Raw genomic sequence first — 43,316 nt, forward strand, 5'->3', positions numbered from 1 at the left:
CAAATGCGTGCTTGCAAGCCGTTGGTTTATTTATCATTGTTAAGAATACTAGTTTCAATAAGTTAAGTGATAGGATAAATTCAATCATCGTATTGATAAGTCTTGAGTCATATGGATTTTATTTGGCTCATTTGCTGGTGATTGGGGCTCTTAAGAAATTATCAATATTTTCTTTAGAGAACAATGCATTGGTCACAATTCCGCTTTTTTCAATATGCGTTTTGGTTTCAGTCAATGTTTTGATTTATATTATGAGCAAGATTCCATTCTTAAATAAATTTACAGGATTTAAATCCATTTTATAAAAACTTTATATATTTTCAATACACAATATTAAATGTTAATTGAATTTTTAAAGTGATAATGTGTATAAAAATAAGTTTACACCTGTAATTTTACCGATTATAATTATTATCGTATGGTATATAATAACTTCTGTTCTACATCTGGTAACTCCATATACATTGCCAAGTCCTGTTGATGTTTGCATCTCTGCATGGCACATCATTTTGACTGGAGAACTGTTTACAGATTCATTTGATACTTTATTTAAGGTATTTGCAGGTATGGCAATTGCTTCCATTGTTGCAATTCCTTTAGGAATATTGCTCGGTGCTTACAAAATACTTGAGGATATCTGTACTTTCGTCATCAGTATTTTAAGGCCGATTCCTCCAGTTGCATGGATTCCATTTTCCATCCTTTGGTTTGGAATAGGAACTGTTCCTGCTGTATTTATTATTTTTATGGGTTGTGTATTCCCTATTTTAGTTTATACAATTGATGGGGTAAAGAGAACTGACAAGGTTTTGATTGAAGCAGCAAGAACTTTAGGGGCTGATGACACAACTGTTCTAACTAAGGTCATTTTGCCTTCTGCTGTGCCGTATATTCTTTCAGGACTTAAGGTGGGGGTTGGAATAGCATTGATGTGTACAATCTCTGCTGAGATGATTGGATCAAGCAGCGGTTTGGGTTATATGATTTTGACAGCCACAAACCTTTTTGACACAGGTACAACAGTTGTTGGAATGTTGACTATTGGTATTATCGGATTGGTATTGGATTATATATTTGGTAAGATCCAAAGCTACGTATTCTGGTAGGAGGATTTAGAATGTCAATTGAAGTTAAAAATATTAACAAATCATTCAAGACTAATAAAAAGGATTTGGATGTTTTAGAAAATGTTAATTTGGATATTGAAGATGGAAAATTCGTTTGTCTATTGGGTCCTTCCGGTTGTGGGAAAACTACTCTTTTGCGTCTTATAGCTGGTTTGGATACTCCCACTTCAGGTGAAATCATTGCTGATGGCGAAGTCGTCAAGAAACCGTCAGGCGATAGGGCAGTCATTTTCCAGCAATATTCTCTCTTTCCATGGCTAACAGTCCTTGACAATGTAATGTTCGGCCTTAATCTCAATAACAAATCCAAGGAGGAGAATCTGAAAAGTGCAGAAACCTATCTTGAAAGGGTTGGGCTAATAGAGTTTAAGGATGCATATCCTCATGAGCTTTCCGGAGGAATGAAGCAAAGGGTGGCTATTATACGCTCTCTCTTAAACCATACTCCAATATTGCTTATGGATGAGCCTTTCTCTGCTTTGGACATGCAGAACAGACACAAGTTGCAAGAGCAGTTGATAGGAGTCTGGAAAAGGTTTGAAAATACCATCGTTTTTGTAACTCATGATGTTGATGAGGCCGTTTATCTTGCTGATGACATAGTTATTATGGGTAGGGACCCTGGAAGAATCAAGGAAATCTTCCATGTGGATCTTGAGAGGCCAAGAAAAAGGGAATCTCAGGAATTTATTCAAGTCCAAGAGGAAGTAATTTCAAAATTGGATGCATGGGACTAATTATTGTCCTTCACTTTTTTTTATTTTTCTTTGCATAATTGCTTTTATTTCACACAAAAAGCTTTTAAAGTTGTTCATTTAAACTAATATTTGCTATGACAACTACTTTAGACTATTTCAACTTTGTAGATAAAAATTTGTCATTGGGACTTAAAAATGAGCTTCTCTTTTCAAAAATGAGAAGAAACAAATATATTGAGTTTTCAAAGGAGGAAATTCCCTGCTTTGACAAGTTGAACTTCAATAAGGATAATGTTCTGATTCCCCTTCTTGACTATGATGACGTTTTGTATCTGATGAAGGACGTTTTGGCCGAGTTTGGAGTTTTGGTTTTTGAAGCTCAGGGAGTGGCTAGTGACGAGTTTAATGGATGTAGTTATTACTTCAATAATCTTCCTTTCATTCTTTTGAATGGCAAGAATAGCTATGGAAAAAGGATTGCAAGTTTGATTAAGGCTATTGACTACTTGAAAATTAAAAAAACAAAACTGTTTAAAACAAGGGATTGCTTAGATCTGGATGAGTATTTTGTTGAGAAGTTTTTCAAATACAATGGCTATCCTTATACCAATGTCATGCTGGATGCCTATGTAAAAAAAGAAATGTCTCATGAGGATATCATAAGAAATTTAAGAATGCCTTTAAGTGAGATTAGAAAGTTTATCTAATCTCTTTTTATATTTTTGGAATTAGGGTTCCGTAATTGCCGTTTTCAATTGCTGAATGAGTATATTTTTCAGCCAATCCTATTGCATTTTCCAAGGTTTCTCCTTTTGCAAGGTAGCTTACGATTGCTGCGGAGAAATTGCATCCGCTTCCGTGAAGGTTGCCTGTCTCTATAAGTTCCTGCCTACTGACGGTAATCTTTGAGTCAATGTTTATCACATTGTTTCCTTGAAGATGGCCTCCAGTAATCATGTTGTTACAAAACTTTCCTAATTTTAATGAAGCGTCTTTTGCAGTATTTACGTCATTAATTTCAACATCAGTTAATTTAATTGCTTCATCTACATTTGGTGTTGTAAAAATAGCTACTTTTAACAGTTTTTTAAAGGCTTCCACAAGCTCATTCCTATATAGCGCACCGCCGGAAGTTGCAACCATTACGGGATCAACAACACATTTCAGGTCATGCTCCCTAATTTTGCCGATTACAACGTCAACAACCTCCTTGGAATAGAGCATTCCTGTTTTTATGTAGGTTATATCATAGCTGTCAAGAACGGCATCAATCTGTTCCCCTATAAAATCCGCTTCAATGGGCTTTATGGAATAAACTTTATTTGGGTTTTGTGCAGTAAGGGCAGTTACAATTCCGGTTCCATAGACTCCCAATGCCTGGAACGTTTTCAAATCTGCGTAAACTCCTGCACCTGCTGACGGATCAACGCCGGCAATGCTCATAACTATCATAAGCTATCCTCTGGTGACCCTTAGCCTTTCGGATCCATGAATCGATTCCACGTTTATTTTCAGTTTCTTCAGATATTTTCTGGTGTGGGTATTTTCACCATGGACCATGATTTCTCCCAAATCTTCAGTGGTGTTAACATCCAAAGCCATAAAGAATGAATCGTGAACTTGAGGATTAAGTTTTTTACGATCAGCTGCATTAACATGTTCCTTATAGCTGAAATCTCCAAATCTGGTTCTTATTGCTGATGGTTCCAAAATGATTGCATTGGTTCCGCCACCTTTTGACGGAACAATGATGAAATCTAAGGATTTGCTTGATTCAATTAGCATTTGGATGTTGGTCTTGCCAATCAACGGAACGTCTGAAGGCATGATGATTACCTTTTTAGCGTTGCCTTTGCAGTAGTCCATTGCCTGTTTCAAGGCCTTGTTCAGGTTTGAGTTTTCATTTTCCTTCAAGACATCCAGGTTGATGCTTTTAGCATAATTGAGAACTTCCTCGTCGGCACTGATTATGATGATTTTGTCAACGTGCCTTTTCAAGGAGTCTGTAACGTCTTTCAGCATTACCTTTAAAAGTTCTTCACGTTCCTTTTCACTTAGAAAGGGAGAAAGACGGGTTTTGGCATTTTTAAATTTGCTAACTGGTATAATCCCATAAATTTCATCCATGATATCACTCTAATATGTTTTAGCTATAAGTGCAATGTATTTTGCATCCTCTTCAGGATTGTTGATGCATTTAAGGCCGGATTCGCCGTCAAGCTCTTCGTAGATTCCTAAAATGTCATAGCCGGTCTCTTCCTCAATCTGCTTACCGCACTCGTCATCTCCACACCAGTTAAATGAGACAACATTTCCTGCCTCTATCAGTTCTGGGATTTCTTCCAGTTCGGATGCGAAGATCACATGTTCCTCAAGGAAGTTCCATGAGCTTGTGTTCAAGTCCTTATCATATTCGTTGATGAGGTTAACAACATTGTCAACAAGCAGCTCATCCAAAGCAAGCTCCACTTTCTCCAGATTGTCTCTGCGCATTGCAATGGTAATGTTGTTCTCCAAATCCCTTGGTCCAAGTTCAAGCTTGATCGGTGTTCCCTTAAGCTCCCAGTCATAGAACTTTTTACCAGGTCTAATGTCCCTGTCATCAATATTGACACGGAGTCCTGCAGCCTCCAGCTTTTCCTTGATTTCCATACATTTGTCCATAACCTCTTCCTTGCCCTTTTTAAATAAAATAGGGATTATTGTAACTTGTGTAGGTGAAACCATTGCCGGAAGGCGCAAACCCTTTTCGTCACCATGATTGGCTATCATTGCAGCTACAACACGGTCTGACAATCCTGCACAGGTCTGGTATACATATTTATGTTCTCCGTCCTTGTCTTCAAAGGTTATGTCAAAGGTTTTTGCAAAGGTCTGGCCTAAATTGTGTATTGTACCTATCTGCAGGGTTTTTCCATCAGGCATTATTGTATCGAAAGCCATTGTGTAGTCAGCTCCAGGGAACTTGTCCCAGGATGGTCTTTCGCTGATGAGATATGGAATTCCTAAATCATTGAAGAATTCTTTGTAAAGTTCAATGTAGTCATCCACCTGTTCCTTTGCCTCTTCTTTGGTTGCATGGGCAGTATGGGCTTCTTTGAATGTAGTGATTTCACGAACCCTGATCAATGGCCTTGTATGTTTTGTTTCATATCTGAAGGTATTCACTATCTGGTAGTATTTTATTGGCAAGTCAATGTGTGACCTGATCCATAATGAGTACATTGGATAGATTGCGGTTTCACTTGTAGGCCTTAAAGCCAACTGTTCATTCAAATCCTTCTGACCGCCCTTTGTAACCCAGTAAACCTCGTCTTCAAATCCCTTGACATGAATTCCTTCCTTGGCCAATTCAGCTTCCGGAATGAGCATTGGGAATAAAACCTCTTCATTGTCCTTATCCAACAATTCTTTCAATAATTCTAATGTGTATTTTCTAATTTGAAATCCATAAGGCATCCAGATTGCCATTCCTTTTACAGGATATCTGGAATCAGTAATGTTTGCCTCTTCTAAAATATTATGGAACCATTCGCTAAAATTCTCCACTATATCACCATATTAATTTATTGTCTTTACTTACTTTTAATATTTAGTTTTAATTCATAATTTTGAATTGTTTGATTTCCTCAAGTTAAAAAGAAAGAAGTTTATATTAAGCATTATATAATTATTATATTAATTACTAATGGGGAAAATTATGGATTCTAGAGTAATACAAATGCCTCGTGAAGTTCATATTGGGCCGGGTGTGGTTCATGACACAGGCAATATTTGTGATGGTTTAAAGCTTGATAAGAAGATTCTTATTGTAACGGGCCAAAAAACTTATGATATTGGAGCCAGATTCGCTATCGACAGTCTGCAGCAAAATGATTATGATGTGGAGGTAGCTAAGGTTACAGAGGCTTCATTTGAGTCTGTTGGCCAGGTGGAAGATCTGATTGATGAAAACACTACTGTTATAGGTGTTGGTGGAGGGACCGTTATTGACGTTGCAAAATTGTCCTCCAGCAATAAGGGCGTTTACTTTATTTCAATGCCGACAACTGCTTCACATGACGGTATTGTTTCTCCGTTAGCTTCAATCAAGGGTGCAAACAATTCGACTTCACTGAAGGCACATGCTCCAATAGCAGTTATAGGGGACAGTGAAATAATCTCAAAGTCTCCCTTCCGCCTATTGGCTGCAGGATGTGCGGACCTTATTTCCAATTTCACAGCAATCAAGGACTGGCAGTTGGCGAAACGTTTGAAAAACGTTCCATATAGTGAATCTGCAGCTTCTCTTTCAATAATGTCTGCAAAGATGATTACAAACAATATAGAATCTATCAAACCGAACCTTGAAGAAAGCGCTCGTGTAGTTCTCAAAACCCTTTTCAGCAGCAGTACCGCAATCAGCATTGCCGGTTCAAGCAGGCCTGCAAGCGGTTCCGAACATAAATTTTCCCATGCATTAGATTTGATTTTAGACAAGCCCGCCCTTCATGGAGAGCAGTGTGGTATAGGAACCATATTGATGATGAAGGTCTATGGTGGGGATTGGAAATTCATTAGAAATAACTTAAAGGCAATCGGCGCTCCAACAAACGCTAAGGAATTGGGAGTTTGTGAAGACGACATAATAGAAGCATTGACTAAAGCTCATACAATACGTCCTGAAAGATATACTATTCTTGGTGAGAAAGGTATTTCTGAAGACGCAGCTCATGAATTGGCTATAAGTACAGGTGTGATTTAAATGATAACTTTAATTGGTAAGGATTTGGCTAAAAAAGGCACTAGCTTTATTTTCTATGGTCCTGCAGAAGAATGTGAATCTTGCAGATTTAAATCATCTTGTGTGGACACATTGGAAAGGAACAGAATGTATGAAATTCTTGATGTAAGGGATAATGAGCAGAAATGCCCTATTCATGAGGGGAATACTGTGGTTCCGGTGGAGGTTGAAAAGGCTCCAATAGAACTTCTTACAAATTCCAGAAATATATTTGAAGGTTCAACATTCCAGTACATTCCAATTGATTGCGATGAGGATTGCGAATATAGGGAATATTGTGTCCCGGAAGGACTTGTTGAAAATGACAAATGCATAATTGTTGAAAGTGAAGGAAAGCATAAGGGTGAATGTAAGAAAGGTTATAGATTGAATAAAATAACCTTGGCTTTTGTTGTATGATAATTATTGATATTTAAAGAGGTATATAATATGAATCTTAAAAAGGATGCAGGATATAAGGCAGCTGAATATGTAAAAGACGGTGATGTTTTAGGGCTTGGAACAGGCTCCACAACTCATTATTTCATTGAGGCTGTCGGAAAAAGGATAGCTGAAGAGGGAATTGAAGTGATGGGAATTCCAACATCATTCCAATCACTGTTGCTTGCAAAACAATGGAACATACCAATAACCTCTCTTGAAGAGAATGACATTGATCTGGCAGTTGACGGTGCAGATGAAGTGGATGAACAGTTCAATCTCATTAAGGGAGGGGGAGCTGCACACACAAAGGAAAAGATTGTGGATTATGCTGCTGACAAGTTTTTCGTTATTGTTGACGAATCAAAATATGTTGAAAAAATTGGAGCGTTTCCTGTTCCTGTGGAAGTGCTTCCGGAAGCCTCACGTACTGTAATGCAAACCCTGGAAGACATGGGTGCAACACCTGAAATAAGGATGGCTGAACGTAAGGACGGTCCTGTAATAACCGACAACGGAAACTTTGTGATCGATGCCAAATTTGAAAAAATAGAAAGCCCTACACATTTGGAAATTGATTTAAACACCATTCCAGGTGTTGTTGAAAACGGTATTTTTGCAAACATGGTTGATAAGGTCATTATCGGAACCAAAGACGGCATAAAAGAGTTGTAGGTGGTTTGACATGCCTTTTCCAGGTCAAATGCCTTTTGATTTAAGGTCATTGTTCATAAAGGTAAGCTTCCTTATAGGGGCTTTAATAATAATCTATGCAGTTCTTTGGATATTGGCAGTACTTAAGATAATACCTGCAATAATCTATGCGCTTTTCCCACAGGTAGTGCTTTTATGCATAGGTATTTTCATAATCTATGTGGCATATACAAAGAAAAAAGAGTATTACTAACTCTTTTCTTATTTTTTTATATCATAAGATTCAAATATAATTTCATGAAAATGAAATCAGCTAGTTTTAGGATAAATTCATCAAGACAGTTTGAAATAATTGACATCACTTCCAGAATCAACGATGAAATTGTCGATTCGGGAATTGGCGACGGAATCATTAACATTTTCTCAAGACATTCAACATCAGCAATTGTTGTAAACGAAAATGAAAATGGGTTGCTTAATGATCTTGAATTCTGTTTGGATAATCTGATTTCAGACAAGTATGGCTATGAGCATGACAGGATAGACAACAATGCTCGCGCCCACCTGAAGTCATTCCTATTGTCTTCAAGCGAAACCGTTCCTGTAAGGAATTCAAGATTGGATTTGGGAACATGGCAATCAGTATTCTTCATTGAATTGGATGGTCCCAGAAGCGGCAGAACCGTTTCGCTGTCAATAATTGGGCAAACGGAATGAATGAGGTTCCTTGCTCATTTCAAACTTTTTTATTTTACTTATATATGAGTGCAATTTTTAAAGGTTAAAACAATTTTATTATTTGGAATAAATTCTTCTAAGTGCTTATAATCTTATTATTGATTATAATATTGCTTTATTTTGAAAATTAAGTTTATATAGTAGTTTAATCAATATATTGGATTATGAAATTTGTAAAAAAGTTGTGGCGAATTATGAAGGAGGACGACTTTCATAACCCTCATTTTTATGATATAGCTCAAAAGGATTTCTGCGTTATGGACATAAATTCAATACTTGAAATCATGGGCGAAGAAGATTGCATAGATAAATTCTTCGATACGGAACTTACCTCAAAGCTAAGGGGAGGACTGAGAGCAGACAAAATAGCACTCAACCTCAAAACTGACATGACATACAGCATCGAGTTCGAAAGCGAGGGGCCATCAAGAAGGGCGCTGCACAAGCACGCCCACTACATAGTAGCCATAGGGGAATTAATCGACAAACCCATAAAAGCAATATCGATAACCACAGCAGAGACAGAAAAACAAGTGAAAAAGGTAGACTACGGACCGGCAGGAACATTATACATAAAAGTGCTCCCATATTGTTCCATTGATGGAGAGGAGCAACTAAAGATAATAAAAAATAAGCTGAATAATAATGAAAACTTAAATAATAATGACCTCATATTCTTAACCATAGGATTAAAAACAAGATTCCAAAGAGACATGAAAGAAATATTCAAGGAATTCCTTGAAATAATCAAAGAGATATACAATAATCCATCAGTCCAAAAAATTGATTTAGAAAGGAACATAGGCAAAAGTCTTGACGAAAATCTAGAAGAAATACTGATGTGGTTCATGTTCGAAGGAGAAAAGCTATTCGGCCAAAAAGAATTCGAAAAAATACTGGAGGGATTCCCAATGGAACTAACAATATCAAAACGCGTAAACCAGCTATTCGAAGAAGAAGGAAAAAAACAACGAAAAAAAGAGACAAAAGAAGAAGGAAAAGAAGAAGTTGCTAAAAATATGTTGATTAAAGGTTTTGACTTTGATGTGATTGTCAAATACACTGGCTTGAGCGAATCCAGACTTTCTGAATTGAAGAAAACTATCTGATGATGGTTTTCAAGCACTTTTTTTTTTTTAAAATAAAAATAGGTAAAAATAGAATCCTATACGAATTCTATTTCAAATCCGATTACTGGATAATCTAAGGTAAAGTTTGTAATTACTTCTGGAGAGATTTCTCCGAAGAATCCTTGAACATCACTGTTTTTTGATCTTCCGTAAACGTCAGCTACCCTTCCTGGAATGAAACTTGGATTGTCGCTGTCTGACAGTTCCATGCTGTATCCAAGGTTTTCCAATACTGCGGTAACCACTGATTTGATTTCTGTGAAGTTTGCAGTTGAATGGCAGATAAGTCCGGCCAATTTCTTTGAAGTCCTTGTCTTGTTTTCAGTTGAATCGTCAAGATAGAGAACATCTCCGATTTCAAAAATCTTTTGAGGTAGGTCCTCATGCTTGTTGTCTTCCAAAAATTCCATCAAACTGTTGATTAGACTAGTTCTAATCATGGTTCTGTCGATGGTTATTGGTCTTGCTACCTGTACATGGTCCTCTTCTTCCTGAAGCATCTTTTCGTAGTGTGCCTCTTCGCTTGTAAGCATGAGGCTCATGACTTCCTGGAATCCAAGCCCAACCATCACTTCCCTCATGAGCTTTTCTGAAGTGAACCATTTGTTCGGATATGCCACTGTTGAAACGGCTGGCAATTCAGCGTTAATTTTCTTGATTCTGTATTGTATAGCTATATTTTCAACTATGTCTACTTCATGAAGGATATCTACTCTATATGATGGAATATATACTTTTAAAGTATTGTCATCAATTATTTCAGAGTCGAATCTTGCCTTTGAGAGCAATTCCTTGATTTCCTCAGCATCAAGGTCTGTTCCACCAATAAGTTCATTTGCCAAATCCACATGAACTTCCCCAACCTGAGGGGTCAAATCAGGTGTTGTGACGGTTCTGTCATCGTATACTATGTCCATGCTTTTTATCTTTCCTCCAACCTCTGCAAATGAGCTGCAGATGATGTTTAGGGTTTGGTTTACTGCCCTTTCATCGGTTCCAGTCACGTCAACAATAATGTTTTTAACATCTTCGTTGATTTTGGTTAATTCTCCGTTGATTATTGGTGGCATTGAAAGTACATTGTTGTCCTTATCAAGAATCAATGGGTATTTGTCAAAATCTTCAATCAAATGAGCATAGGCCACTCCCTTTTCATGCTGGGTAAGTATTTCTTCTGGAGTCATCGGTTCATCTTTTTCAAGAGCTATAAATGCATTTTCGTCCTTTTCGGTTGCGATGTAGTTGTATGGAGCTTCTACAACATCTGCATTATGAATACCGATAGCTACCTTTTTCCTGTCACGTCCAATTACCCAGTGGAGGTTTTCCTGGAAATCCATAACATATTTGAGTTTGTCTCCTGTGAAATCAACACCTTCGATTTTTGCAAAAGCGATGTATGGTCTGATTTTGGTAATTTCATCGTCAACCTTCACTGATTCTCCAGATTCTTCGACTGGGTATTCTGGAAGTCCTGTTTCCTGACCGATGAATCCCTTGAATGATCTGGCCACTCCCTCTACTGAAAGGTTGTCCGGACGGTTAGGGAAGAATTCTACTTTAATTTCCTCATCATCAAAGTCCTCAATGTCACTTGCCATCATAGGTAAGGTATCTATTAACTCATCTTGCTCCATATCTATTCCTAAATCTTTTAAATCCTGATATTTGAATGTAATAACTGGCATTAACAGCTCCTCCTAAATTCCATATATTGCCATGAAAAATATTGATTCTATTACAAAATGCAATGCCCTATGTTCCACCTCATTCAATTTTGAATGCCTAAAGAATATTGTGTGTGAAATATCAATAATAAGGTGAATGAGAGCAGCTAGAATTCCTATCTCTAAGCTTAAAAATACAGCTGATAGCACTAAAAAGTGGAATAATGCTTCTATTAATTCATGTATTAACCATGTTCCTACGTTAGAATCAACAGAACTGTGAATAATTCCTCCCAAAACAATGTAGAAATTCTTGAATAATTTCCAAACAATTTGCGTATGAATCGTATCACTTATAGCTAGTACAAGCGCAATATAAAACCATAATAATTCCATTATTTGTACAGTCCTTTAATTTATTGAATCAATAATACTTTAAATTATGATTATTATTTATAATATATTTAACTATGAATCTGATTTCGCCTTCGGTTTAAAAATAGAATAAAGGAGAGGGAGACGAAAAGTCCCCAACCTTCATTTCCCCCAATTTAATCAAATAAGGAGAGATTAAAATATCAGCTTGTCTGATTGTTTTCCCGATTCAACTAATTAGGGGATGATTTATATAGAGGAGGACAGTATTCCTATCATTCTTTTGGAAAGAATGGGAGGATATGAGTCCCCACGTGGCATATTAAACTTGTTTAAGGGGGAAAATCCCCAAAAAGTCAGTTGAATATGTCAACCAGTTATTAATGGATTGTATTATATAAAGGTAGGGAATTGTACCTTTTTTTGGAAATGGGTTGTTGTCTTTAGGTGCAAATTTCCCCAGTATGAAATATTTCCTTTATTGTGTTTTTATAAAGTAAAGAAAATTTATAATTAGAATTCCTAAGGTGTTAGTGATTATATTTTACAAATCCTCCAGGATTAGTTTTCAATCTTGGTGAATCATTCTCGCCCAATATGAGATCTATTCTTCGCCTAAATTCACCATATCTTTTATCATATGATCCATTTTCATACCATGTTCGAATTTCTTCTTTACTGTATTTGAATTCGTTTTCTTCCAATACTTTATCCAGATCTCTTGTTTCTCTTACAAGTTCAACAACTTTATTCTGTGTTATTTGAAGCTTATTTTTTTCTAGAAATTCCTCAATTGTTTTTCGAAAACTTTCAAATGGGGCTTTGCCACTTGAATCGGGATTGCACCAATTTTTAATTTCATCGCTTGTATAATAAAATTCATGTTTGTTCAAAACATCTTCAAGTGAGATATTTTCTTTTTCCATTATCTCAATTATTTCTTCCTGGATTTTTATTTTATGCAATCTGCTTATCTCGGGATCTTTTCCATTTGACTTTTCATTCCATATTTCGATATCATTTAAATCAAAATAACCATCTGATATTATATGTTTGATTTTTACTCCATTTTCTATTCCTTCATTCAATTTTTTAATATATCTTGCTTTCAATAGGGTAAACATGTCTTCATAAAATTTTCGATGTTCATCAGCATTGTTTTTGCCTTTTTTATACCATATTTCCACTTCTTTTTTGTTTGTTATAACATCAGGCATTAAAAAAATATTTTTTAAAACATGATTCTCTTTTAAGTAGTTGATTATTTTTTCTTTATTTTGATCAATTAGATATGGGGACAATCTTTTATAAAATGTCAAAATTCCTTTTGTCGGCCTATATTTTGTATAATCATCCCATGAAGAGTTATATTTAAATCCCATATTGTAATCATTTTTTAATTCAATCAAATTATGCATAACATCATTTTTTTCTAATATTTCTTCAATTTTTAAACCTTTTTCCAAATATTTGATGATGTTCTTCCTACTTTCATCCATTAAAAAGAAGGTAGTTTCTTTATAGTAATAAGCATCTTGGTAATATCTTTTCTCTCCCCATTCTTTATATTTTGAATCAAATTCATCAAAATCCCATTTTACGTCATCTTGTTCAATTGCTTCTCTGATGCTTAAACCGTTTCTTAAATGTTTCAGGAAATTTTTGGAAGTAGAATATTTATTTTCGAAAGAAGATGGATCTTTATTTTTTGAAGTTTTATTTAAATGCCTTTTGCTCTTGAAATTTTTGTTATTTAAAACTATCTTTTCTTTTATAATGTTTGCATCATTTAAATATGGCTGTGATAAATTATAAAATTCTAAGTGTCTTTTGGTCCCGTTATGGCCTAATTTATACCATTTTTTGACTTCATACAATGTGGTCAAAACGTCTTTTTCGTTGACTGCATCGCCCAAGGTTAATCCATTTTTTAGGTGATTTATTATATTTTCTTTGTTTGGTGTTTCCAATGCTGATGATATTTCTGCATTAAACCTTCTGTATTTGCTGTTTCCTTTTTCTCCTTCCACATACCATTTTTTTAGAATGTCATGGTCTATGGGGATATCTTCTTGATTAAGGGCATTTTCTAGGGTTAATCCTCGTTTTATGTAGTTTATTAACCTTTTTTGGATTGTCGGTTCAATTGTTTTTCCAATCTCTTCATATTTTTCCAAATATTCTTCATCGCCGTTCAGCCCTTTTTTATACTCGGCAATCATCTTGTCCAGTTCATTATCATCATACTGTGTTTTTTTCAATTCTTCTGAAAATCGATTAACCAAAGATATACCACCATCATGTTTATACACATAATATATACATCATTATTAATAAATCTATTACATTTTTCCATTTTTCATTTGGACAATCAACATTGATTTGCAATATTTCTCCCGTTTTCTTAGGCAGTCATAAAATGCAAACTTTTAAATTTTTTATCTGCTAAATCTATATAATATATGAAAAATTTATGAGGTCCATTTATTATGTCAGGAAAAGAAATCCCAAAGGATTATGATTTTAAAAATGAGAAGAAATGGGAAAAGAAATGGGAAGATGAGGATATTTACAAATTCATCGGTGACGGAACAAGGCCTAGATACATTATCGACACTCCGCCACCATATCCAACAGGCTCAATCCACTTGGGTCATGTTTTGAATTGGGTTTACATTGACATGAACGCAAGATACAGAAGAATGAAAGGCAATGATGTGCTTTTCACCCAGGGATGGGACTGCCACGGCCTTCCAACAGAGGTAAAGGTTGAGGAAACCCACGGAATCAAGAAGAATGACGTTTCAAGGGCGAAGTTCAGGGAATTCTGTGTTGAGCTAACCACTGAAAACATTGCAAAGATGAAGGATCAGATGCAGGCTTTAGGGTTTTCACAGGACTGGAGCCGCGAGTTCATCACCATGACTCCGGAATACATGTTCAAGACCCAGTACTCATTTTTGAAGATGTATGATGAGGGACTTATCTATCAGGGAATTCACCCTGTAAACTGGTGTCCTCGCTGTGAAACAGCTATTGCCTTTGCTGAGGTTGAGTATTCAGACAACCAGACCAACCTCAACTACGTCAATTTCCCTCCTGCAACTGAGGATTCATATGACGACATAGCATCCTCCAAGGAGTCAGGTAAGGTTGCTGACCCTTCAGACGAGGGTGTTTTGATTGCAACCACAAGGCCTGAACTGATGTCTGCATGTGTGGCTGTTGTTGTTCATCCTGATGATGAAAGGTACTCCTCACTTATCGGCAAGTACGTTGAAGTGCCTTTGTCCTGTCAGAAAGTTAAAATCATTCCTGATGAGGAAGTGGACCCTGAATACGGTACCGGTGCTGTAATGGTCTGTACCTTTGGGGACAAGACTGACGTTGCATGGGTAAACAAGCACAACCTTGAAATCATTGATGCAATCGACGAGACCGGTCACTTGACTGATGCTGCAGGAAGATATGCCGGAATGGATTTGCAAACCTGCAAACAACAGACAATTGACGATTTGAAGGATGAGGGATATCTCTTAAAGCAGGAAGTTGTTGACCAGAATGTAGGTCAGTGCTGGAGATGCAAGACCCCTATCGAGATTCTCGTTAAAAAGCAATGGTTTGTAGCGGTCCGCGAGCTTATTGACAAGACCAAGGAAGCCGCTGAGGAAATGAACTGGGTTCCGGAACACATGAAAAGCAGAATGATCAACTGGGCTGATTCTATGGAATGGGACTGGTGTATCTCAAGGCAAAGAATCTTTGCAACCCCAATTCCTGTATGGTACTGTAAGGACTGTGGTAAGGTAATGTTGCCTGACGTTGACCAGTTGCCGATTGATCCTACCGTGGACAAGCCGAAAAGGGCATGTGAGTGCGGCTGCACTGAATTCATTGGGGAAGAGGATGTTTTGGATACCTGGATGGACAGTTCAATTTCTCCTTTATCCATTGCAGGATGGCCTAACGAAGGATATATGGACAATTTCCCGGCAAACATCCGTCCGCAGGGCCACGACATCATCAGGACCTGGGCGTTCTACACAACCCTCAGATGCCTTGCATTGGAAGGTGAAAAGCCGTTTGATGACATCGTAATCAACGGTATGGTGTTCGGTGAGGACGGATACAAGATGAGTAAGTCCAGGGGAAACGTTATCGCTCCGGATGACGTAATAGCCGAATACGGTGCAGATCCGTTGAGGACCTGGGCTGCAAACAGCGTTCCTGGTTCAGACGTTGCATTTGACTGGAAGGACATCAAGCACGGATTCAAGTTCCTTCGCAAATTCTGGAACGCTTTCAGGTTCATCAGCATGCAGATATTCGATGGCGAAATCGTTGAGCCTACTCTATATGAGCCTATTGATTTATGGATTTTATCAAAGCTAAACATGTTAAATGAAAATGTCGATGAGGCATATGCTACCTACAACTTTGCAGACACCATCAGCTCAATCGAAAAGTTCATCTGGCATGACTTCTGTGACGAGTACATCGAAGCCGTAAAGTACAGGCTCTACGGTGATGACGTCTCCGACGAAAGCAGAAACGCAGCAAAATACACCCTGAAGAAGGTTGTTGAGGATTCACTCAAGTTCCTCGCACCGATAGTTCCTTTCTTTGCAGAGGAAGTCTACCAATACTTCTCAGACGACTCAATACACAAGACATCCTGGCCTGAAGTTGGAATAATCGACCTTGAGGCAGTGGAAAACGGTGACAGGGCAATCGAGCTTATCGATGAAGTCAGAAGATTCAAGTCAACCTCAAAGATACCTCTAAACGCTCCATTGGCAGAGGTAAACATCTTCACGGACGACCTTGGGGACGTCTTCGAAGAGTTTGCAGAAACAATCAGGGGAACATTGAAAATCGAAAGCCTTGCAATCAAGTCCGGAAAGCCTGAAGTACATGAGAAGATTGTTGAAATCACTCCTGACATGGCAAAGATCGGACCTAAGTTCAAAGGGGATGCAGGCAAAATCGTAGGCTACTTGAACAGCACTCCTATTGAGGAACTGGAATCAGCATTGGTTGAAAACGGCGAAATAGCTGTTGGCGACCTTGTGGTTGAAGAGGACATGCTCAACATCAAGAAGGACATTGTAGGGGCATCAGGTAAGAAGGTCGACATCCTCCAGGCTGAAGATTTGGGAATTATATTGGAAGTAATCAGATAGGATTGCTTCTTCTTCTTTTTTTTTATTTCAATATTCAAACCTCCTATAGTTAAATTTAAATCATAGGAAAGACAAGTTTTTAAGAAAATGTTTTGTAGGAGATATTATGACAAATTCAAGATTGGAAGATTTAATGGCAATTGATCCGGGAGAGATGAGTGAAGATGTTCAAAAGGAATTTTTCAATGAGCTTAAGGCTTCAAGACTGTTTCTTCCTGTTAATTTCATTTCAAACCCTATCAATCCGGAGGAGCTTGAGGAATGGGAAACCCTGGAGCTTTCAGAACCCCTGAGGTTCGAACCTGTTCTTTTGAAAATCAACGAGAAGTTTGTTCTCCCTCTATTTACCAATGAGGAGGCCCTGGAACAGATGGGTAGGGTCAACGTAATAAATTATGCTGCAACTGATATTGCAGAGTTGCTTTTGAATTTGGAAAACGTTTCAGAGGTTCTCATCAACCCAAACACAGATTCCTCCATTGGAATGGCTAGGGAATCATTTGTCATGCAGTGTCTTGCAGATGAAATCAGCGGCATGATTGATATTGCAAGCGATCTAAATGAGTTTGCAGTGCCTCTTGAACAGAATACAAAGTTCTACCTCAGAAGCGAAACCCCATTCATGGCCGATGAGGCAGAGGAGGATGTCTTTACCGCCAGCGAACCGTTCTTTGTAAGTTCCCTTGACGTTTTCCATCCCGAATATGAATATCTCAATGTTCTTGTGGTTCCTAAGGGAATGATGTTTCTCTACCTTGGAAACATTGTGGACAACCTGGAGGAGAACCATGACGTTGTCCTGGCTCCTGTAATAAGGTTCCATCTTGAGGAAAGTGAAAACGACACATTCATCTGGAAAGCCATCGAACAGGAATTGGGTGGATGATATGGACGGCGAGGGCAATTCAAGGCTAAAGGAACTTATGGAAAGGTCCCCCAACAGCATGGATGAGAAGGGCCAAAAGGAGTTTTTGGCCGAGCTTCAAAAGGCCGTCTTTTTCCTTCCGGTTGACATCGACTACGAGGTTCTTGACTTTACTGCAGAGGACCTTGGAAGGGAGCCCAACCCTGAAGAACCCATCAGCTTTGCCCCAATCGTTGCAACAAGCACAGATGGGAAATCCATCCTTCCCCTCTTCACCGACATGGAGGAGGCAGACAGGTTTGACTACTCAAATTTCATAAGCGTAGGCTGCGATGAGATTGCGGCCCTTCTAATCCAGACCGACGATGACATGGACGTTGTCATAAACCCAACCCATGAGAATGCCGTGGGAATGAGCAGGGAATCCTTCCTGGACTTTGTAAGCGCAAACAAGATAAGGGAAATCGAAGGGATGATTCTGGTAAATTCCAGACCGTTGAAGGAGGAGTCCAGGTTCTATCTGAGGGAGCATACTCCGTTGATGAGGAAGCTTTCCGAGGATGGGGTTTTCACATCAAAACTTCCCTTCAATGCCAGCTTTAGGGACAACTTCACCGAGGACTCTCCCTATCTCAACATTCTTATAGTTCCCAAGGGCGTCCGTTACCTCTATGTGGGGGAGAACGGAACCTATGGGGATTCAATATTTCCTCCGGTCATAAGGTTCCGCCTTGTTGAGGAGGATGGAAACGTTTTCACATGGAAATGCATATCCCAGGACCTAAACGTCCCTTCAGGAAGGAATTGGAAATGGATATGGGTTGTCATGGCTGTATTTATAGTTATTGCCCTCATCATAATATTTATATATTGTGTATAACATAATACTAATTAGTGTTAATATGAACGAGAAAATAAAAGAGATGATGATGCAGAACCCGCAGGACAAAAGCGAAGAGTACCAAAAGCTATTTTTTGACGAATTCAGAAAATCAACACTTCTCCTGCCCCTTTCAGATGAGGAGAATGTGGTTGGACTAACCGAAATGAACGACAACAGCACAATCGTTCCCTTTTTTACAGATGAGAAGGAAATGGAAAGGTTTATAGACTTTAAAAAGTACAATGTAGCTGCAATTAGGCCTGAAGATGCACTGCCAATGATTTCAGAGATTGATGATGTAAAAGAAATAGTCATAGATCCCGGAAGTCCACATTCCGTTTCAATTCCAATCGAAACCTTCATGGAAATCCCCAGAATGGAATTCATCCATGAGCTTGAAGAGATAATAGAAAATGAAGGAATGACATTGCCCGAAGATACAAGATTCTATCTGAGAGAAAAGGGACCGATGATGAAGGAGGAATCCGAAAACGGAATATTCACGTCACCGGTTCCATTTCAGGCAGGATTCAGAGACAATTTTTCCCCAGAAAAGGACTGCCTCAACATACTGACCATCCCAAAGGGAACCAAATTCATCACCCTGGGCAGCGAAGCGAAATCAGGAGATACGATATTCGCTCCTCCCCTGCGCTTCAAGCTAGTTGAGGAAAAGGGGAATGTATACACATGGAAATACATATCTTCTGATATGGATGAAAAGGGCAGGAACTATAAATTTATTTATCTGATAATCGCCATAGTAATTATAGCAATCGCTATAGCTTTTATCAAATTAATTTAGGTTGGATATCGTGAACCAGAGACTGAAAGAGATAATGGAAAACCCCATAGAAGAATTGACAGAAGGGGAAAAGGAAGAGCTCTTCAACATAATACGGGAAACAGAACTGATTCTCCCAGTTGAAATATACTTTGACGATGAAGTGGTTGAGGAAATAGAGCCCGTAATGATAAGGACATATTCAGGAAAGATAATAACTCCCCTCTTTACAGATGAGGAGGAACTGGAAGACAAGACAATTCTAACAATGCAGCTGCCCACAGCAGAAATAGTAAAGCTCATGGAAGACTTTGAGGTTGAAGGAGTGGTAATAAACCCATTCAACAAAAACATGCTGGCAATAAGCGTAAACACACTTTCACAACTGTTCCTGCCGGAATTTGAAGAGGTGGTAAGCGAACTGAGAGGGCTACTCTATCAGAACTCAACAACCCTGGGATCAGACACCGAGCTTTACATAAGAACAAGAGAACCAATAGGAGAAGAGTTCATACCTGAAATACCAATAAACGCAAGCTCAAACCCAGAATTCAGAAAAGAATATCCCTACCTAAACATATTGAGATTGTCAAAAGGAGACAGGATAATGTATGTGGGGAACCTGGTAGATGAAACCAAGCATCCCGACGTCGTCATCGCTCCTGAAACGGAATTCAAATTGATAGAGAAAAACGGCAATGAATACATTTGGAAATGTATGAATCAACCCTTCTACAAGTAGGTGATTGAGATGAACAACAGAAATGCAATAATAATTGCGGCAATCATAATCGTGGTGGCAATAGCTGCATCAATGATTATTCTAAATTATGATACTGCAAAGGAGACAAACATCGAGATAGTGTCGAACACAAGTCTTTACGACGGCGATACAATATCATTGAAGCTGACAGATGAGGATGGAAAGCCAGTGGCCGGAGAGAACATTACGCTGAAATTCAAGGACTCCAAAGGATGGACAAACGAGGTTGAAGTCAGGACAAACGATCAGGGAACTGCAGACTACACGGTAAGCAGCATGGAGCCTGGAAACTACACTTTGGAATGTGTCTATTCCGGCAGCGATGATCACAAGAATTCAAACGCTACCTTGACAGTAACCATTCTTGAAGAAGTTTCCCAGACAGTTTCAACCACCAGCAGCCAAACCCATGATTCCGGAGCGTTTTACAGTCCACAGGCCGGAAGGGTGGTTCATACTGGTGATGTTGAATATGCTCCTGATGGAAATTACTGGATTCACAAAGGAAACAATGAATGGGAAAAATTAGAATAATAAAAATATGAATTCAGAGGTTTCGGTTAACCTCTCTTTTTTTTTAAAGTTATAATGTTAAGATGTAGTAATTCAGAGGTTTCGGTTAACCTCTCTTTTTTTTTAAAGTTATAATGTTAAGATGTAGTAATTCAGAGGTTTCAGTTAAACCTCTATTTTTTTTAAAGTTATAATATTAAGAAATAGTAATTCAGAGGTTTCAGTTAAACCTCTCTTTTTTTTAAACAACCTTTTTGATGAAGGTCAGGTTGTTGCTGCGAACTCCGACAATCTTTCCATGTTTCAGGAATTCAAAGCTGTACTTGTACTGATGGTCTTCAATGTAGTATCCTTCATGGCCATTGATTGTAACCTTTTTGCCCGCATGGCCGTCAAAGACACTTTCCTTGAAGACACCACCGCCAGGCGGAGTGCAGACGTCAATTGAAATCTCATCTCCTTTGCTGTTTTCCAGCACCTTCCAATAGTAGTCCACGGTTTGGGCATTGGCTCCATTGCCTACAGTATAATTTTCTATCTGGTCGCTGTATGTCTGTTGGAAATCGTTAGGAACAGTGAACTTCACTCCACCCACATCAACGGTCTTGTCACCAAAGACATAGTATGCAGAGAATGCCACGACAGCTATTATCAGAACTATAAGGAAGACCTGTCTTCTGGTGAGGGACTGCAGCTTTCTTTCAAACTTGGTCGGTTCCCTTTTAGCTATCATGTTCTCAAGCCTGGAAATCCTATTGGATTTCTTCTTGTTTAGATGGACAATTTTCTGAGGATTGTCAAGAGTTGAAACTCTTTTTGATTTAGGTCTTCTTTTAGGTGTTCTTTTTGGAGTTGTCTTTTTCCCGCTAACTCCATTGCTTTTATGCTTATTTAGGATATATCCGCAGTTGCTGCAGATTTTTGATCCTTCCTTATTTTTGCTTCCACACCTTGGACACTTAATCAAATTTAATCCTCCCTACTAAATATTGTGTCAATCATATAATATTAAATTTACTTTTTTAGATGAATTCCCTTTCTGCCTTTTGGCTTCTGGCATCCCTGTCCTCAAACCAGCCTGTCTTCAAATCCTTGACTGTAGGAGTGTATAGGTGGGGAACATAGGGCTTGATGTCCACAAGAGGGGTGTTGTCAAGGATATCAAGGTTTTCAATGTAAATGATATTGTCCTCTATCCTGTTTAGCTTGACGATTGATGATCCAAGATGGTTTGGCCTGATTGGCGAGAATGTGGAAAATACGCCCATGGGCTCATCTGCAAGAAAGGGCTTTACATCAAGCTTTTCAAGTTCTGCCTCATGGAAAATAAAAATAAGCTGAAGATGGGAGAACTGCTCAAGATTCCTGATTCCAGGAAGATACTCTCTTTTGAGATGTATCTCACCCTTTACGCCTTCTCCACCAACGGTCTGAACAGGCATTCCCTCTATCTCCTTAAATGGAGTTCTGATTGTTCCTATGGATATGATTTCATGTTTCATGTTTATATTATGTCTCCAATCACTTAATTACATAATCCTTCAAATCCAGTTTCATGCCATCCTCATAGCAGACCTTGATGAAAATGTCCCTGTTTGCCTGATAGACGAAGTTGGTGAAGTTCATGTCGGGAAACAGGTAGCCGTCAATGCCGTTGACAGTGGTGTTGTTGACATGGCGAATCTTGCTTCCGTTTATGAATTCGAATGCGCTTCCCTTAAGGAGAATGTAGGTAACAATATTGTTCTTGTCGTTGGTGAAACCGAGGATGTAGCAGTCCTCCTCGGGATTGTAGTCCACAACCTCATGGCTGAAATGGTTTGAAAGCATGGCATCGCTGATGTTTTCAACGAAAGGAGCATAGTCCTTTTCGCTGGCGCTGACAGTTGAAACGGTAAATACAGCTATCAGGATTGCCAACAGCAAAAGCAAATATTTTGTTTTCATGTAGTTAATTATGTAGCTGATTAAATTTAATTTTATTGATACTATTAAGTCTATTTTAAAGGTTTGCAAACGCAGTTTCCCTACTATTAAGTTTATTTGAAACTATTTCAATACTATTGGGTCTATTTTAAAAATATTTTTCTTACTATATTGTTTGTATAATTGTTTATTTTTAATTTATCCAAGCGTCTGATTAGTTTTATGGAAATTACTTACATTTAGGAATATTTGCCTCATTTAAAACCAGCTATTGTAAATATTATTTTTAAAATATGTTTCCATGAATATCAAAGAAATCTCTGGCACAGGATATATGGAAATGGGGAAGTTTGCAATTGAAATAGGATAGTTCCTGCATTTGATGAGGTTAATTTTGCTTTTTATTATTAGAAAAAGAAAATTAAAAACTTGAAATTTTAAAATTAGAAAAAGAAATATAATATAATTATTTATTATATTCTTTTATGCGGTTAGAAAATGCATTATAAAATTTATTTGCAGTCTTTGTTTGCCAATTGATAGCTTCATTCCAGTTATATTCTTTTTTAATATCTATATTTTTCACAATTGAAATATGGGAAGCTTTGGAATTATCTAATCTATTCCATTCTAGGTTAACATCTAATTCATTTTCAATTTCTTCTTTTTGTTCTTCTAAATAATCAAAAAGATCTTTACTATCATCAATCCATAGTTGAACTCTTACTTCGGATTTTTGGGTGTTTACAGTTAATGAGATATGTGCTAAACTTGACCCGATTGCAAAATCATACCAATGTTGAGCTCTAGGTTTTCTAGGATTGATTGCAAAGTCGTTATCTTCAATATATCTGGCCAATTCTGTCCAATATTCTAATTGTAATAATCCAGTATCAGATAAATTTTCTTTATTGATTTCTCTTTTAACGGCTTTTGACCAGTTGTTAGGGCTAGATATTATCTGAATTTTAGGAGCCAAATTTGAATCATCAATTTTCCATAATTCTATTTTACATAAAAATATGTTGATATTTTCGTTTGTATTTTCATTTAGCCAGTCAATTGCTTGTCTATGTTCGTCGCGAACATTTTTTACTATCCAAATGATGGTTTTAGCGTCCTGTCCTGCTCCATATGTTATGATTTTTCCCAGATGGTCATGATCAGTACTTTCAAGTTGATTTTCAATGATGATTCTATTGTCAGTATTTGCTTCTTTTGCTAATATGTCTGCATTAAAAGATCCTATTTGGGCTTCTGTGGTAATCAATTCAATATCAAGACCTATTTCATCACCTAGCATGTTTAGATTTTCTTCTTCTGCTAGCCAATTGGTAAAATCGTAAGCTTCGTTTTTCCAAACTTTTCTTAAGTCCCTTTCTTTCTCTAATTTTCCTAATTTCATTTTAATCAACTATTGATTTGAACTCTTAATATTCTATTTCTTTAAATAAATATTAAATTTTTTTATTAATTCAAATTTTTTACTACAGTTATTATATAAATAAAATAGTTTAATTTCATTATTATGCATCTTTAGATAATATTAATATTTTATTTGGATAAAAAATTCAGTGTTCAAATAATTTTTAATTGTTTTTCATTTTTTATTTCATTTTAAAACATATTTAATAGTTTTATTGTAAATTTAAAATTTTTTGTCATGTTAATTAATAAAATCTAATTATTCCTATATATTTAAATTGATTATTTTTTAAATAAACACTTCATGAAAACTAAAATAATTGCTGATATTCAAAGTCAAATGAAAGATTATTTAAATCAAGGACAGTTTTTAAAACTTACAAGGGTTTTGTTAAATAGTTTTAAGGATATTTCCATATTTGCTCATGATTGTCAATTCAGTGAAAAGGATAATAAAACTTTATTAAAACTGTTTTTGTCTGCAAAACATGTTGAAGGATGTAGTGATAAAACAATCGTTTATTATAAATCTACAATTGAAAAGATGTTTAGTAAAATCAATAAGAGGGTTGAAAATATAACTACTGATGATTTAAGACAGTATTTGACTATTCATAAACAAGAAAGAAATTCTTCTAAAATTACTATGGATAATATAAGAAGAATTTTTTCAAGCTTCTTTTCATGGTTAGAAGATGAAGATTATATTTTAAAAAATCCTGTAAGAAGAATTCGTAAAGTAAAAACTGGAAGAGTTGTTAAAGAAGTTTTAAGTGATGAGGATTTGGAGATTTTAAGAGACAATTGTAACGAAATAAGAGATTTGGCAATTATTGAGTTATTAATTTCAACTGGAATTCGTGTTGGAGAGTTAGTGAGATTAAATATTGATGATATTGATTTTTATGAGAGAGAATGTGTGGTGTTTGGAAAGGGCGAAAGTGAACGAGAAGTATATTTTGATGCAAGAACGAAAATTCATTTAATGCAATATTTGGAAAGTAGAAATGATGATAATGCTGCTTTGTTTGTTTCTTTAAGAAATCCTCATTCAAGATTAACGATTAATGGTGTTGAAAAAGCTTTAAGAAAATTAGGTTTGAAATCTGGAATTGAAAAGGTTCATCCTCATAAATTCAGAAGAACGATGGCTACATTGGCAATTGATAAAGGAATGCCAATAGAACAAGTACAAAAATTATTAGGTCATATTCAGATTGACACGACAATGAAATATGCTATGGTTACACAGAATAATGTAAAATTCGCTCATAGAAAGTTTATTGGTTGATATTATTGGATTTTAGAAATGGTTTGTTTGATTTGGTTATATTGCATTAAATTATTATTTGAATTCCCATCATCATTGAATGGAATTGCACCATATAAATGCATAATTACATGAGACAAATCACGTATTGTTTTAAATTCAGATTGTTCATATTGCTCTTTTTGATAATCACCAATAGATTGATATAAAAATGGTCTAGAATCCTGATCAACAAGCCTTTTTCTAGTAATCATACAAGCAGGTTTACCCAAATCAGACATAATCCATTTCCTACCAAGTTTCTCAGCAACAGCACCAGTAGTTCCAGAACCACAAAAGAAATCAGCAACAATAGAATCCTCATTAGTTGATGCTTCTATGATTCTTTTTAACAATGCTTCGGGTTTTTGAGTACCATAATTAACACGTTCTCGTGAGGTTCTCCCAACCATATCAATTGACCATACATCTTTCATATTAACTAAAGTATACCACCCTAATTCATCTTGATATTCATCAACATTTTTAAAATTATATGGTTTGAATCCTCTATTATATGATTTTTCTTTTAATACATTAAATATATAATTTGAAGAGTTTTTATAAAATAAAATTGTATCATGTTTTCTTGCAAAATATTTATCACTAGTTCCTCCTGATTTATAACTCCATATGATTTCATTGACCAAATTATTTTTTCCAAATATTTCATCCATTATTAATTTAATGTAATGCCCCACATGCCAATCAATATGTACATAAATAGAACCATTTTCACTTAAGAGTTCTTTCATTAAAATTAATCTAGGAACCATCATTTCAAGATAACTTGCAGTTCCATTTTTCCAAGTATCTTTATAAGCAAACTGTTCTATCACAGCAGGTCTTTGTTCTATCTTTTTATCTGGAAGTTCTATTTTAGTCCTATAATCTGCTTTGGAATCAAAAGGAGGATCTATATAAATTAAATCAATTTTACCTCTCATAGACTGAGTATTTTCATCACCTGCAATTAATGCTTGCATTGCTAACAAATTATCTCCATATATTAATTTATTAAAACTTTTTTCATTTGAATTTTTGATTTCATCTTTGAAAAAACCAAATTCGTCTTTTGATGGAAAAACTAATTCATTTGTTTGTAATGTTAATTTTTTTTCATCAGAAATTCCTTCCAAAATCTTTTGAGCCTCTTTTCTACCTCTTTTAATAATCTTTGGTAATTCTTCAATTAATGAATTTGACAAAAAAACACCTACTAAAATCTGTTAAATAATAATTTAGGTTATATTAAAGATACAAAAACCTTAGTATATGTTGATTCACCATCTAAATTAACTGGATATAACACATTAGTTAAAGCTCAAAAGTTAAGAAATGAATTTAAAGGAGGTTGGAATAAAGTAGTTGTTCTTGGTTGGAATTTCGTTCAAGATATTGGTCAAAAAATTGCTGATTTAAATGATGATAACTTAAATGTTTTAGTAATTCCCCCTGATTTATTAGATCAACTTAAAAGTAAAACCAAAGCTAAAACATTAATTAAAGAGGGTAAGTTAAGGTTTTCTTCATTGCAATATTTAAGAATTAAAAAACCAATTATTGAAAGTTATAATGAGGATAATGAAAAATTAACCGTTGAGTTAGAAAATTATGTTTTGCTTTCTCCTGATGCTCTACCACTTGATGAGAAAAATCAAAAGATTCTTCAAGATGTTGTTGCAGATGATCCATTAGCTTTAATTGAATATTGGAGTATTGATCCTGATTATGATGGTGAAGTTTTCAGAAGCAAGTGGCAAGATTATAGACAAAATACTGCTAATGACAATGATGAATTCAGAGTAATAGAAAAAGCCGTTTTAAATGTTCCTAAAATTAATAATCCTAGAAAAATTTGTGTAAAAGCGGTTGATGTATTTGGATTTGAAAGTGTTGTAGTAACTGAAATAAAATGAGGTGTTTTTATGGCAAAATCAAAAGGTTTCGGTTCAAATCCATTATTAATGGCTAAATTTTTAACTGAGGAAGTGAATAAAGCTTGGGAAGATGGTAGTTTCTATGAAAATGTAACTCCAGTTACTCAGGATTTATTAAGATTTTGGTTTAGTGATGTTTTCTGTGATACAAGAGACATTAATTTTCATGATGGGCAAAAACAGGCAATTTTAAATATTATATATCTTCATGAAATTTTAAAAGTAAAAAATGTAAAAGATTTATATTTATCAACAGATCCAGAATTACTTCAAAAAATGGATATTGGACATATAGAGAAAGATAAGTTTCAACACCCCATGTATGGAGTAAAAATGGCTACAGGAACCGGAAAAACATGGGTTTTAAATGCAATTCTTATTTGGCAATATTTAAATGCTAGAGAATATGATTCTGAACTTTTTTCTAAAAATTTCTTATTAATAGCTCCGGGTGTAATTGTTTATAATAGATTATTGGATGCTTTTTTAGGTAAAGAAAATGAAGAAGGATCAAGAGTATTTGAAACTTCTGATTTTTTTAAATTTAAAGAAGTTTTTATTCCAGAAGCTTATGAAAGTATATTTTTTGGATTTTTACAAACAGCTGTTGCTAAAAAAGAGGAAATAGGTTCAAAGGTAACTGGTGATGGTTTAATTGCAATTACAAATTGGCATTTGTTAATTGATAAAGAGGAGGATTTAGAATATGATTCTCCATTAGATGATCCACATAAAGTTTTTAAAAAATTACTTCCAGTTTTCCCTAGAAATAGTGAAGGAAATTTATTAGATGTTCTTGACAATAATTTTTTAAAAGGAAAAGCATTAGATTATTTAGCAAGTTTGGAAGATATTGTTGTTTTCAATGATGAGGCACATCATATTCATGAATTTAAGAGTAAGGATGGGATTAAGGATGCAGAATGGCAAAAAAGTTTAGATATAATTGCCGAAGAAAAAAAAGATAAATTTATTCGAATAGATTTTTCTGCAACATTATATTCTAATTCAACAGGGAAAAACAAGCAAAAACATTATTTTCCTCATGTTGTTGTTGATTTTACTTTAAAAGAAGCTATTCGTCAAGGGCTAGTTAAATTAATTGCTATTGATAAAAGAAAAGAAGTTTCTTCAATTTCTCTAGATTTTAAAGCTGAAAGAGAAGGAAATAAAGTAATAGGTTTATCAAAAGGTCAAAAATTAATGCTAAGAGCAGGTCTTTCTAAATTAAAAATCTTAGAAAAGCAATTTGATAATTTTGAAGAAACTTTTGATGGTTTGGATGATAAAGATCCGAAGATGTTGGTTGTTTGTGAAGATACAAGTGTAACTCCTTTTGTTAAAAATTTTTTATTAGGGGAAGGATTGGCAGAAGAAGATATTCTTGAAATACATTCCAAGAGAGGTGAAATTTCAGAAAATGAATGGGGTAATATCAGACAAAAATTATTTAACTTGGATAAATATAAACATCCAAAAGTTGTTATATCTGTTTTAATGCTTAGGGAAGGTTTCGATGTTAATAATATTTGTGTTATAGTCCCTTTGAGATCAACAGAATCTTCCATATTATTGGAACAAACAATTGGTCGTGGATTAAGATTAATGTGGAGAGAACCTGAATTTCATGATATAAAGCTGGAAAATAGAATCAGATTACTTAATGAAAAGAAGGAACCAAATAATTACTTTGATTTATTAAGCATAGTTGAACATCCTAAATTCATTGATTTTTATAATACTTTTATTGAAGAGGGTATTGTTACAGAAATAAATGATGAAATAAATGCTGGAAAAGTATTGGGGGATATGATTAATGTTCCTTTAAGAGATGATTATGAAAACTTTGATTTTTATTGGCCTGCTATTATCAGTGAACGAGAAGAATTTTTGACAAGAAAAGAATTATCTTTTGATAAAATGGATTCATTCCAAACTCCTCTTAAAGATTTGCAGTTAATTAGAGGAGAGAAAGGAGAAATATTCGAATCTCAAGAATTAACAGTTCATACAAGATTTGGTAGGTATAGAATTATAAGTGATTTGTTTGATGCTAATAGTTATAATGAGTTCTTAGCACGTTTGATAAATCATATAACTAAAATGTTACAACCTATTAAAAGAACTCAAAAGGAATTTCCAATTATTCAAATAAATCATGATGAACTTGCAAGAGTTATAGATGATTATATTAGAATTAAATTATTTGATGAACCTTTTAATCCAATGGTTGATGAAAATTGGAGAATTTTATTTATGGGGAATGAAAGTATTGTGAACCATATTGTTTTACAAATTACTAAAGTTCTTTATAATATGCAACATGATGTGAATGTCAAAGAAGCAGAGATAAAGAAATATTATTTCTCAAATGTTCCTAAATTAAGAATGCGTGAAAATTATTCTCTTGATGTTTCCAAATCAATTTATGAAAAACTACCATATCCTTCAAATAAAGGAGGTTTTGAGAAAAGATTTATAGAATCTGTTGATAGGGATAGTAATGTTGATTCATTTATTAAAATCAATGAATATTATCATAATTTTGCTAATATAATGTATATTCGTGAAGACGGTCTTTTAGCAAGATATTTCCCAGATTTTTTAGTTAAAATTAATGAAAAGATTTATGTTGTGGAAACAAAGTCGGATAAAGATATGAGTACTATTAATGTACAATCTAAAAGAGTATCTACTCTTAATTTCTTAGATAACTTAAATCAGATTTCACAGGATAAAGATTTAGAAACAAAATGGGAATATGTATTGTTAGGTGAAAATACTTTTGATAGTATGTATAATAATGGTGCTTCTATTGAAGAAATATTGAATTTTGCTATTGTCACATCTGATTTAGCAAGAGGATTTGCAACATTAGACAGTTTCAAATAATCGAAATTAAATTCTTTAAAATTTATTTTCTTTTCTTTTTTTTTAGTAATTTTTTATTATTTGAAAATTGTTCTCATCTAGAAATATTTACTTCATTTAAAACTATTATTTTTATCTAAAACTAACAATAAACTTTTTATATATTATTTAACAATATTTAAATTAGCTAATTTAAAAATTAATCTATATAAATAAAAATCAAGTGATTTTCATGGTTGAAAAGTTAACAAATCCTTTGGAAAACTATCATAATTTTAATCAATTAAATGCAGATGACTTTATCAGACAATGGGGGAGATATGTTAAAGAAGGAATTAATCAGTTATATGATTATGTAGAAAGCAGATTAAGCGATTTTAATGCTTCTTCAGTTGTTTATGTTCCTTATTTTGATGATGCTTTCATTCCTCGTTTCATTATCAAAATTCCTAAAAACGTAAATTACAAGATTCAAAATCAAATGTGGGATCAGCTGTATGATGAGATGAGGGAATTTGCAGTTGACAATAACATTCTTCCAGTCTTTAGAAGATTGCTTTTTTACTTTACGAATTGATTTTAAAGGTGATATCGTATTGGAAAATCCGTTGAAAAACTATACAAAATTCAACCAGTTCAATGTAGACAATTTGCTGGATCAGTGGAAAACTTATATCGAAGAGGGCGTCGCATTGCTAAAAAAGTTTTTAGAGTCAATCATTCATGAATTTGGAGGTTTATATGTTGAATATGAACCGTATTGGGATGGGGCTTATCTTCCATGGTTTAGAATAAGGATTCCTGATATTGACTATAGGGTTAGAAAAACCATAAGAAGTGATGTCTCCAGAAGAATGAAGAATTTTGCAATTGAAAATAACATTTTGCCTGCATATTACAAGGCGAATTTTTGTCTAAGACATTTTTAACAATTTCACTTTTTTAGGAATTCAGTTTTTGATTTCCAACTTATTTCTTTTTTAGTTAATTTTATTAAAATTCAAAATCAAAAGTATTCATAATGATTCTTAAAGCAAAAAACATCAATAATATTGGGGGGTCTGTGAAGGCTCCTCCTTCCAAAAGCTATTCTCATAGGGCTGTTATTCTTGCTTCCTTGGCTGAGGGTACTTCCACTATCAATGACATTCTTCTTTCTGAGGATGTTCTCTCTTCCATCAGGGCCTGCAAGGATTTAGGAGCAGAAATAACTCAAAACGAAAACTCCCTAAAAATCAAGGGAACTGAAGCCCTTCACAACAGTGAAACCCAACCAATCAACCTGGAAAATTCAGGAACTACCTTGAGGCTGATGACTTCCGTTGCAGCTCTAGCGGACAATGAAACAACTTTAACCGGCGACTCCTCCCTCCAGACAAGGCCTATGCAGCCTCTTCTGGACGCATTGAAGCCTTTAGGGGTTAAGACAGAGTCCACTGACGGAAAGGCGCCGATCACAATAAAGCCTGGATACAAGGGTGGCATTACCAGCATTCTCGGCAACATCAGCTCCCAGTACATTTCTTCAATCATCATTTCAGCTCCTCTTTCAAGAAATGGTGTCAATCTAACTGTTTTTCCTGAGTTCAAGTCAAAGCCTTATGTTGACATGACATTGGACATCATGGAGAAGTTTGGAATCAGAATCAATGAAAAGTCATTTACAAAGCATGAGGACTGTGACAAATCCCTAAAAGACTGTGAGTTCGTCTACTATGAGATTCCAAAACAGAAATACAAGCCTACAGAGTACACTGTTGAGGGGGACTATTCCTCCGCTTCCTATCTTTTGGCTGCCGCTGCAATAGCTGGAGGTAATGTTGAGGTGAAGAACCTTTTCAGGGATTCCAAGCAGGGGGACAAGGTGATTCTGGACATTCTGGAGATGATGGGTGCGGAAATCACAAGAAATGACGATTCAGTAATCATAAATTCAGATGGAAATCTAAAAGGAATCGACATCAACCTTTCAAACACTCCGGATCTGTTAATCACAGTAGCAATCCTGGCCGCTTTGGCAGAAGGAACAACCAACATTACAGGCGTAAAGCATGCAAGGGTCAAGGAGACTGACAGGATAGACACCACCTGCAGGGAGCTTGAAAAGCTCGGCTGCGAACTAACAGAATACGAGGACGGAATGTCCATAACAGGAGGAATCCACGGGGGCACCGTTGACTCCCACGGAGATCACAGGCTTGCAATGGCATTTTCACTGATCAACCTCAAGCATGAGGTCAGCGTTACAAACGGGGAGGTTTTTGATGTTTCCTTCCCTAACTTCATAGAGGCAATGGAGTCAATAGGCTTGAATCTAGAACTGGTGGAGGAATAGACGATGAAGACAACAGAAGAGATAAAGGGAATAATAGACGGACTGGATGAGATCTACGACTTGAGGTTTTTCGAGGACAAGGACCCATATAGGGTTCTAATAAGAACCATCCTCTCCCAGAGAACACGTGATGAAAACACGGACAAGGCAACTGCAGAGCTTTTCTCAGTCTACAAGAACATCTATGAAATTGCAGATGCTCCTGTAGAGGAGATAGAAAAGCTTGTAAAGTCCGCAGGATTCTACAGGGTAAAGGCCGGAAGGATCAAGGAGGTTTCAAACATCCTCATTGACCAGTTCGGCGGAAAGGTTCCGGACAACATGAAGGAGCTTCTCACATTGCCTGGTGTGGGCAGAAAGACAGCCAATTGCGTTCTTGTCTATGCTTTTGAGGAGCCTGCAATCCCTGTTGACACACATGTTCACAGAATCTCCAATCTCATGGGTATGGTAAATACAAAAACCCCTGAGGAGACCGAGGAGGAGCTTGTAAAGATTGTTCCCCGTGAGGATTGGCTTGTCCTCAACGACTATATGGTTCAGTTTGGCCAGACCATCTGCAAGCCGAACCACATGCAGTGCGAAATCTGCCCTGTGGCAGACTACTGTGACCATCACAACGGTTGTGATTAAGTTTATATAACTTCACTTCAATATTCTTATTGAGGTGAAAAACATGCTTTATGGGATTGTAGATATAGGCTCCAATACTGTAAGACTGAACATTTATGATATTATTGATGATAACGCTCGTTTTCTTTTATCAAAAAAGTATGCTCTAGGACTGGTTTCCTACATAAGGAAAGGGAAGCTTACCGATAAGGGCATTTCAAAACTGGCCAATGTCCTGGAGGACATCAAGGCAGACCTGAACTATTTGCATGTGGAAAATTTCAACATGTTCGCAACAGCTTCCCTGAGAAACATCAGCAATTCAGGGAAGGTTCTGAATTTTATAAGGGACGACTTGGATCTTAAAATAGAGGTTCTCGATGAAAAGACCGAAGGGAAGTACAGCTTCCTGGGTTCAATCTCCATAATGGACAAGGCCACAGGGGTTCTTATTGACGTTGGTGGGGGAAGTTCCGAGGTTGTCCTTTACAAGCACAGGAAAATCAAGGACGCTTACAGCCTCCCGATAGGCTCCCTAAGCCTTTTCAACGACTATGTGGGCATGCTGGTCCCTACGGAATCAGAATCCAAGGCCATTGTTGACAGGGTCAGATACGAAATCGAAAGGCAGAAGATTCCAAAAAAGGACTACAGGTTCATGTGTGCCGTTGGAGGTTCAGTAAGGGCAATCCTTAAGCTTTCAAGGGATTTGAAGCTGGTTGAAAGAAAGGAGAGGATAATCTCTCCAAAGGTATTTGAACTTTTAAGGGAAGAGCTGCCGGGCAACGACAAGGAAACCTACAGCAAGCTTCTCGCATCAAAGCCTGCAAGAATCCACACGATGATTCCGGGACTTCTGATAATACAGGAGCTCTGCAGCCATTTCAACGTAGAGGAGATGCAGGTCAGCAAGTTCGGAGTCAGGGAAGGATACCTTAACCACAAGCTAGGTAGAAAGGATGACTAGGGATTACAGCTACACTCAAAACAGGGAACTCTCATGGCTTAAGTTCAACAAAAGGGTTCTTCAGGAGGCATGTGACGATACAGTCCCTCTTCTGGAGCGTCTCAAATTCATTTCAATATTTACAAGCAATCTTGATGAGTTCTATATGGTTCGCTGCGGAACACTCCATGATCTGTCACTTATTGATTCGGACTACAGGGACAACAAGTCCGGCCTTACCGCCTCACAGCAGCTTGACAGGATTTTCAAAAGGACAAAGGAGCTTTGCAGGTTCAAGGACAGGGTATATATGGATGTCTCCAAACAGCTGGAGTTCTTTGACATCAGGGAGGTTTCATTTGAAGGGATGAACCAGTCACAGAGGGATTTCATCGACGAATACTATGACAATTTCGTTTTCCCGATTCTCTCCCCTCAGATAATCGACTTCAACCATCCATTCCCACACTTCAGGAACAACGCCCTGTACATAGTTCTAAAGCTTAAGGGGGATGATGATGAAACCGAGTTCGGCTTCATTCCGGTTCCGGAGTCATTGGACAGTCTTGTTTTCCTTCCGGGGGAGGGCTTCAACTTCATCCTGATGGAAAACATCATTCTTCATTACGCAGACCAGATTTTCACAAACTATAGCGTGAAGTTCAAGACAGTGATGTCAGTTACAAGAAACGCAGACATCAGCTTTCTCCATGAGCAGATTGACTCTGACGACGACTATCGTGAACTGGTTAAGAAAATCCTCAAGAAACGCTCAAGGCTGGCTCCAATACGCCTCCAGTTCTACAGAAATAAAAACAAGAAGCTTGTTGATTTTCTAACCGAAAAGCTCAACATCCGGAAGAATCAGATTCAGGTTTCCAACAGTCCGCTGAACATGGAATTCGTCTTCCCGTTGATTGACCATATCAAGTCAAAAAACGTCAACCTTTATCAGAAGCTTTCATACAGGCCATTCGTGACAAATTATCCTCCAAACCTTTTGAAAAACAGGAGCATGATTGAGCAGGTGCTTGAAAGGGACTATCTTTTCTTCTACCCCTACGAGTCAATGGATTTGTTCCTCAAGCTTCTTAAGGAAGCCGCAAACGACGATAGGGTTGTCTCAATCAAGATTACAATATATCGTCTTGCCAAGGTATCCAAGATAGTCCAGTACCTCCTTGATGCCCTGGACAATGGAATTGAGGTTACAGCATTGATCGAGCTTAGGGCACGCTTCGACGAGCAGAACAACCTGAACTATGCTGAAGTTCTTGAAGAGGCAGGGTGCAATGTAATCTACGGCTCTGAAGAGTACAAGGTCCATTCCAAGATATGCCTGATTACAAGAAGGGCGAAGAACGGCTTTGAATACATTACACAATTGGGAACAGGAAACTACAATGAAAAGACATCAAAGCTCTATACTGACCTGAGCTACATCACATCCAGAAACGACATAGGGGAGGATGCAGTTCTCTTCTTCCAGAACATGTCCCTTGACAATCTGGACGGCGACTACAAGAAGCTGATAGTCTCCCCAACATCATTCAAGTCAAACATTGCAGACAAGATCTGTGAACAGGTGGCCTTGGCCAGAAGCGGAAAGCCTGCGCTGATAATAATGAAGATGAATTCCCTTACTGACAGGGACCTCATTGACATGCTTCAAAGGGCATCGATTGTAGGAGTTACCATAAAGCTCATAATCAGGGGAATCTGCTGCATAATCCCGGGAATCCCAAATGTTACCGACAATATAAGAATCATCAGCATCGTCGGAAGGTTCCTGGAGCATTCCAGAATCTACTGCTTCGGCGTTGGTGATAGCTGCGAAATATATCTTTCAAGCGCCGACCTCATGACTCGGAACACGGAAAAGAGGGTTGAGATAGGTTTTCCAATAGAGGATAGGCATATAAGGCACAGGATTCTTGACATGATAAACATAATGCTTTCGGACAACGTGAAGGCCAGGGAAATCGACATTAACGGTGACATGGTACGGATACCTGTAATCGACGAAAGGGTGGACAGCCAGGAATTCTTCATCAACAACCTGTTCTATGACGAGCTTCCAATGGAAGAGATGAATTCCCACGAGTCAATCATTTCAAGGCTAAAGCATATTTTTGATTAGTTTCATAAACTATAAACAGGTGATAATGTGGTAGATATTCCAGAATTGAAAAGAGGTATTTTAAACGACATGACCGAGGCTATAGGAAACACCCCTCTTGTAAGGCTGAACAATCTTACAAGGGACATGGATGCCGAGGTTGTTGTGAAGGTAGAGTCATTCAACCCAACAGGAAGCATAAAGGATCGTGTTGGAGTTTCATTGATCGAGGACGCTGAAGAAAAAGGACTGATAGATAAGGACACTGTAATCATAGAGCCCACAAGCGGAAATACAGGAATTGCACTTGGATTTGTAGCTGCATCAAAGGGATACAGGCTAATCCTTACAATGCCTGAGACAATGTCCATCGAGAGAAGAAAACTTCTGGGGGTTTTCGGAGCCGAGATAGTCCTTACTCCAGGAAGCGAGGGAATGGCCGGTGCAATCGCAAAGGCCGAAGAGCTAAATGAGGAGATTGAAAATTCAATAATTCTTCAGCAGTTCGACAATCCTGCAAACCCAGCAATCCACAGGAAAACAACAGCACAGGAAATCCTCAGGGACACCGATGGGGAAGTTGACATTGTTGTAAGTGCAGTGGGAACCGGAGGAACCCTTGAAGGGATTGCTGAAGTGCTGAAGGAGTATAATCCTGAAATCCAGATAGTGGCAGTTGAACCTGAGTCATCACAGACTTTGGGAAAAGGGGAAAAGGGACCTCACAGGATACAGGGAATCGGTGCAGGATTTGTCCCGTCAGTGCTGAACACAGAACTCATCGACGAAATCATTCCGGTCAGGGATGAGGATGCCGGTGACATGCTTTTGAAACTGGCCAAAAACGAGGGGATATTTGCAGGGATTTCATCAGGTGCTGCAACATGGGCTGCCCTGGAATTGGCCAAAAGACCGGAAAACAATGGAAAGAGGATAATAGCCATTTTGCCGGATACTGGTGACAGATATCTTTCCGTTGATTGGATATTTGGATAATATAACAATGTTTATTAATATGGTTGTCTAAAAAATATAATATTAATCACCTATGAGGTTTCCAAATGTTTAAAACTTTAAAAGAAGAGATTAAAGCAATCAAGTTAAAAGACCCTGCGGCGAGAAGCACGATAGAAATCTTCTTATGTTATCCTGGATTCTATGCTTTAATTTTTCATAGGGTAAGTCATTACCTTTGGAATCATGGCTTTAAGCTATGGGCTCGTATCAATTCCAATTGGGGGCGTTTCCTGACAGGTATTGAAATTCATCCAGGGGCTACAATAGGAAAACGTGTTTTCATTGACCATGGAATGGGTATTGTAATAGGGGAAACCGCTGAAGTGGGTGATGATGTCTTGATTTATCAGGGCGTAATTCTCGGAGGAACCACAACCAATAAGGGGAAAAGACATCCTACCATAGGAAAGGGGGTCATTATTGGTGCCGGCGCCAAGGTGATGGGAAACATAACGGTCGGTGACTATTCCAAGATAGGTACTGGTGCCGTTGTTCTTAAGGATGTTCCTCCTAACTGTACTTGCGTTGGAGTTCCTGGAAGAATTGTAAAAAGGGAAGGGGAGCCAATCAAAGAGGTTGATCTTGAGCACGGTAATCTTCCGGACCCTGTATCAGATGTTATTAAACAGCTATTCGAACTTCACTATGAAACCGATAAGCAAATTAAGGTATTATATGAGCAGCATGATCTATGCCTTGTAGATTATGTTGATGGAATTGAGGAGGAATTAGATGAAACCACCTTGTGAGATTGTAGTATGGTATGTCATACCAGCAATAAGATCAGAGCTGGCCAAGGATTTACTTGCATTGGGAATGAAGCAAAAGGAAGTTTCCCAGCTTATGGACATCACACAGCCTGCCGTTTCACAGTACATAACTGACAAGAGAGGAAACGGCGTAAAGCTTAGTGGCCATGTAAAGGATTTGATTGCAGAATTCGCACAGCAATTGGCTGATGGAACCGCTAAAAAAACCGACATCATTGGCAGAACATGCTCCATCTGTAAGCAGATAGAAACTCAGGATGTTCTGGAGCAATTGGGAATAGACCATGGCGAGCTTGGTGAGGATTGTCAGGCCTGCATGGGTTCCGAAGTTCAAAATTAATTTTTTATTATTATATTTTTTTGAGGTTATTTTTATGGAAGTTTATTCTACATTAATAAGAGATAAACAGGATTTGGAAACTATTAATGATAATCGTATTAACATGTTTGTTTGTGGCCCTACAGTTTATGATGATGCTCATATAGGCCATGGGAGAACTTACATTTCATTCGATACCATTAAAAGATATCTTGAACATCTTGGCTATGCCGTGTTCTATCTTCAAAACATTACTGATGTTGATGACAAGATTATAAACAGGGCGAAAGAGACAAATCAGTCTGCAAGTGATATAGCTAAGAAGTTTGAAAAAAGATACATTGAAGACATGCATAAATTAAATGTATTTGGTGTTAATTTATTTGCAAGAGCTACTGATCATATGCCTGAAATAATTGACCAAATCGAAAGATTAATTGACATGGGATATGCATATGAAACTGAAGACGGAGTGTACTTTGAAATAGCAAAATTCCCTGAATTCGGAAAGCTGGCAAACAGAAAACCTGAAGAGCTTGAAAGCCATAGGGAAATAGCTAAGACAACAAAGAAAAACCACAACGACTTTGCTCTCTGGAAGAAAAGGGAACCTGCAGAGGACGAACCTACCTGGCAATCACCATGGGGACCTGGAAGGCCTGGATGGCATATTGAGGATACTGCAATTACCGAATACTACTTCGGACCACAATATGACGTTCATGGAGGAGGCCTTGACCTCATATTCCCACACCACGAAGCGGAAATCACACAGATGGAAGCCGTTTCCGGAAAGGCTCCAATGGTAAAGTTCTGGCTTCACACAGGATTCCTCAATGTATCAGGTGAGAAAATGTCAAAATCCCTCAACAACTTCATAACAATAAGGGATCTCCTTGAGGAATACGATGCCGAAACATTCAGATTCTTCGTTCTTTCTACACATTACAGAAGCCCTATAGACTTCTCAAAGGATAACTTGCATCAGGCAGGAGCAACATTAAACAGAATAAGAAACTATTATGCAAGAATTAGCGAAAAGGCGGAAGGGGAAGCGGAAGAGTCAGAATTCCTTAAAGAATTTTCAGACAAGTTCTACAACGCAATGAACGATGATTTCCACACTCCAAAGGCAATAGCAAGCATTTTCAATTTAATAAATGCCACAGACTTTGATGAAATAACAGCTGAAGACGCGGCAGCCATCAAAAAATTCCTGGACACAGTAAGTGACATATTCGGAATAAGCTTTGAAGTGGTTGAGGAAAACGGTCCTTCAGACGAATTGCTGGACTTGATTGCAGACGTACGTCTCCAGTTGAGAAATGAAAAACAGTATGAATTGTCCGACAAGATCAGAGACAATCTGAACGAATTGGGTTATGAAATAAACGATTAGGTTTATTTCACTAATTTATTTTCTTTTTTTTAAAAAATTATTAATTGAAATGATTATAATAAATCATTTCCTATTTTTTCTATCTGCTGGATTGCGCCGGCTAGCTGGTCGTAGCTTCCCTTTTCGGTTGTTCCACGTGCAACTACAGTATCGACAACCTCCATTTTCAAATAGCCGTAGATGGCACATTTCAAATAGTCAATATAGACATCAAAGTCATCGCCTGGATTTGCCTGGGTGAATATCTGCACGACCTTTGTTCCCTCAAGGGTCTTGTCTGGATTCTGTGATATCTGATAAAACCTGTCAATAAGGTTCTTTGCTTGTGCTGACATATCCCCGAAATAAATCGGTGATGAGAATACGAAAAGGTCTGCCTCCCTGATTTTGTCAATGACATAGTTTACGTCGTCCTTTTGGATGCAGTCTCCTGTCTGGCACTTTTGGCATGCCTGGCAGAAATTCATCCTGATGTCATTGAGATATACTATTTCCTTTTCCCCTTCAAGCTTTTCTGCAAGTTCGTTTACTAGTATGTCGCAGTTTCCCCCTTTTCTTGGGCTTCCCACAATAGCTAATGTTTTCATATTATCAAAAAAAGTTTTGTGGAAATGATTATAATAAATCATTTCCTATTTTCTCTATCTGTTCGATTGCACTTGCTAATTGGTCGTTTTCTCCTTTTCCCATAGCTCCACGTGCAACCACCGTGTCGATAACATCCATTCCAACATATCCGAAAGGCATTGTTTTCATTGAGTCGATGTATGCGTCAAATGCTTCTGTCGGATTTGCCTGGGTGAATATCTGTACAACCTTGGTTCCTTCCAAGCTTTTGTTAGGGTTCTGTGATACCTGATAGAATCTGTCTACCAATGTTTTTGCCTGTGCGGTCATCTGGCCGTAGTATATTGGGGATGAGAAAATGAAGAGGTCGGCTTCCATCATTTCGTCCACAATCTTGTTTATGTCATCATCCTGAACGCAGTCGCCGGTCTGGCACTTTTGGCATGCTTCACAGTAGTTCATGTCAATTTCATTGAGGTAGTAAATCTTTTTTTCTCCCTCGAGCTTTTCTGCAAGTTCGTTTACTAGTATGTCGCAGTTTCCCCCTTTTCTAGGGCTTCCTACAATTGCTACGGTTTTCATAATTTAATCTCCTGTTTTTATTGATAGTCTATATGAACTATCCTATATTATAATATGGAAATCTTATTTTTTTAATTTTTCTCACGAGTTTTTTTTACACTTATAACAATCTTTATATGTTTGATAACAAATAGTATATATGTTAATTGCATTTTGGAGTGTAATTAATAATTTTAATAAAAAAATGCTATAAAATGAAACATAAGTTATCTGATCTTACAAATTTTCTATCAAAGCAACAAATTTCTTAATCTAACATTCTAACAAATGATTTTATGGTTTACTTATTAAAAAATTGAGGATAAATATAATGAAGCTTTATAAACTAATGCTTATTGGTTTATTGGTTGTATTATGTTTTTCAACAACAGCATGTGCTGATCCTGACGTATCTGTAAACGAAACCGACTGGGGCAATCCAAGTGTTAACATAACACCGAACTCCACAGTCGTTGAAAACGTTACTCCGGTGATGCCGGAGAAGTCAGCACATGAATTGCAAAAGAGCATTGACGATACTCCAGACGGAGGAGTGCTGTACTTGAACAGCACATTGTATAGATTGGATTCTCCAATTATCATCAACAAGACAATAACCATTATTGGAAGTTCTGAAAATGATAATGGGTTTTCAATAGTAGATGGACAAAACAAGACCAACCTGTTTGAGTTATTCAACGGGGCCACAGTCACATTCAAAAACATCAACTTCACAGATGCGAAAGGCAATGCCGGCGGGGCGGCTATTTCCGACAAGAAGAATGCAAAGATATATGTTGAGGACTGTAACTTCAATCATTGCGTTTCAAACGGAAACGGTGGAGCAATCTCCTCCAAAAAATACGTTTCAGCCAAGAATTCAACATTCCTTTCATGTGAAGCATCCAATGGAGGTGCACTGTATGTGGACAACCAATTTGCAAGTGGTGATGTGGATGGATGTTACTTCGAAAAGAATTATGCCTGGCCGTTAGGTGGAGCAATATTGGGTTACAATCTCGCGATCCGCAATTCAGTATTCTACAACAATACTGGAGTAATCGAAGCTGGTGCAATTGATGCAATGTCTATCAAGGAACTTGTCAACTGTACATTCATAGAGAACAATTGTCTTTACGGGACTGTAGCTGCGGTAACTCTCCGTAGTATTTCAGACCCGAAAAACATAAACAATTGTTATTTTGACGGAAACTATGGTGGAAACATCATGTATATCTTTACCCAAAACGAGGGACACGATCTGGTGATGGAAAATTTCACATTCGTCAACAACAGGGATATCAAACCATTTTAAAAATCTATGAAAAATACGGTTCCTTCACATTTGTCAATTTCACTTTCGAAAACAACACATGTGAAAGGGGAACAAATATTGTTGACGGTTCAGCCATTAACTTTGAATCAAGTGGAAACAATCCAAAATTGACCATAATCAATTCCACATTCGACAACACCCATTGTCCTGGCGTAGGATCAGCTATCGTTATTACTGATGTGTCAGCAAACATTACAAATTCAGTATTCTACAACAATACTGGAGGAAAAGGCACAGTCACAATAAAATCCAACAAGCCAGCCATTGCTAACGGAAACTGGTGGGGTAGCAACGATGTGGAGCCTATTGAAAACGTGACAATTTCAGACTGGTTGATTTTAACCTGTGATGATGAAGGAGACAGGTTCATCCTTAAATTCAAAAAGACAGACGGAACCGATGTTGAGGACTTTGAAGACATATTGCCGAATGTAAAATATGAGTTCACAACTGATATGGGTTATTTCGAAAACCCTGAAGGTGTCATCAACAACACTGCAACAGTTTATTTGTATGCTGATAGGGGTGGAGAATATCATATTCTAGGTAAGGTAAACAACCAGTCCTTTGCATATGTAGTAGAGGCTCCCTATGTTGAATTGGATGTCACATCTCCTGTAAAGTTGGGAGAGGATGTTGTTTTTACCACAAAAACACATTACAACTCAATTCCTGTTGAAGGCAAAATTGCATTTTACGATAACGAAGACAATCTTCTAGGAGAGGCAGACACTGACGGCAACGGAGTTGCTAGCTTTACATTGTCAAACTGTCCTGTTGGAGATTACTCACACTATTATGCTAAATTCGAAGGTAACGACGATTACATTCCGGCATACAGTAACAAGATCAATTTTGCAGTGGAAAAGGCAGATTCCAACGTTGAAATCAGTTTGGAGGATGTTGTCTACAGTATGAATATCAAAGGTAACGTAACACTTACAGGCAACGGCAATCCTATCAGCGGAACCGTAAATGTTACAATCAACAGCAAGACCTATGTTATTGATGTTGTTGACGGAAAGGGTTCTGTGGACATAGCCAATGAATTGCCTGTAGGCCAATATGACGTTTCCGCATCATTTGATGGTGACGAGATGTATAATCCATCCAAAGTCAACAAGACATTTGATGTCATGAAGGCAGATTCAGCTGTTTCAGTAAGCTGTGACAACATAACTTACGGAGAGAACCTTAACATTGAAGTTTTAGCTACCGGTGAAGGTAAAGGTCTTAACGGTACTGCAACTGTTACCATTGGTGGCGAGGACTATGATGTTG

The 43,316-nt window shown here is 37.1% G+C and carries 44 protein-coding genes (1 of these 44 only partly in view); 31 read left to right on the forward strand and 13 right to left on the reverse strand.

Translation table 11 applies throughout. The features are described from left to right. From Q4P18_RS05890 to Q4P18_RS05905, 4 genes are all read left to right on the forward strand, one after another. Positions 1-305: the final stretch of an acyltransferase gene (locus Q4P18_RS05890; protein ID WP_303336717.1), read on the forward strand. It extends 733 nt beyond the left edge of the window; the window shows 305 of its 1,038 coding nt (coding positions 734-1,038); its start codon lies off the left edge, out of view; the stop codon is at positions 303-305. A gap of 60 nt (positions 306-365) precedes the next feature. Then, positions 366-1,106 (forward strand): ABC transporter permease, encoded by a 741-nt coding sequence (locus Q4P18_RS05895; protein WP_303336718.1) that lies wholly within the window; start codon positions 366-368, stop codon positions 1,104-1,106. Between the two features lie 11 nt (positions 1,107-1,117). After that, a complete protein-coding gene (locus Q4P18_RS05900) occupies positions 1,118-1,864 on the forward strand; it encodes an ABC transporter ATP-binding protein (protein ID WP_303336720.1) in 747 nt (248 codons plus the stop codon). Between the two features lie 95 nt (positions 1,865-1,959). Further along, the gene (locus tag Q4P18_RS05905; RefSeq protein ID WP_303336721.1) at positions 1,960-2,532 is read left to right on the forward strand and encodes a hypothetical protein; all 573 of its coding nucleotides are present in this window, start codon (positions 1,960-1,962) and stop codon (positions 2,530-2,532) included. Positions 2,533-2,539: 7 nt separating this feature from the next. Here Q4P18_RS05905 and thiD read toward each other — a convergent pair whose 3' ends face one another. Genes thiD through proS form a run of 3 tightly spaced genes read right to left on the reverse strand, consistent with a single transcriptional unit; the run spans position 2,540 to position 5,377 of the window. Continuing rightward, a complete protein-coding gene (gene thiD / locus Q4P18_RS05910) occupies positions 2,540-3,277 on the reverse strand; it encodes a bifunctional hydroxymethylpyrimidine kinase/phosphomethylpyrimidine kinase (protein ID WP_303336722.1) in 738 nt (245 codons plus the stop codon). Positions 3,278-3,280: 3 nt separating this feature from the next. Beyond that, on the reverse strand, positions 3,281-3,952 hold the full coding sequence (gene cofC / locus Q4P18_RS05915) for a 2-phospho-L-lactate guanylyltransferase (protein WP_303336724.1): 672 nt from the start codon (positions 3,950-3,952) through the stop codon (positions 3,281-3,283). 9 nt (positions 3,953-3,961) lie between these two features. Continuing rightward, complete coding sequence (gene proS / locus Q4P18_RS05920; RefSeq protein WP_303337224.1) at positions 3,962-5,377, reverse strand: proline--tRNA ligase; 1,416 nt, start codon at positions 5,375-5,377, stop codon at positions 3,962-3,964. 148 nt (positions 5,378-5,525) lie between these two features. Between proS and Q4P18_RS05925 the strand changes: the two genes are divergently transcribed. The 6 genes from Q4P18_RS05925 (at position 5,526) to Q4P18_RS05950 (ending at position 9,529) form a co-directional block, all read left to right on the forward strand. Continuing rightward, the gene (locus Q4P18_RS05925) at positions 5,526-6,569 is read left to right on the forward strand and encodes an NAD(P)-dependent glycerol-1-phosphate dehydrogenase (protein ID WP_303336727.1); all 1,044 of its coding nucleotides are present in this window, start codon (positions 5,526-5,528) and stop codon (positions 6,567-6,569) included. Further along, complete coding sequence (locus Q4P18_RS05930; RefSeq protein ID WP_303336730.1) at positions 6,570-7,007, forward strand: UPF0179 family protein; 438 nt, start codon at positions 6,570-6,572, stop codon at positions 7,005-7,007. It abuts the gene before it with no gap. 30 nt (positions 7,008-7,037) lie between these two features. Then, the gene (rpiA, locus tag Q4P18_RS05935; RefSeq protein WP_303336732.1) at positions 7,038-7,703 is read left to right on the forward strand and encodes a ribose-5-phosphate isomerase RpiA; all 666 of its coding nucleotides are present in this window, start codon (positions 7,038-7,040) and stop codon (positions 7,701-7,703) included. Positions 7,704-7,713: 10 nt separating this feature from the next. Continuing rightward, positions 7,714-7,935, forward strand: coding sequence for a hypothetical protein (locus Q4P18_RS05940; protein WP_303336735.1), 222 nt, complete (start codon positions 7,714-7,716; stop codon positions 7,933-7,935). A 44-nt stretch (positions 7,936-7,979) separates the two neighbouring features. Continuing rightward, entirely contained in the window at positions 7,980-8,399 is a 420-nt protein-coding gene (locus Q4P18_RS05945; RefSeq protein WP_303336737.1) for a secondary thiamine-phosphate synthase enzyme YjbQ, read from the forward strand. A 215-nt stretch (positions 8,400-8,614) separates the two neighbouring features. Continuing rightward, positions 8,615-9,529, forward strand: a complete 915-nt coding sequence (locus Q4P18_RS05950) for a hypothetical protein (RefSeq protein WP_303336740.1) — start codon at positions 8,615-8,617, stop codon at positions 9,527-9,529. Positions 9,530-9,585: 56 nt separating this feature from the next. On the opposite strand, the gene pheT is transcribed toward Q4P18_RS05950, so the two are convergent. The 3 genes from pheT to Q4P18_RS05965 all read right to left on the reverse strand — a co-directional run bounded on the left by pheT (position 9,586) and on the right by Q4P18_RS05965 (position 13,877). Then, positions 9,586-11,238: a phenylalanine--tRNA ligase subunit beta gene (pheT, locus tag Q4P18_RS05955; protein WP_303336742.1), complete on the reverse strand. Its 1,653-nt coding sequence runs from the start codon at positions 11,236-11,238 to the stop codon at positions 9,586-9,588. 12 nt (positions 11,239-11,250) lie between these two features. Continuing rightward, positions 11,251-11,613, reverse strand: coding sequence for a hypothetical protein (locus Q4P18_RS05960; RefSeq protein WP_303336745.1), 363 nt, complete (start codon positions 11,611-11,613; stop codon positions 11,251-11,253). Positions 11,614-12,122: 509 nt separating this feature from the next. Continuing rightward, positions 12,123-13,877: a hypothetical protein gene (locus tag Q4P18_RS05965; protein WP_303336748.1), complete on the reverse strand. Its 1,755-nt coding sequence runs from the start codon at positions 13,875-13,877 to the stop codon at positions 12,123-12,125. Between the two features lie 204 nt (positions 13,878-14,081). Between Q4P18_RS05965 and Q4P18_RS05970 the strand changes: the two genes are divergently transcribed. The 6 genes from Q4P18_RS05970 (at position 14,082) to Q4P18_RS05995 (ending at position 20,604) form a co-directional block, all read left to right on the forward strand. Continuing rightward, positions 14,082-16,775 carry a valine--tRNA ligase gene (locus Q4P18_RS05970; protein ID WP_303336750.1) on the forward strand — a complete coding sequence of 898 codons (2,694 nt, stop codon included), beginning with the start codon at positions 14,082-14,084 and terminating at the stop codon, positions 16,773-16,775. A gap of 106 nt (positions 16,776-16,881) precedes the next feature. Further along, positions 16,882-17,661, forward strand: coding sequence for an SseB family protein (locus Q4P18_RS05975; RefSeq protein WP_303336753.1), 780 nt, complete (start codon positions 16,882-16,884; stop codon positions 17,659-17,661). Between the two features lies 1 nt (position 17,662). Next, complete coding sequence (locus tag Q4P18_RS05980) at positions 17,663-18,520, forward strand: SseB family protein (RefSeq protein ID WP_303336755.1); 858 nt, start codon at positions 17,663-17,665, stop codon at positions 18,518-18,520. A 22-nt stretch (positions 18,521-18,542) separates the two neighbouring features. Then, complete coding sequence (locus tag Q4P18_RS05985) at positions 18,543-19,328, forward strand: SseB family protein (RefSeq protein ID WP_303336757.1); 786 nt, start codon at positions 18,543-18,545, stop codon at positions 19,326-19,328. Positions 19,329-19,338: 10 nt separating this feature from the next. Continuing rightward, positions 19,339-20,049: an SseB family protein gene (locus Q4P18_RS05990; RefSeq protein WP_303336759.1), complete on the forward strand. Its 711-nt coding sequence runs from the start codon at positions 19,339-19,341 to the stop codon at positions 20,047-20,049. A gap of 9 nt (positions 20,050-20,058) precedes the next feature. Beyond that, positions 20,059-20,604 carry a carboxypeptidase-like regulatory domain-containing protein gene (locus tag Q4P18_RS05995; protein WP_303336761.1) on the forward strand — a complete coding sequence of 182 codons (546 nt, stop codon included), beginning with the start codon at positions 20,059-20,061 and terminating at the stop codon, positions 20,602-20,604. 220 nt (positions 20,605-20,824) lie between these two features. On the opposite strand, the gene Q4P18_RS06000 is transcribed toward Q4P18_RS05995, so the two are convergent. From Q4P18_RS06000 to Q4P18_RS06015, 4 genes are all read right to left on the reverse strand, one after another. After that, a complete protein-coding gene (locus Q4P18_RS06000) occupies positions 20,825-21,550 on the reverse strand; it encodes a zinc-ribbon domain-containing protein (protein WP_303336763.1) in 726 nt (241 codons plus the stop codon). Positions 21,551-21,605: 55 nt separating this feature from the next. Next, entirely contained in the window at positions 21,606-22,085 is a 480-nt protein-coding gene (gene tsaA, locus Q4P18_RS06005; RefSeq protein WP_303336765.1) for a tRNA (N6-threonylcarbamoyladenosine(37)-N6)-methyltransferase TrmO, read from the reverse strand. 19 nt (positions 22,086-22,104) lie between these two features. Further along, entirely contained in the window at positions 22,105-22,530 is a 426-nt protein-coding gene (locus Q4P18_RS06010) for a hypothetical protein (RefSeq protein WP_303336768.1), read from the reverse strand. 445 nt (positions 22,531-22,975) lie between these two features. Then, positions 22,976-23,914, reverse strand: a complete 939-nt coding sequence (locus Q4P18_RS06015) for a DUF4268 domain-containing protein (protein WP_303336770.1) — start codon at positions 23,912-23,914, stop codon at positions 22,976-22,978. Positions 23,915-24,238: 324 nt separating this feature from the next. Between Q4P18_RS06015 and xerA the strand changes: the two genes are divergently transcribed. Then, positions 24,239-25,225 (forward strand): site-specific tyrosine recombinase/integron integrase, encoded by a 987-nt coding sequence (gene xerA, locus Q4P18_RS06020; RefSeq protein WP_368660193.1) that lies wholly within the window; start codon positions 24,239-24,241, stop codon positions 25,223-25,225. A 2-nt stretch (positions 25,226-25,227) separates the two neighbouring features. Here the strand turns inward: xerA and Q4P18_RS06025 are convergent, their stop codons facing one another. Next, positions 25,228-26,451: a site-specific DNA-methyltransferase gene (locus Q4P18_RS06025; protein ID WP_303336774.1), complete on the reverse strand. Its 1,224-nt coding sequence runs from the start codon at positions 26,449-26,451 to the stop codon at positions 25,228-25,230. A 324-nt stretch (positions 26,452-26,775) separates the two neighbouring features. Between Q4P18_RS06025 and Q4P18_RS06030 the strand changes: the two genes are divergently transcribed. From Q4P18_RS06030 to cysS, 12 genes are all read left to right on the forward strand, one after another. Then, on the forward strand, positions 26,776-27,162 hold the full coding sequence (locus Q4P18_RS06030) for a hypothetical protein (protein WP_303336777.1): 387 nt from the start codon (positions 26,776-26,778) through the stop codon (positions 27,160-27,162). Positions 27,163-27,171: 9 nt separating this feature from the next. Then, a complete protein-coding gene (locus Q4P18_RS06035; RefSeq protein WP_303336779.1) occupies positions 27,172-30,075 on the forward strand; it encodes a DEAD/DEAH box helicase family protein in 2,904 nt (967 codons plus the stop codon). 211 nt (positions 30,076-30,286) lie between these two features. After that, complete coding sequence (locus tag Q4P18_RS06040) at positions 30,287-30,631, forward strand: hypothetical protein (RefSeq protein ID WP_303336781.1); 345 nt, start codon at positions 30,287-30,289, stop codon at positions 30,629-30,631. Positions 30,632-30,650: 19 nt separating this feature from the next. Beyond that, positions 30,651-30,983 (forward strand): hypothetical protein, encoded by a 333-nt coding sequence (locus Q4P18_RS06045; protein WP_303336784.1) that lies wholly within the window; start codon positions 30,651-30,653, stop codon positions 30,981-30,983. Between the two features lie 92 nt (positions 30,984-31,075). After that, positions 31,076-32,389: a 3-phosphoshikimate 1-carboxyvinyltransferase gene (aroA, locus tag Q4P18_RS06050; protein WP_303336789.1), complete on the forward strand. Its 1,314-nt coding sequence runs from the start codon at positions 31,076-31,078 to the stop codon at positions 32,387-32,389. A 3-nt stretch (positions 32,390-32,392) separates the two neighbouring features. Further along, positions 32,393-33,022, forward strand: a complete 630-nt coding sequence (gene nth / locus Q4P18_RS06055; RefSeq protein ID WP_303336791.1) for an endonuclease III — start codon at positions 32,393-32,395, stop codon at positions 33,020-33,022. Positions 33,023-33,065: 43 nt separating this feature from the next. Continuing rightward, positions 33,066-33,968, forward strand: coding sequence for a phosphatase (locus Q4P18_RS06060; RefSeq protein ID WP_303336793.1), 903 nt, complete (start codon positions 33,066-33,068; stop codon positions 33,966-33,968). Further along, a complete protein-coding gene (gene ppk1 / locus Q4P18_RS06065) occupies positions 33,961-36,087 on the forward strand; it encodes a polyphosphate kinase 1 (protein WP_303336795.1) in 2,127 nt (708 codons plus the stop codon). The genes Q4P18_RS06060 and ppk1 overlap by 8 nt, the downstream gene beginning before the upstream one ends. 27 nt (positions 36,088-36,114) lie before the next feature. Then, positions 36,115-37,062 (forward strand): cysteine synthase A, encoded by a 948-nt coding sequence (gene cysK / locus Q4P18_RS06070; RefSeq protein ID WP_303336797.1) that lies wholly within the window; start codon positions 36,115-36,117, stop codon positions 37,060-37,062. 65 nt (positions 37,063-37,127) lie between these two features. Further along, on the forward strand, positions 37,128-37,832 hold the full coding sequence (gene cysE / locus Q4P18_RS06075) for a serine O-acetyltransferase (protein ID WP_303336800.1): 705 nt from the start codon (positions 37,128-37,130) through the stop codon (positions 37,830-37,832). Then, complete coding sequence (locus Q4P18_RS06080; RefSeq protein ID WP_303336802.1) at positions 37,816-38,193, forward strand: transcriptional regulator; 378 nt, start codon at positions 37,816-37,818, stop codon at positions 38,191-38,193. Before cysE ends, Q4P18_RS06080 begins: the two co-directional genes overlap by 17 nt. Before the next feature lie 34 nt (positions 38,194-38,227). Next, entirely contained in the window at positions 38,228-39,571 is a 1,344-nt protein-coding gene (gene cysS, locus Q4P18_RS06085; RefSeq protein ID WP_303336804.1) for a cysteine--tRNA ligase, read from the forward strand. 53 nt (positions 39,572-39,624) lie between these two features. Here the strand turns inward: cysS and Q4P18_RS06090 are convergent, their stop codons facing one another. Both Q4P18_RS06090 and Q4P18_RS06095 read right to left on the reverse strand, forming a co-directional pair. Further along, positions 39,625-40,200, reverse strand: coding sequence for a flavodoxin family protein (locus tag Q4P18_RS06090; RefSeq protein ID WP_303336806.1), 576 nt, complete (start codon positions 40,198-40,200; stop codon positions 39,625-39,627). Continuing rightward, positions 40,187-40,720 carry a flavodoxin family protein gene (locus Q4P18_RS06095; RefSeq protein WP_303336808.1) on the reverse strand — a complete coding sequence of 178 codons (534 nt, stop codon included), beginning with the start codon at positions 40,718-40,720 and terminating at the stop codon, positions 40,187-40,189. Before Q4P18_RS06095 ends, Q4P18_RS06090 begins: the two co-directional genes overlap by 14 nt. Positions 40,721-41,030: 310 nt before the next feature. On the opposite strand from Q4P18_RS06095, the gene Q4P18_RS06100 reads away from it, so the two are divergent. Both Q4P18_RS06100 and Q4P18_RS06105 read left to right on the forward strand, forming a co-directional pair. Next, positions 41,031-42,014 (forward strand): hypothetical protein, encoded by a 984-nt coding sequence (locus Q4P18_RS06100; RefSeq protein WP_303336811.1) that lies wholly within the window; start codon positions 41,031-41,033, stop codon positions 42,012-42,014. Positions 42,015-42,142: 128 nt separating this feature from the next. After that, the coding region (locus Q4P18_RS06105; protein WP_303336814.1) for an Ig-like domain-containing protein at positions 42,143-43,316 on the forward strand (1,174 nt) is incomplete at its 3' end.

It is taken from the genome of Methanobrevibacter sp., assembly GCF_030539665.1.
Lineage (GTDB): Archaea > Methanobacteriota > Methanobacteria > Methanobacteriales > Methanobacteriaceae > Methanocatella.

Excerpts from the sequence above, each read along its gene's own strand:
- Q4P18_RS06040 (WP_303336781.1), top strand. The coding sequence starts at position 30,287 with ATGGTTGAAAAGTTAACAAATCCTTTGGAAAACTATCATAATTTTAAT.
- Q4P18_RS05995 (WP_303336761.1), top strand. The coding sequence starts at position 20,059 with ATGAACAACAGAAATGCAATAATAATTGCGGCAATCATAATCGTGGTG.
- aroA (WP_303336789.1), top strand. The coding sequence starts at position 31,076 with ATGATTCTTAAAGCAAAAAACATCAATAATATTGGGGGGTCTGTGAAG.
- thiD (WP_303336722.1), bottom strand. The coding sequence starts at position 3,277 with ATGATAGTTATGAGCATTGCCGGCGTTGATCCGTCAGCAGGTGCAGGA.
- Q4P18_RS05985 (WP_303336757.1), top strand. The coding sequence starts at position 18,543 with ATGAACGAGAAAATAAAAGAGATGATGATGCAGAACCCGCAGGACAAA.
- Q4P18_RS05970 (WP_303336750.1), top strand. The coding sequence starts at position 14,082 with ATGTCAGGAAAAGAAATCCCAAAGGATTATGATTTTAAAAATGAGAAG.
- Q4P18_RS06090 (WP_303336806.1), bottom strand. The coding sequence starts at position 40,200 with ATGATTTATTATAATCATTTCCACAAAACTTTTTTTGATAATATGAAA.
- Q4P18_RS06015 (WP_303336770.1), bottom strand. The coding sequence starts at position 23,914 with ATGAAATTAGGAAAATTAGAGAAAGAAAGGGACTTAAGAAAAGTTTGG.
- Q4P18_RS06100 (WP_303336811.1), top strand. The coding sequence starts at position 41,031 with ATGAAGCTTTATAAACTAATGCTTATTGGTTTATTGGTTGTATTATGT.
- Q4P18_RS05925 (WP_303336727.1), top strand. The coding sequence starts at position 5,526 with ATGGATTCTAGAGTAATACAAATGCCTCGTGAAGTTCATATTGGGCCG.
- Q4P18_RS05930 (WP_303336730.1), top strand. The coding sequence starts at position 6,570 with ATGATAACTTTAATTGGTAAGGATTTGGCTAAAAAAGGCACTAGCTTT.
- Q4P18_RS05900 (WP_303336720.1), top strand. The coding sequence starts at position 1,118 with ATGTCAATTGAAGTTAAAAATATTAACAAATCATTCAAGACTAATAAA.
- Q4P18_RS05950 (WP_303336740.1), top strand. The coding sequence starts at position 8,615 with ATGAAGGAGGACGACTTTCATAACCCTCATTTTTATGATATAGCTCAA.
- Q4P18_RS05905 (WP_303336721.1), top strand. The coding sequence starts at position 1,960 with ATGACAACTACTTTAGACTATTTCAACTTTGTAGATAAAAATTTGTCA.
- tsaA (WP_303336765.1), bottom strand. The coding sequence starts at position 22,085 with ATGAAACATGAAATCATATCCATAGGAACAATCAGAACTCCATTTAAG.
- Q4P18_RS05960 (WP_303336745.1), bottom strand. The coding sequence starts at position 11,613 with ATGGAATTATTATGGTTTTATATTGCGCTTGTACTAGCTATAAGTGAT.
- Q4P18_RS05980 (WP_303336755.1), top strand. The coding sequence starts at position 17,663 with ATGGACGGCGAGGGCAATTCAAGGCTAAAGGAACTTATGGAAAGGTCC.
- cofC (WP_303336724.1), bottom strand. The coding sequence starts at position 3,952 with ATGGATGAAATTTATGGGATTATACCAGTTAGCAAATTTAAAAATGCC.
- Q4P18_RS06035 (WP_303336779.1), top strand. The coding sequence starts at position 27,172 with ATGGCAAAATCAAAAGGTTTCGGTTCAAATCCATTATTAATGGCTAAA.
- xerA (WP_368660193.1), top strand. The coding sequence starts at position 24,239 with ATGAAAACTAAAATAATTGCTGATATTCAAAGTCAAATGAAAGATTAT.
- cysE (WP_303336800.1), top strand. The coding sequence starts at position 37,128 with ATGTTTAAAACTTTAAAAGAAGAGATTAAAGCAATCAAGTTAAAAGAC.
- pheT (WP_303336742.1), bottom strand. The coding sequence starts at position 11,238 with ATGCCAGTTATTACATTCAAATATCAGGATTTAAAAGATTTAGGAATA.
- ppk1 (WP_303336795.1), top strand. The coding sequence starts at position 33,961 with ATGACTAGGGATTACAGCTACACTCAAAACAGGGAACTCTCATGGCTT.
- Q4P18_RS06095 (WP_303336808.1), bottom strand. The coding sequence starts at position 40,720 with ATGAAAACCGTAGCAATTGTAGGAAGCCCTAGAAAAGGGGGAAACTGC.
- Q4P18_RS06010 (WP_303336768.1), bottom strand. The coding sequence starts at position 22,530 with ATGAAAACAAAATATTTGCTTTTGCTGTTGGCAATCCTGATAGCTGTA.
- Q4P18_RS06060 (WP_303336793.1), top strand. The coding sequence starts at position 33,066 with ATGCTTTATGGGATTGTAGATATAGGCTCCAATACTGTAAGACTGAAC.
- Q4P18_RS05945 (WP_303336737.1), top strand. The coding sequence starts at position 7,980 with ATGAAAATGAAATCAGCTAGTTTTAGGATAAATTCATCAAGACAGTTT.
- nth (WP_303336791.1), top strand. The coding sequence starts at position 32,393 with ATGAAGACAACAGAAGAGATAAAGGGAATAATAGACGGACTGGATGAG.
- Q4P18_RS05940 (WP_303336735.1), top strand. The coding sequence starts at position 7,714 with ATGCCTTTTCCAGGTCAAATGCCTTTTGATTTAAGGTCATTGTTCATA.
- rpiA (WP_303336732.1), top strand. The coding sequence starts at position 7,038 with ATGAATCTTAAAAAGGATGCAGGATATAAGGCAGCTGAATATGTAAAA.
- cysS (WP_303336804.1), top strand. The coding sequence starts at position 38,228 with ATGGAAGTTTATTCTACATTAATAAGAGATAAACAGGATTTGGAAACT.
- Q4P18_RS06080 (WP_303336802.1), top strand. The coding sequence starts at position 37,816 with ATGAAACCACCTTGTGAGATTGTAGTATGGTATGTCATACCAGCAATA.
- Q4P18_RS05975 (WP_303336753.1), top strand. The coding sequence starts at position 16,882 with ATGACAAATTCAAGATTGGAAGATTTAATGGCAATTGATCCGGGAGAG.